General features: G+C 36.4%; 46 protein-coding genes (1 of these 46 running past the window's edge). 14 read left to right on the forward strand and 32 right to left on the reverse strand.

The window, feature by feature from the left end; all coding sequences use genetic code 11:
• The 3 genes from C9J29_RS16760 to C9J29_RS16770 all read right to left on the reverse strand — a co-directional run.
• The coding region (locus C9J29_RS16760) for a helix-turn-helix domain-containing protein (RefSeq protein WP_153062681.1) at window positions 1-241 on the reverse strand (241 nt) is incomplete at its 3' end.
• A 107-nt stretch (window positions 242-348) separates the two neighbouring features.
• On the reverse strand, window positions 349-2,082 hold the full coding sequence (locus tag C9J29_RS16765) for an ABC transporter ATP-binding protein (RefSeq protein WP_090002630.1): 1,734 nt from the start codon (window positions 2,080-2,082) through the stop codon (window positions 349-351).
• Window positions 2,079-3,821, reverse strand: coding sequence for an ABC transporter ATP-binding protein (locus C9J29_RS16770; RefSeq protein ID WP_008178515.1), 1,743 nt, complete (start codon window positions 3,819-3,821; stop codon window positions 2,079-2,081). The genes C9J29_RS16765 and C9J29_RS16770 overlap by 4 nt, the downstream gene beginning before the upstream one ends.
• Window positions 3,822-4,365: 544 nt before the next feature.
• Between C9J29_RS16770 and C9J29_RS24125 the strand changes: the two genes are divergently transcribed.
• The 4 genes from C9J29_RS24125 (at window position 4,366) to C9J29_RS16785 (ending at window position 5,904) form a co-directional block, all read left to right on the forward strand.
• Complete coding sequence (locus tag C9J29_RS24125; RefSeq protein WP_141390428.1) at window positions 4,366-4,554, forward strand: hypothetical protein; 189 nt, start codon at window positions 4,366-4,368, stop codon at window positions 4,552-4,554.
• Between the two features lie 299 nt (window positions 4,555-4,853).
• Complete coding sequence (crcB, locus tag C9J29_RS16775) at window positions 4,854-5,216, forward strand: fluoride efflux transporter CrcB (RefSeq protein ID WP_008178520.1); 363 nt, start codon at window positions 4,854-4,856, stop codon at window positions 5,214-5,216.
• On the forward strand, window positions 5,213-5,542 hold the full coding sequence (locus C9J29_RS16780; RefSeq protein ID WP_008178522.1) for a fluoride efflux transporter FluC: 330 nt from the start codon (window positions 5,213-5,215) through the stop codon (window positions 5,540-5,542). Before crcB ends, C9J29_RS16780 begins: the two co-directional genes overlap by 4 nt.
• A 14-nt stretch (window positions 5,543-5,556) precedes the next feature.
• The gene (locus C9J29_RS16785; RefSeq protein WP_089986375.1) at window positions 5,557-5,904 is read left to right on the forward strand and encodes a hypothetical protein; all 348 of its coding nucleotides are present in this window, start codon (window positions 5,557-5,559) and stop codon (window positions 5,902-5,904) included.
• Between the two features lie 318 nt (window positions 5,905-6,222).
• Here the strand turns inward: C9J29_RS16785 and C9J29_RS16790 are convergent, their stop codons facing one another.
• The 12 genes from C9J29_RS16790 to C9J29_RS16850 form a co-directional block, all read right to left on the reverse strand.
• Entirely contained in the window at window positions 6,223-6,978 is a 756-nt protein-coding gene (locus tag C9J29_RS16790; RefSeq protein ID WP_036222005.1) for a class I SAM-dependent methyltransferase, read from the reverse strand.
• A gap of 14 nt (window positions 6,979-6,992) precedes the next feature.
• Window positions 6,993-8,381 carry a lysine 2,3-aminomutase gene (kamA, locus tag C9J29_RS16795; RefSeq protein WP_089986374.1) on the reverse strand — a complete coding sequence of 463 codons (1,389 nt, stop codon included), beginning with the start codon at window positions 8,379-8,381 and terminating at the stop codon, window positions 6,993-6,995.
• Window positions 8,371-9,159: a thioesterase II family protein gene (locus C9J29_RS16800; RefSeq protein WP_008178530.1), complete on the reverse strand. Its 789-nt coding sequence runs from the start codon at window positions 9,157-9,159 to the stop codon at window positions 8,371-8,373. Before C9J29_RS16800 ends, kamA begins: the two co-directional genes overlap by 11 nt.
• A 2-nt stretch (window positions 9,160-9,161) precedes the next feature.
• The gene (locus tag C9J29_RS16805) at window positions 9,162-12,359 is read right to left on the reverse strand and encodes a condensation domain-containing protein (RefSeq protein WP_107922479.1); all 3,198 of its coding nucleotides are present in this window, start codon (window positions 12,357-12,359) and stop codon (window positions 9,162-9,164) included.
• Between the two features lie 22 nt (window positions 12,360-12,381).
• Window positions 12,382-17,238 (reverse strand): non-ribosomal peptide synthetase, encoded by a 4,857-nt coding sequence (locus C9J29_RS16810; protein ID WP_107922480.1) that lies wholly within the window; start codon window positions 17,236-17,238, stop codon window positions 12,382-12,384.
• 22 nt (window positions 17,239-17,260) lie between these two features.
• On the reverse strand, window positions 17,261-18,514 hold the full coding sequence (fabD, locus tag C9J29_RS16815) for an ACP S-malonyltransferase (protein WP_107922481.1): 1,254 nt from the start codon (window positions 18,512-18,514) through the stop codon (window positions 17,261-17,263).
• Window positions 18,515-18,555: 41 nt separating this feature from the next.
• Window positions 18,556-22,404 (reverse strand): beta-ketoacyl synthase N-terminal-like domain-containing protein, encoded by a 3,849-nt coding sequence (locus tag C9J29_RS16820; protein ID WP_237068865.1) that lies wholly within the window; start codon window positions 22,402-22,404, stop codon window positions 18,556-18,558.
• Window positions 22,382-23,695, reverse strand: coding sequence for an MFS transporter (locus C9J29_RS16825; protein ID WP_107922482.1), 1,314 nt, complete (start codon window positions 23,693-23,695; stop codon window positions 22,382-22,384). The genes C9J29_RS16820 and C9J29_RS16825 overlap by 23 nt, the downstream gene beginning before the upstream one ends.
• Window positions 23,692-31,089 (reverse strand): condensation domain-containing protein, encoded by a 7,398-nt coding sequence (locus tag C9J29_RS16830; RefSeq protein WP_107922483.1) that lies wholly within the window; start codon window positions 31,087-31,089, stop codon window positions 23,692-23,694. The genes C9J29_RS16825 and C9J29_RS16830 overlap by 4 nt, the downstream gene beginning before the upstream one ends.
• Window positions 31,082-31,804: a 4'-phosphopantetheinyl transferase family protein gene (locus tag C9J29_RS16835; RefSeq protein WP_237068866.1), complete on the reverse strand. Its 723-nt coding sequence runs from the start codon at window positions 31,802-31,804 to the stop codon at window positions 31,082-31,084. Before C9J29_RS16835 ends, C9J29_RS16830 begins: the two co-directional genes overlap by 8 nt.
• 504 nt (window positions 31,805-32,308) lie before the next feature.
• A complete protein-coding gene (locus C9J29_RS16840) occupies window positions 32,309-32,902 on the reverse strand; it encodes a trimeric intracellular cation channel family protein (protein WP_008178546.1) in 594 nt (197 codons plus the stop codon).
• Window positions 32,903-33,143: 241 nt separating this feature from the next.
• Complete coding sequence (locus tag C9J29_RS16850) at window positions 33,144-34,064, reverse strand: helix-turn-helix transcriptional regulator (protein WP_107922484.1); 921 nt, start codon at window positions 34,062-34,064, stop codon at window positions 33,144-33,146.
• A gap of 158 nt (window positions 34,065-34,222) precedes the next feature.
• Here C9J29_RS16850 and modA point away from each other — a divergent pair, with 158 nt between their 5' ends.
• Both modA and modB read left to right on the forward strand, forming a co-directional pair.
• Window positions 34,223-35,008, forward strand: coding sequence for a molybdate ABC transporter substrate-binding protein (modA, locus tag C9J29_RS16855; RefSeq protein ID WP_107922485.1), 786 nt, complete (start codon window positions 34,223-34,225; stop codon window positions 35,006-35,008).
• Window positions 35,009-35,011: 3 nt separating this feature from the next.
• Complete coding sequence (gene modB, locus C9J29_RS16860) at window positions 35,012-35,668, forward strand: molybdate ABC transporter permease subunit (protein WP_008178554.1); 657 nt, start codon at window positions 35,012-35,014, stop codon at window positions 35,666-35,668.
• Between the two features lie 36 nt (window positions 35,669-35,704).
• On the opposite strand, the gene moaD is transcribed toward modB, so the two are convergent.
• From moaD to C9J29_RS16885, 5 genes are read right to left on the reverse strand one after another with little or no spacing between them, the layout of a single operon-like run.
• Window positions 35,705-35,938, reverse strand: a complete 234-nt coding sequence (moaD, locus tag C9J29_RS16865; RefSeq protein ID WP_008178556.1) for a molybdopterin converting factor subunit 1 — start codon at window positions 35,936-35,938, stop codon at window positions 35,705-35,707.
• Window positions 35,935-36,411, reverse strand: a complete 477-nt coding sequence (locus C9J29_RS16870) for a molybdenum cofactor biosynthesis protein MoaE (RefSeq protein ID WP_107922486.1) — start codon at window positions 36,409-36,411, stop codon at window positions 35,935-35,937. The genes moaD and C9J29_RS16870 overlap by 4 nt, the downstream gene beginning before the upstream one ends.
• Complete coding sequence (mobB, locus tag C9J29_RS16875; protein ID WP_107922487.1) at window positions 36,408-36,932, reverse strand: molybdopterin-guanine dinucleotide biosynthesis protein B; 525 nt, start codon at window positions 36,930-36,932, stop codon at window positions 36,408-36,410. Before mobB ends, C9J29_RS16870 begins: the two co-directional genes overlap by 4 nt.
• Window positions 36,896-38,185, reverse strand: a complete 1,290-nt coding sequence (locus C9J29_RS16880; RefSeq protein WP_008178562.1) for a molybdopterin molybdotransferase MoeA — start codon at window positions 38,183-38,185, stop codon at window positions 36,896-36,898. Before C9J29_RS16880 ends, mobB begins: the two co-directional genes overlap by 37 nt.
• A gap of 13 nt (window positions 38,186-38,198) precedes the next feature.
• Window positions 38,199-39,215: a thiazole biosynthesis adenylyltransferase ThiF gene (locus C9J29_RS16885; RefSeq protein ID WP_107922542.1), complete on the reverse strand. Its 1,017-nt coding sequence runs from the start codon at window positions 39,213-39,215 to the stop codon at window positions 38,199-38,201.
• Between the two features lie 175 nt (window positions 39,216-39,390).
• Here C9J29_RS16885 and C9J29_RS16890 point away from each other — a divergent pair, with 175 nt between their 5' ends.
• Genes C9J29_RS16890 through moaC form a run of 3 tightly spaced genes read left to right on the forward strand, consistent with a single transcriptional unit; the run spans window position 39,391 to window position 40,947 of the window.
• Window positions 39,391-39,885: a MogA/MoaB family molybdenum cofactor biosynthesis protein gene (locus C9J29_RS16890; protein ID WP_089986366.1), complete on the forward strand. Its 495-nt coding sequence runs from the start codon at window positions 39,391-39,393 to the stop codon at window positions 39,883-39,885.
• Window positions 39,882-40,472 (forward strand): molybdenum cofactor guanylyltransferase, encoded by a 591-nt coding sequence (locus tag C9J29_RS16895; RefSeq protein WP_089986365.1) that lies wholly within the window; start codon window positions 39,882-39,884, stop codon window positions 40,470-40,472. The genes C9J29_RS16890 and C9J29_RS16895 overlap by 4 nt, the downstream gene beginning before the upstream one ends.
• Window positions 40,465-40,947, forward strand: coding sequence for a cyclic pyranopterin monophosphate synthase MoaC (moaC, locus tag C9J29_RS16900; protein ID WP_008178569.1), 483 nt, complete (start codon window positions 40,465-40,467; stop codon window positions 40,945-40,947). The genes C9J29_RS16895 and moaC overlap by 8 nt, the downstream gene beginning before the upstream one ends.
• 46 nt (window positions 40,948-40,993) lie before the next feature.
• Here the strand turns inward: moaC and moaA are convergent, their stop codons facing one another.
• The 3 genes from moaA to C9J29_RS16915 are packed head-to-tail and all read right to left on the reverse strand — an operon-like array spanning window position 40,994 to window position 43,190.
• Window positions 40,994-42,010 (reverse strand): GTP 3',8-cyclase MoaA, encoded by a 1,017-nt coding sequence (gene moaA / locus C9J29_RS16905; RefSeq protein WP_043990494.1) that lies wholly within the window; start codon window positions 42,008-42,010, stop codon window positions 40,994-40,996.
• Window positions 42,011-42,829: a formate dehydrogenase accessory sulfurtransferase FdhD gene (gene fdhD, locus C9J29_RS16910; RefSeq protein WP_107922488.1), complete on the reverse strand. Its 819-nt coding sequence runs from the start codon at window positions 42,827-42,829 to the stop codon at window positions 42,011-42,013. It lies immediately after the preceding gene.
• Between the two features lie 13 nt (window positions 42,830-42,842).
• Window positions 42,843-43,190: a Na-translocating system protein MpsC family protein gene (locus C9J29_RS16915; protein WP_008178574.1), complete on the reverse strand. Its 348-nt coding sequence runs from the start codon at window positions 43,188-43,190 to the stop codon at window positions 42,843-42,845.
• A gap of 580 nt (window positions 43,191-43,770) precedes the next feature.
• Between C9J29_RS16915 and fdhF the strand changes: the two genes are divergently transcribed.
• From fdhF to C9J29_RS16930, 3 genes are read left to right on the forward strand one after another with little or no spacing between them, the layout of a single operon-like run.
• The gene (gene fdhF, locus C9J29_RS16920; RefSeq protein ID WP_107922489.1) at window positions 43,771-46,707 is read left to right on the forward strand and encodes a formate dehydrogenase subunit alpha; all 2,937 of its coding nucleotides are present in this window, start codon (window positions 43,771-43,773) and stop codon (window positions 46,705-46,707) included.
• Between the two features lie 4 nt (window positions 46,708-46,711).
• Entirely contained in the window at window positions 46,712-47,191 is a 480-nt protein-coding gene (locus C9J29_RS16925) for a helical membrane plugin domain-containing protein (protein ID WP_008178578.1), read from the forward strand.
• Window positions 47,192-47,202: 11 nt separating this feature from the next.
• Entirely contained in the window at window positions 47,203-48,249 is a 1,047-nt protein-coding gene (locus tag C9J29_RS16930; protein WP_089986361.1) for an Mrp/NBP35 family ATP-binding protein, read from the forward strand.
• A 94-nt stretch (window positions 48,250-48,343) separates the two neighbouring features.
• Here C9J29_RS16930 and C9J29_RS16935 read toward each other — a convergent pair whose 3' ends face one another.
• The 4 genes from C9J29_RS16935 to C9J29_RS16950 form a co-directional block, all read right to left on the reverse strand.
• Window positions 48,344-48,631 carry a hypothetical protein gene (locus C9J29_RS16935; RefSeq protein WP_008178582.1) on the reverse strand — a complete coding sequence of 96 codons (288 nt, stop codon included), beginning with the start codon at window positions 48,629-48,631 and terminating at the stop codon, window positions 48,344-48,346.
• Between the two features lie 126 nt (window positions 48,632-48,757).
• The gene (locus C9J29_RS16940; RefSeq protein WP_107922490.1) at window positions 48,758-49,870 is read right to left on the reverse strand and encodes a PA2928 family protein; all 1,113 of its coding nucleotides are present in this window, start codon (window positions 49,868-49,870) and stop codon (window positions 48,758-48,760) included.
• A 27-nt stretch (window positions 49,871-49,897) separates the two neighbouring features.
• Window positions 49,898-50,728, reverse strand: coding sequence for a CbrC family protein (locus C9J29_RS16945; protein ID WP_089986359.1), 831 nt, complete (start codon window positions 50,726-50,728; stop codon window positions 49,898-49,900).
• 35 nt (window positions 50,729-50,763) lie between these two features.
• Window positions 50,764-51,066, reverse strand: a complete 303-nt coding sequence (locus tag C9J29_RS16950) for an antibiotic biosynthesis monooxygenase family protein (protein ID WP_089986358.1) — start codon at window positions 51,064-51,066, stop codon at window positions 50,764-50,766.
• Window positions 51,067-51,152: 86 nt separating this feature from the next.
• Here C9J29_RS16950 and C9J29_RS16955 point away from each other — a divergent pair, with 86 nt between their 5' ends.
• The gene (locus C9J29_RS16955) at window positions 51,153-51,839 is read left to right on the forward strand and encodes an ArsR/SmtB family transcription factor (protein WP_008178590.1); all 687 of its coding nucleotides are present in this window, start codon (window positions 51,153-51,155) and stop codon (window positions 51,837-51,839) included.
• Window positions 51,840-51,868: 29 nt separating this feature from the next.
• Here C9J29_RS16955 and C9J29_RS16960 read toward each other — a convergent pair whose 3' ends face one another.
• The 4 genes from C9J29_RS16960 to C9J29_RS16975 form a co-directional block, all read right to left on the reverse strand.
• The gene (locus tag C9J29_RS16960; RefSeq protein ID WP_008178592.1) at window positions 51,869-52,741 is read right to left on the reverse strand and encodes a DMT family transporter; all 873 of its coding nucleotides are present in this window, start codon (window positions 52,739-52,741) and stop codon (window positions 51,869-51,871) included.
• A 144-nt stretch (window positions 52,742-52,885) separates the two neighbouring features.
• The gene (locus C9J29_RS16965; protein WP_107922543.1) at window positions 52,886-53,827 is read right to left on the reverse strand and encodes an alpha/beta fold hydrolase; all 942 of its coding nucleotides are present in this window, start codon (window positions 53,825-53,827) and stop codon (window positions 52,886-52,888) included.
• Between the two features lie 201 nt (window positions 53,828-54,028).
• Entirely contained in the window at window positions 54,029-55,387 is a 1,359-nt protein-coding gene (locus C9J29_RS16970; protein WP_107922491.1) for a HAMP domain-containing sensor histidine kinase, read from the reverse strand.
• Window positions 55,384-56,058, reverse strand: coding sequence for a response regulator transcription factor (locus tag C9J29_RS16975; protein ID WP_089986356.1), 675 nt, complete (start codon window positions 56,056-56,058; stop codon window positions 55,384-55,386). The genes C9J29_RS16970 and C9J29_RS16975 overlap by 4 nt, the downstream gene beginning before the upstream one ends.
• Window positions 56,059-56,268: 210 nt before the next feature.
• Between C9J29_RS16975 and C9J29_RS16980 the strand changes: the two genes are divergently transcribed.
• Complete coding sequence (locus tag C9J29_RS16980; RefSeq protein WP_090002620.1) at window positions 56,269-57,153, forward strand: gluzincin family metallopeptidase; 885 nt, start codon at window positions 56,269-56,271, stop codon at window positions 57,151-57,153.
• A 92-nt stretch (window positions 57,154-57,245) separates the two neighbouring features.
• Here C9J29_RS16980 and C9J29_RS16985 read toward each other — a convergent pair whose 3' ends face one another.
• Window positions 57,246-57,671, reverse strand: partial view of a lipid II flippase Amj family protein gene (locus tag C9J29_RS16985; protein ID WP_090002633.1) — the 3' portion only. It continues 363 nt past the right edge of the window; the window shows 426 of its 789 coding nt (coding positions 364-789); its start codon lies beyond the right edge, outside the window; its stop codon occupies window positions 57,246-57,248.

The raw sequence follows: 57,671 nt of genomic DNA on the forward strand, positions 1-57,671 counted from the left end.
TGTCTCTCGAAGATGTACCTGTCTCGTTCATATAATTAAGTACATTCATTTTATAGTCAGCTGAATAGTTTGTATAGGACTTTAAGAAAGTCTCTACGCCATTTTTTTGATAACGGCGAACCCATTCACTGACAATCTGAGCTGTCACACCGATATCATTCGCAATTTCGATCAAAGTTTCATTTCCATTTAAATATCGTTGAACTGCTTGAATACGTTGTTCAACACTTACTTTTGTCATAAAAAAACCCCCGTAAAAGTTAGATTAATGTCTAACTTTTACGGGGCAGTTCAGTATTCTCAATGGCTCTTATCTACGGTCTGACCCGTGTTATTTTATTATCTAAATTATTGTAAGGAATTGGCTTGCATTTGATACATTTTTTCATAAATTCCACCAAGCTCAAGCAATTCATCATGTGTGCCATTCTCGACAATTTCCCCTCGATCTAACACTAGGATTCGATCTGCGTTTTTAATCGTAGAAAGTCGGTGGGCAATAATAAACGTTGTTCGTCCTTTTTTCAGGACATCCATGGCATGCTGAATAATCTCTTCTGTCTCTGTATCAATATTAGATGTTGCTTCATCCAGTATTAAAATGGCTGGATCGAAGGCAAGAGCTCTTGCAAAGGAAATGAGCTGACGTTGTCCTGAAGATAATGTACTTCCCTTCTCGATTACAGGCTCATCATAGCCATTTGGTAAATTCGCTAAAACACGTTCTCCTCCAACAGCATTTAAGGAAGCCTTAATCTTTTCTGGAGAAATGTTTGGGTTATTTAAGCTCACATTGGAGGCAATGGTTCCCGTGAATAAATACGGGTCTTGAAGCACAATTCCCATATGCTCCCGCATTGTTTGACGAGGGACAGATGTAATATCAACACCATCAATGGTTATTTTCCCTTTTGATGGATCATAAAAGCGGAATAGTAAGTTCATAATCGAACTTTTCCCGGAGCCTGTATGACCAACTAAGGCGATGGTTTCACCTTGATGGGCCTTGAATGAAAGGTTCTTAAGTACGTATTCATTGTCCTTATAGGCAAATGAAACATCCTCGAAAAGCACATTGCCCTTATATCTTGGTAAACTTTTTTCTGATACAGGCTCACCATCTGTATCTAGCACCTCAAACACACGTTTCCCAGCAATAAGAGAACGTTCAAGCTGAGAAAATTGGTTCACGATATTCGTAATAGGATTAAATAGCTTTGTTAAATAATCGACAAACGCATATAATGTACCCGCTGAAATCACTTCAGTGGCTGTATAGGATTGTGTACCAAAATAGACAATAAAGACTGTAAACATAATCATCCTTAAAGTATTCACCAGGTTAAAGGATGTGGCTGAATCAAGAACTAAAAGCTTTCGCTCGTAAGCGTAATGCTCATTATTCATATCATCAAATTCCTTCGTCATTTGTTGCTCACGTCGGAATGCTTGAATAATGGTCATCCCTTGAATAGATTCATTAATCATGGCATTAATATCGGCAATTTTCGTACGGATCACATCATTATATTTGGAAGCAAATTTTCGATACAAAATCATCCATAAATACACAATAGGAATCATCGTTAAAGCAAGCATTGCCATTTTCCAATTTAAAATAAAGAGTGCTATATAAACTCCAAAGATGGATATAAAGCTCGTCACAAAATTGGAGAGCACCTGTACATATAAATTCCGAACCGCCTCTGTATCATTTGTAACACGCGCAACAATTTTGCCCGCTGGTAAATTATCAAAGTACTGGATCGGTAATGTTTGAATATGTTCAAACACATCTTTACGTAATTTTTGAACAACCCGATTCGCACCAATTTGTAAGTAAATATACATAAAATAGCGTAATATCGCTGTAGCAATAGCTAATAGTAAATAAACAATTAATAACCACGTAATCGGTTTGATTTCAATATGACCAATCGTCATGTAATTATCAATAATATGTTTAGCAATAAATGGCCCAACAAGCTCCGTAAAAACGGCGATTGTTAAGAAGAATAAGCCTAGAAAAATAGGCTTTTTAAAATACATTGCATAGCGCATTAAACGTTGACTCGTACTCATGAGGCACCTCCTTCTAGCTGCTGACGGTCAAATTGCTCCTTGTACCATCCTTGTCGTGAAAGAAGTTCCTCATGTGTTCCTTGCTCAACAACTTGCCCATCATCCAACACGATAATAATATCAGCATGTTGAATACCCGATAATCGGTGCGTGGTAATAATCGTTGTTTTCCCATCACGCTCTCGCTGAATATTTTCAATAATTCTAGCTTCTGTCTTTGCGTCAACAGCTGACAGTGAATCATCTAGCATTAAAATTTCAGGATCTTTAATTAATGCGCGAGCAATGGATACACGTTGCTTTTGACCGCCCGAAAGAGATACACCCTTTTCACCTACAAGCGTTTCAAGACCCATTGATAGATTTTCTAAATCCTTTTCAAAATACGCCGCACGTATCGCCTGCTGCAATTCTGCCTGGGTCGCATCTTCTTTCCCGAATAATATATTTTCACGAATAGTCCGTGAGAATAACACATGGTCTTGTGGTACATAGCCAATCCAATCTAGAATCTGCTCCTTCGTTTGAGCCGTAATGTCAATACCGTCAATAGAAAGCTGTCCCTGACCGATTGGATATTCACGTAATAATTGACGGAGGAAGGTTGTTTTCCCCGCGCCTGTCTTTCCAACAATTCCAAGTGTTTGACCTTTTTTCAATGACAATGAAACTTGTTGTAGATTTTTCACTTGGCTCATTGGATATTGGAATGTTAAATCATCAAAACCAATCGCTTTAGGTGTCGCAATCATTTGGGGATTCGGAATATTTTGAACATCCGCCTCATAGTTTAACGTTTCCTGTACACGATCGAGTGATGCATTCCCTTGTTGCATGACATTGATCAGCTCTCCAATGGCAAATATTGGCCAAACCGCTAATCCTAAATAAACATTAAAGGTAACAAGTTGCCCTACCGTCATGGCCTCCGTTGCCACTAAATGAGCACCATATCCGAGCGCAACAACATAGCTGATTCCTGTGCCCACTTTAGTAATCGGGCCAAATAAAGCGTTAATTTTAGCCGTATGAATATTTTTCTCATAAACGATTTCACTCATATCCGCAAAATTAGCCTCATCCTTTTTTTCCTGCACATAGGCACGCACTACTCGCACACCTGCGACTGATTCAAGAACACTGTCGTTTAATTCTCCAAAAGAATCCTGAGCCTTCATATAACGTTCATGAACAATCTTTCCTAAATATTGAATGAGGATGGCCATAATAGGAACGGGTAGCATAGCAAAGAGTGTTAGCTTCCAAGAAATCATATAGCCCATTGCAAAAATGATAAAACCCATATAAATCGTTGAGTCAATCAACGTCATAATCCCAAATCCCGCAGTCGTAGAAACGGCATTTAAGTCATTTGTTGCCCGAGCCATTAAGTCCCCGGTGCGATTTTTTTCATAAAAGGTTGGAGTCATTCGTAAAAAATGCTGCATCAAATTACGACGTAAAATTTTTTCAAGGTTAATAGCCCCTTCAAATAGTCGGAATTGCCACACAAAATTTAGCAGATAACCCCCAATAATAATCCCGACAAAAATAAACACATACTTTGTTAAAATAGCTGGCGTCATTTCCCCTGCAGTCAATATATCAATAATTGAGCCCAGTAAATACGGAGGGACAACCTCTAACCCACTGGCAATCATCAATAGCACAATCGCGACTGTATATTGTTTCCAATATCGTTTGAAGAACCAGCCTAATTTACTTAAAACATCAAACATACATGATAACCTTCTTTCTTCCGTACTGTTGTAGCATGGCTACCCACTTTCTAGAAATTCCTTTTTGAAAATCATTCGTCGTACAGTGTTTCGCATAAACATACACTCCTTTTTTGGTTTTCACTATAACCTTTTTAGGCACCAAAAAAGACACATACCCCTCCAAAGAGCATGTGTCTCTTATAAAAGGCAGGAACAAATCCATACCTTTATGTGCAATCTTAAATAAGCGTTAGGCATGGACAATGTATGTAGCTGTGATTGAATATGATACTGATGAAATTAACATTGTCATGCCCTCCTTTGGTTTATTTGTTATAGTGTTCTTGAAGATTATCACACTATAGAAATAATTGTCAACTATTCCCCAGTTATTTTTTATCATTTTCAGGGAAATAGTTAGCGCTTTAAAGCACTAAAATACAATTTTATACCAAAGACCCAAAAGGAAAGCATGTTCGTCATTTATTGCTTTTAACATTACATTATTTTTTGATAGCTTACATTAACCTAAAGACTGAAATGAACTGGCGTGAGAAAAATTTTGCTACGAGCTCAGCGATCTTTTAAGAAAGTAGCATTCTTCTTTTTCTTTCTAGCTGTCTATATATCATCATTATTATTTTTTAGTTATTTATTATTTAGTTATTTATTATTTAGTTATTTATTAATTAGTTATTTATTAATTAGTAGTGGCGGGTTTTCCGTTACTGGTTTAGCCGTTTACGGATAAACCGTAAGCGGTGATTTTTGCATGTATTGCCTGTACCTCTTTTTTAGCTAGCAACTAGACTCCAAATTTTCTCAAACCTACCGAAAAAACTATGTTTATATACTATATTTATATATTATATCGTTACAGCATAATCATTCACCCCTTCTATAGTACGATCTATCAACTATATAACTAGTTAAACATCTTCTAGGGACATATTCGGTCATTTATTGAATTTCCCACTATCGAATATTCCTAAAATTTTCTTCTCGTGATACACTTTTTAATAATAGTCATTTAAGTAAGGGGTCTTTACGTTGAAATCATTTTTCATTGTAGGGATTGGCGGCATTGTTGGAGCCATTTGCCGATATGGCCTGAGCCTTGCCATTCCAAACTCGGAAGGTTTTCCATCCACAACATTATGTATAAATTTACTTGGCTGCTTTTGCCTAGCATGGCTTTTCACTACTTTTACAAAGCGCACACCCGTTGTACTTGGGATTGGCACTGGTTTTTGCGGAGCCTTTACTACTTATTCAACATTTTCCTTAGAGACATTATTACTCGTTCAACAAAATGAGTGGCTCCTAGCAGTTCTCTATGTTGTCATAAGTGTTGTAGGCGGTTTAATATGCGCCTGGTTGGGTATTCGTCTTGCAAGGGGGCGACTGGCATGATTCTTGTCGGGATTGGTGGATTTTTTGGCGCCATTTTAAGGTTTTATTTAGGCAAACTATTGGCCCATCCGTATCCGTGGGCAACTTTTATTATCAATTGTACAGGTTCCTTTGCACTCGGTCTTGTTTTTGCCCTCCATCTCAGTGATTGGTTATGGCAGCTGATTGGCATTGGTTTTTTAGGAGCTTATACAACATTTTCGACTTTTGGATTTGAATCATTACAGTTAATTGAACAGCGAAAATGGGGGCAAGTAATAAGCTATATCGCCAGTACCCTGCTGTTTGGCATACTATTTGCCACCATTGGTTATTTTGCCGTGTAAAAGAGGTGATAGGAATGACACAGCCATCCAATGAGCTACTACAAGAATTAGAACTTGAGATTGAACATGCACTCTATACCCTGATCGACCTAGAATTAGCAGAAAATTATGCGGCGATGAACACACAATTTGCTCAACTACTTGCAAAGGTTCAGGCAGCACAGCTCATCGACTATAAGCTTGATGTTCTCGTAGAGCCCCAAGCCTTTGCCACGGAAACTTGTATTCTACTACAAAGCTTAATTGAAGCGAAGACAAGGCCCAATAAGCGGCATCGATTATTAACACATCGGATGATATTAAAAATATGGTTACGGAAAAATCAACGCTTCATGAAAGAATTTTTACCGCAAATGTTTTAGGCGTCTCTTAGTTTTATAAAGGCGCCTATTTTAAATGTATAGGTTCTTTTATTTTCCCATCCTCTGTCGAATCAAATGCAGTTGTCTGTTGTGAATCTTAGCCTTTTTCCTTCTGTCATCTTGTGCAGTTAATTGATGTGATTTACCTCAAAACTTGACTCACCGTATTCTTTTGCCCTTGCCCTACTGAAAACGTGTCCCATACTACTTTCAACAAAAAAGGAAAAAGTTCGATTGGTAAACAAATCGTTTACCAATCGAACTTTTAAGGACTTGAATAACAAACACCTTTTATTGCGGGTTTATCATTATTAAGTGCTATTCTTTTATTGCTTCATACGTAAATACCTGTGAACCATTTGTTGGATATTTATTATACTCATAATCTGAAGAAATCGTTACATCCTTAAATCCAATATCTTGTAAAATTCCTCTAAACTCTTCTACTCCATACCACTTTAACGGGAAGATCTCTAACTCAGTATCAATTAGTTTAGTGTTTTCCCATTTCTGATATTTATTGTGAGTAATCGTAAATTGATTAATGTAATCCACATCTACCAATACTTCTTCCAATGTTATAGAGTCACCGTCTTGATTCTTAAATACCCTAGTTGAAACATACCCCTTCTCAAACGAATCAGGAAGGAAAGTGTCTACTATTAAACGGCCTCCATCCTCTAAATGATCATAAAAACACTTTAAGGCTTTTAAAGAATCTTCTCTTTGATGTAATAATAGGAATGAACCAGTCGGAATAATAATCGCCTCATATTTTTGTTCCAAAGAAAAATTGCACATATTTAATGAATATAGATTTGGTGTAAGCTCACTTTCTGCACAATTTTTTTTGCATAATTGTAACATGTCATCAGAAAGATCAAAACCTTCAATATTTAGTCCTTTATGCAATAAAGGTATTAGGATACGACCATTACCAACGGCAGGCTCTAATATCTTTCCCTTTACACCTTCTAACCTTTTTGAATAATACTCTACATCTCCAAATGATTTACCAATATATTTATCTATATCATATAATTCTGTAGATAAACTACCATAAAAGCTTACCATCACTATTCCCCTATCTAACATTTATTTGTTTTCTGTGCTTGTAACATTTTCTTTTGTTTTAAAACATCTCTATTCTCTCTTTTATCCTTTAATGTCTCCACTCCCTCTTCTTTATATCTTTCTCTTAATTTATACCGTCGAAGATTTGTAGGTACTAAGCTTTTCGAAGGTTCAGTCTCTAAAAGCTTTGAAACGCCTGTTGAGTCATATGATTTTAAATCATAAACTTCAGAAAAATAACTATCGGCTGTACCTGATTCATAGTGCTTTATCTCTGGATAAGAAGAAATAACGCCTTCATAATTTCTTAAAACTACTTTCTCAGGACTCTGGGAAAGTATATAATTTGGCTGTAACGCTATCTTCCCACCTCCGTTTGGTGCATCTACCACGAATGTGGGCACAGCATAACCAGAAGTATGTCCTCTTAAAGATTCAATTATTTCCAATCCTTTAGAAATAGGCGCTCTAAAATGGCTAATCCCCTCAGACAGGTCACACTGATAAATATAGTATGGTCTAACTCTGATTTTCACTAAATCATGTACTAATTTTTTCATTATTGGCACACTATCATTTATCCCTGTCAGAATAACAGACTGGTTCCCCACTGGAACCCCCGCATTGACTAACTTCTCGCAGGCTTCTTTCGCCTCATCAGTTAACTCGATCGACGTATTAAAGTGTGTATTTAGCCATACAGGATGATATTTTTTTAGAATCGAACACAACTCAGTCGTTATTCTTTGAGGAAATACGACTGGTGCTCTAGTACCAATCCGAATTATTTCAACATGCGGTATATCTCTTAAACTGCTTAAAATATATTCAAGAATTTTATCGTTAATTAATAAAGCATCTCCGCCAGACAATAAAACGTCTCTAATTTCTTCATTATTCCTAATATAATCAATAGCTCTATCAAGCTGCTTTTTAGGTACTGCCATCCCCACCTGCCCAGAAAATCTTCTTCTTGTACAATATCGACAATACATGGAGCATTGGTTGGTAACTAGGAACAATACTCTATCAGGATACCTATGAGTTATACCTGGTACAGGGGAATCTTCATCTTCATCCAATGGATCCTCTAGATCATAATGACTCTTCATAATTTCAGCAGATAATGGCACTGACTGCATACGTATTGGACATCGTACATCATCAGGATTCATTAAAGATGCATAATAAGGAGTTATATTTAAAGGAATCGTTTGTAGAGAAATTTTGACTCCTTCTTCTTCTTCCTCAGTTAAGTTTACAACTTTCTTTAAATCATCTAAAGTTTTAATAGTGTTCGTTAATTGCCAATGCCAATCATCCCATTGCTCTTTGGTAATATCTTTCCAAAGTTCAATTTCCCTATAATGTCTTCTTTCACCTGGTTTAAGTTTAGTTTGCATGAATCACCCCTCCTTTGATGTTGGTATAAATATTCATGAGTTCCTGTCTCAATTCTTTAGCAGGCTCCTCATTCTCACTCAAGTAAAAATGACCACCATTAAAATACCTACACTTATAGTCATTGAGCGCCATTTTCTCCCACAGTTTAACTTCCCCATCAGGAACTGCTGAATCTTGTGTACCTAACCAAAGTTCCATTGGATAGTTGACCAATGCTTTATCATCGAATTTAAATGTATCAAGCAAATGAAAATCTCTGCCTGTAACATCCACTATTGAATTGAATAGTCTCGAGTCAGACTCAAGCTCATTTGGCACTCCACCTAGCCTTCTAATATCTGCTATAATACTTTCCCTCGTTCGCCTCGTAAACGGAGCTTCAGGATACGTCGCATGATTAGCTACAGTTATGGGGGACCTAGCAGCTGAAATAATTAATTTTTTAATATATTGACTTTTCTCATCCAGTAAACTTGATAAAGCATAGACAAATAGTCCTCCCAAACTATGACCAAATAAAACAGCTGGGCGATCAATATAATGAAATACCGTTTTAAATAGATATTCTTTTGCCTCACAAAATGTTGATAGGAAGGGTAAATCATTTGTCATTCCTCTACCAGGTAATTCAAACAAACATACTTCTACATCTTCAGGTAAATCTCTCACTAAAGGAACCATTGAAAGTGCTGAACCTCCAGCATGATGAAAACATAGCAATTTTAATTTTGCATGTGGACTTGGGTTATATACTAAATATCCTTTTTCTTGTTTCATCTTCACAATCTATGACCACCTATTATTTTCATAGCTTCCTCTACTGTAAGCTCGCCTTGTTTCACTTTTTCAAGTACTTCAATTTTGCTGTAAGATGGAATAGTACTTTCTGCAATAGGCTCTGCCTCTTTTCTAGCTGTAATTTCTTCTACAAACCGATTGATAGTTGGATATCGGAAAAGATCACCAACTACAAACTCATATGAAGGTAACACTTTTCGAAGTAAGTTATATAATTTCAGTACAATTAAAGAGTGGCCACCTTGATCGAATAGACTCCGATTCAACTGTACTTTTTTTCCTAAAACTACTTCCCATGTCTCTCTTACCATATCAACCATATCGCCTGACATTGAGATAGTCGACGTAGCGGTTAATTGATTCAGTAATTCTTCAGCTTGTTTCCTTAGCGACACTCTATCAATCTTGCCATTCGTATTGCGAGGTAGCTTTTCTAATGGAACGATTACATTCGGAATAGCAAAATCCGGAAGTATCTTAGAAATCCTACTATTAATTGTCTCAATACTTTGGTCTGTCCCACTGATAAAGGCAATTAAAGTATTTTCACCGTTATTACTTGGAAGACAGCTAACAAAGCATTCCATACCAGGTTGAAGTGATAATAACGCGTTCTCTACTTCTCCTAATTCTAATCGATAGCCTCGAATTTTTACTTGCTGATCACTGCGTCCATAAAATTCTATCACTCCATTAGCATTTAATCTTACTAGATCACCTGTCCGGAAGTAGCTAACACCATCCAGAGTATAACAAGTGGAGGTAACTAAACCCTCCTCGGTTACATAGCCTTTTGTTATTTGTTTCCCTCCAATGTGTAATTCACCTATCATGCCAGGAGCTACAGAATTACCTGTTTTATCAACAATTCTCAGCATTGTTCCCGGTAATGGTTTACCTATTGGACAAAGTCCTGAGTTAGAACTATCCTGATTGTTATTACACATATAAACTAGAGACTCAATTGTACATTCACTTAGACCATAACCATTATAAAAATTGACGCCTTCCCAAAGCATGTCACATATTTCATTCTTTTCTTCAAGTCTGAACGTATCAGCACCTACTACGATTGTTTTTAAATCTTTTAAGACCCTATTTTCTTCATTTAAAAAGTGGATAAATTCCCTTACTAAAACAGGTGTTGACTCTAAAAATGAAACATTATATTTAGCTGCCATTTCTGCTAAATAGGCCATATCAATTCTTTTTTCTTCCTCGCAAACAAACAAATATCCATTCGTTGACCATGCCTTCAGCAAATCACCTAAAAAAACATCCGATGTCCAACTCCCTAGTTGAAGAACATACTGTTCACTATCAAGGTGATAAAATTGTTTCCAGCTTTGTATGATTTGTGACAACCCTTCTGCTTTTAATGAAACAATTTTAGGTTCTCCTGTACTACCAGAAGTAGAAATATAATAAGCCACATCTCCCGAGTTAAACTTGTAGGCCTCACTTATTATTTCTTTCTCATCCGTACTACGTTCAATAATCGTTGGAATGTTATCTAGGAATAATAATGTTTTAGGCTGCAATATCTCTAATATACGTTTAGTTCTTGCTTCAGGTATACTCGTATCAATAGCACACCATGCAGCGCCTATTGTCCAAGCAGCAAAAATACCGATTGCTGTTTCAATACCTTTTTTTCCTACCAATGCAACAGTATCCCCACTCTGTACCCCTTCTTTGAGTAGTTCATTAGCCACAATATTGATATATCTTTTCACATCTTGATAACTTAAATTTCTTTGTCCATCTGAAATGGCTAAAGAATCTTCCCTGTAGTCTCCTAAAATAGATTGAATCGAAAAATTTTCAGACGTTGCAGAAACAGCTGTTGTTAAAACATTTTTTAAATATAGCTCTTCGATTTGTGTTAAGTTAATATTTTTAACCAACATATTATTATAGTTATCTATATTTTCAAATATATACTCAAGAGAATCTAGAAGTCTCAGAAGCTCTGTTTGCTCATAACGTTGTTGATCCCAACCTAATCGTAAGCATATGGAGCCTTGTGTAATATCAAATGTTACTGATAAAGGATCAGAGCTTGTTCCATACTGGTGAACCAAATCACCATTCTTTTTATTATTTAAGCTTCCCTTGAAATTTTGGAAAATGACAGAGGTTTTAAAGATTTCTGTATTTCCAGATACACCACCAAGCTGTAATAATTTAGAATACGGAATTCCGCTATTTTCAGATACATCTTGCAGATGATCCATTGTCTGGAGGCATACTTCTTTTAATGTTAGTTCATCTTCTATACCTATTTTGACTGGTAATGTGTTTATGAGCATCCCATTCATATCACTCGACTCTATTAATTGATACGGTCTTAATGCAAAAGTCGAACCTACGTATAGCTTATTCGTATGTTGATATCGATTAATTAACACGCCCCATATTGTTAAAGCGATGCTTGAAGTAGTCACTCTGTTCTTAATGCTATAGGCATGAAGATTTTCTGCCGCTCTCTTACTTAACTCTTTATCCAAATACTTAAATAATGGTTTTTGACCCATATGTTGTGATTTTTCTATCGCTAATGTTTCTGCTTCAGCTAAATCACTTAACACATTTCCCCAATATTTTTCCAGCCCTTTTTGATACATTGGATCATTAATATAATGTAAATATGGTTCGATATCTGGACGAATTGCTAATGAAGTGACATCCTTATTTAAAAGCTTAAAGAAATCTTCAAGTGTCTGAGCAATTGACCAACCATCCATAATAATATGATGATGCACCCATACTAATAGATTTTTAGAAGGTTTCCAGTTTTGAATAAGGTAAAATTGTTGTGTCTTATTTAGCAACGTTCGCTGTAGCCTACCAATCTCACTTTTAAACCAATTCTCTATATTCATAAATTCATCTTGAATCCATAAATAATTAACCTCTAATACATTAATTTCTTCTACATTGCTTTGAATAATTTGAATTGGTTCTATCTCTTGCTCCCACTCGAATTTTGTTCTTAATGCTGGATTGGCTCTGGCAGTATTTAACCAAGCTTCTTGAATCTCTTTGAATGTAAATGAGTTAGGAATTTCATAAGACAGAATTTGCCAATACGCTTCTGACGCTGGGTCTTTTAATGTTTCCATTAACATAACCAATTGCAATGGTGTTAACGGGAGTTTTTTTTCATTTTGTACCATTCTATGCTAACCTCCTTCCACATTATTTAAGTATGAGAGACATCTCTGATACCGTAGGGTGCTTCAAAAAGTCTTTCGGAGTAATGTCAATACCATTGGTACGCAATTTAGATACTATTTGAAGTGATTTAATGGAATCTCCACCGATTTCAAAAAAGTTATCATCGATACCTATTTCGTTAACCTTTAGCACTTCAGCCCAAACCTCTACAATTGATTTTTCCAGTTCGGTCGTTGGCTCCCTAAATGTATTTTGAGCACCGTCTGCAAGGTATTGTGAAGCTTCTAAGCTAAGTAGTTTTCTGTCTCTTTTTCCGCTAGATGTTAATGGTAATTTTTCTAACTCAACGAACATCGATGGGATATACGTTACTGGTAAGTCTTTAGAAACAGCTTTTTTCAAATCATTTCTGCTTAGACTATCTTTCACATTTAAAGTGTAGAAGCAGACTAAGCATGGTTTGTTATTTTGATCATGCCCTAATACGACTGCTGCATCGTTAACTTGTGATTGCTGTATAACACAAGCTTCAATTTCTTCTATCTCAATCCTTACACCATTTACCTTAACTTGTGAATCTTTCCTACCTAGAAAATCTAAACTGCCATTCGCTGAAATTTTTACCAAATCACCAGACTTGTAAAAGGTTTTTCCATTTCGCTTTACAAAAACTTTGTCCGTTTCGATTTCATTCTTGAAATAACCTTTTGCTAAAGAAGGTCCTCCAATCATTAATTCACCTGGAAAACCTTTTGGAACTGGTAGCCCGGCTTCATCGACCACTTCCATTTCTACATACGGTAATGGAAAACCAATATTATAATGATCTTTTGTTACCTGTTGAACCGTAACTTCAATCCCTGCCTCAGTTGGACCATATAAATTGAATGCTTCGACTTGTGGTAACAACTCATTTATTTTTTTAGCTAATGGAGCTGGTAGTGCTTCCCCACTTAAATGAAGATACTTTAATGGCAATTTGTAATCTTTTTGAGAGTCCATTTCATTAAGCATTAATTGCAACACAGAAGGGACAAAATGACACAAATCAATTGACTCATCACAAATAAATTTCAGTAAACCTAAAGGATCACGATGCAAGTCTTTAGGAGCAACAATTAACGTAGCACCTGTACAAAGGGTATAAAATATTTCCCAAACAGATACATCAAATGTATATGGCGTTTTAAATAACGTTTTATTACCAGGTTTAAGCTTATTTTGTTTTTTTTGCCATTCGATGCGTAAAGAAGCCCCTAAATGTGGACATACTACACCTTTCGGCTCACCCGTCGAGCCAGAAGTAAACATAAGATATGCTGGATCATCGACAGAGATAGGTCCCATTACTTTTACATTATTTTTAACTATATTTTTTTCTAGAGTATTTACAATTTCCCATTCTCCATATGGTATTTCATCTATTGTATTTACCATTAAAACCTTTGGATTTAATCGCTCTAATAATTTCTGTGTTCTTGCTATAGGATGCTCCGTATCTAAAGGAACATATACTGCGCCTGCTTTCAGAACACCTAGTATTACTGCAATGGCATCTATTCCTCTGTCCATATACATAGGCACGTAATCGCCTTTTTCAATACCCATTGATAGCAGTAATGAAGAATATTTTTCTGCTTCTTGATTGAGTTGTTCATATGTTAATGCTCTATCCAGCTCTTGAATGGCAATATAATCCTTATATTTTTTCGCTGCCTCTTCAAATTGACAGTGGAGTGGCTTAGCCTTTTGTAATAGTTCCCCATTATCATTGGAGGATATAATGGAACCTTTAGTAAATGCAGTACCCCATAATTGATCTGGTTCATTTATTAATGAGGCAAGTAAACTCAAATAATTCTTCGCCAACAATTGAATCTCTACTTCTGTAAAATGGGCAAATGAATATTCTATATGTCCTTTTACTTCTCCATTTTCCACATTGAAGAAACAACTTAAAGGGAATCTTGATCCACCAGTATCTTGCTCGATAAAGCTTGTGTTGATATTCTTTAAATCCATTTCAAGATTCACTTTAAGACTGAATGTATTATTTACTACATCAAGATACTCTCTTTTATCAATGTTAGCCGCAATGTCAACAATTGAGAAATCTCCATGAGCAATATTTTCATGAACAGTGTTACTAATTTCAAGCAGGAGCTCTTTAAAAGAGGCCTTTTTATTTAATGAAAGCGTTAAAGGAACTAAATTAACAAACATTCCAACATCATTTAAACTTTCATTTGTTCTGCCATGATAAGGAATTCCTATCGTTATTGTATCTTGCATGCAATATTTTGCTAAATTTAGTGCCCAAGCAGTTAGTAATATTGTAAACTGACTCAATTTCATTTCCTGTGAAAATTGATCAATTTTTTTACCTAGCCCTTTATGGCTTTCAATCTCTAAAATCTTTCCAATTCTTATATATTCTTCGGATTTCTCTTGAATAGGTAGTTGAGCAAGTTTAAATGCCTTAGATTGCTCAAACCAAAAATCCTTCAAATTTTGATCCTGTGATTTTTTAACCAATTTATTGATATTCTTATATAAATTTTCAGAACTACTTGATTTTATGTCATCTATAGTAATTTCCTCATTATAAACTTTAGCTATATTTTGCAGTATATTTTTTAAAGATAAGCCATCACATACAATATGATGAGATACAAGTACAAAAACAGCTCCTGCATTCTCTGTATGAATGATTGCCCCTCTAAACAATAAATCGCTCTCTAACTGGAAAGGTTGATTATAAATTGTCTTTGCAAGTGTGCGCGCCTCCTCCATATTTTTCACCTGTAAGATTTGTATGTGATGATCCAGATGCTCTACTATTTCATCTATATTTCTAATTTTTTGTTCAATTCCATAGGAGGTATTTTCTCTAAAATTCACAAAAAAGGCGGCATTTTTCTTTATGATATTGACAAAGGCACTATAAAACTTATGTTCATCAAAAAGACCGTTAATCTGAAAAGTAGCGCCTACATTATAAAATGGATTTCCTTCATTTGTTTTCCACAAATACCAAAGACCTTTCTGCATACTCGTTGCAGGAAACCACTCGTTTTGATTAAACATAGTAGGTTCATTATTTGATGATAAGGCTGGTAAAGTAGAAAGAATATCCAATAAATTACATGGTTTTCTCTGCTGCTGTACTTGCCATGGTAAACAATCAACATTAAATGCTTTTGAAACATTCATAGCAATTTGTGCTGCGTCTAAGGAATTTCCTCCAACTTCAAATAAATCTGTTTGTGATGAGCATTTTAAGTTTAAGGTTGAAGAAAAAATATCAATAATCTTTTGCAAAGATTCACTTATATTCGATGAAGATTCAAGTAATTGTTTACTATTGAAATATTCTATATGCTGTTTGTTCAACAATTCACGATCTATTTTCCCGTTTCTAGTCAACGGTAAATGTTTATGAAAAATAAGTTGAACGGGTATCATATTTTTAGGCAGCTTCTCTTTCAAATAGCTAAATAGTTCAAGTTCTGAAATCGATGATTCCTCTTCTAAGACAATGGATGCTGTCAATAGCGTATTTGAAGCTATATGTAATGGTAGTGCTATAGCTTGACTTACTCTATTATGTTTTTGAAGAGTACTTTCAATATCCCCTAATTCAATTCTCACTCCATTAATGCTTAATTGAAAATCTTCTCTACCATGGAAATTAAAATTCCCTTGAACATCTCTACTTACGACATCTCCAGTGTTGTAGACTCTTACATTTTCACCGTCAATTTCTAACTGTTTAAATTTTTCATTTGTCTCATGCGGCAAATTAATATACTCTCGCGCTAATCCATCACCAGATATCCATAGTGTTCCTCTTCTATCTACCTCATGAATGATTTGTAAATTTCGATCTAAAATAAAACACTTTACATAAGGTAAAGCGGAACCAATATGAGGTAGCTTTTTCACCTTGCCATCTGCTCTCTCTACAATCCCAGAAGTACTTACAACAGTCCCTTCACTTGGTCCATAATTGTTAACCACATGAAAAGGTAAATCTTTTGAAGGGTATTTTGTTAGTTTATCTCCCCCTACTAAAAGATATTTTAAAGCTACGTGACTATTATCCCAGTCCAGTTCCATTAGTCGCTCAGCAATAGGGGTAGATACAAATGAATGCGTTACTTGGTGCTTTATCCAAGTATTTTTTAGAAGCTCTGGATTAAGTCTTTCATCTATTGTCGTCATATATATAGACGCTCTGGAAGCTATTGCACCCCAAATCTCCCAAATGGAAGCGTCAAATCCAGGTGAAGAGGTTAAAGATACTATTGAATCTTTTGTCACATCAAACGTTTTTGTATGCCAATCGATTAAGCGATTTAAAGAATTCCATTCAACGACTACACCCTTAGGTTTGCCTGTAGTACCTGATGTAAAAACAATATAAGCAGCTGATTTCAAAGAAAAATGAATATTTATGTTAATATCCTTATGATCCAGATTAAAATGCTGAAGAACATCATCAAGCTTAAAAGTGATCTGATCTTGAAAAGCATTTGCCTTATAAATATCTGGATGGGTAATGATTATGCTAGGTTTGATATCGTCAATGATGTTGTCGATTCTGTCCCTTGGTGTTTCTGGATCAATACAAACAATAACCCCACCAGCAATAAATGTTGATAAATGTGCAACAAGAAGAGCAGGTGACCTCCTAAGAACAATCAAAACCTTTTGTTCACAGCCCGGTTTAATCCCCTTCTCTTGCATAGCGGTTGCTAATTTAAACGATTTATGAGTCAATTGTTTTAAACTGTATTTTTTTTGATTGAACCATAAGCTTTGTCCGTCATAGTAATCAATTTCTTCACTAAAAAAACTTTCATAGAAATTTGACATTCTATTACCCCAATCTAACAAATTATTTACAACTATTAATTTTTAGATATTTAGAATATAAATTCGGATTTGCGATTGATAACTTTAAAATTTCTAATGTTTCATTTTTATGGAATCCTTTATGCGTTAAAATAGAGAAAAATTGTTGAGATAAACTTGCCACTCTATGAGAATCTACTGTAATTTGTTTGCTCTCTTTCATCTCTTTCAATTCCTGTTTAATGAGCTGATAAGGAGAATGGATTTCTCTTTCAAAGTCTATCTTATCGATTTTCGCTTTAAAAGGTGTCCCAATGATAACTCTTAAACAGGCTTGTAAAAAGTGGATAGTCTCTTCTACTTTTAACATATTCTCATTAAGATTATTTAAAATAGAATGGATGCCATTTTTCTCGTTAACCGGTATCGCTCGATAATCAGGATATTCCATCTTCATAATATCCGTTAGAATTGTTTTAGGACCCATCTCAATAAATGTGTCAACATCTTTATTAATGAGAACGTTCATAACTTTTGGCCATCTAACACTTTCGGTAAGTTGTTTACTTAATTGATCTGCTATTTCGTCAGCCCTACTGTATAGTTGACCTGTAGCGCAGGAAAATATAGGATATTGACAATCATTCATCTTTGTTTGCTGTAGAGCTGCTTTAAATCGTATTTCTGCAGGCTTCATGAGTCTACTATGAGCTGGAACACTAACAGGTAGTATCTTTGTAACGGCTCCCTTTTTCTGTAACTCAATGGATGCCTGCTCCAATGCGCTTTTATGACCACTTAGCACAATTTGATTTGTCGAATTAAAGTTTGCAACAGTTACATGATTATTGTCAGTATCTAATCTTTGACATACTTCCTCCACTTCTTCTCCACTAAGTCCAAAGCAAACAACCATACCGCCTTCTTGAGTACATTCACTCATAGCAGTTGCACGAAGCTTTACTAATTCAACGGACTTTGCAAAAGGGATTCCGTCGGCAGCAACTACTGCCGACAGTTCACCTAGACTATGTCCAGTTAAATAGAGTTGTTTTACATCATTATTCTTTTTAAATATCTCCCAGCAGGCAATACTATAAACTAGAATTGCAGGCTGAACTATTACCGTATTACGAAGCTCTCCATTTTTGTTTTCACAAGCTTTCAATAAATCGTAGCCCAAAATATCGCTAGCCTCATTATACAAATCGCGAGCTATTTGGTAATTCTCGCATAATTCTTGTCCCATAGAATCATATTGTGAACCTTGACCCGGAAATACAATTGCAGTGTTCAAACGATATCCCTCCAAATGTTAATAGTCATTTCCCTTTCAACTCAATGCTTATTCAATAATAGAGACAGTGCCTCTTCTGATGAAATATCATCACTTTCAAATGCATCTAGAATATCGCTTAATTCATCTTTAGCGTTATAAAAATGATCACAGTATACAATTTGGTCTTGGAATGTAGGATTGCTATATAAATCAGAGATTTCAAATTTTAAACCAATGAATTTATTTTTAAATAAATGAACAAATCTTAGAGCACTTAAAGAACTTCCTCCTAAACTAAAGAAATTATCAATTTCTTTAATAGTTGAAATGCCTAAAACTGTTTTCCAAATTTCACGTATACTTGCTTCAATTTCAGATAGTGTAAACTCACTTTTCACTACTTCTTCTTCCATTGAAATACTTTCGTTTTGATTATTTTTTGAATGATTAAAGTGCTCTACTTCGCTCCAGAAACTCTCACCAAATGGGATTTTAATGACTGGTTTAAGATAATGGACTTGCTCTAAATCAAAACGTGAAATTAGACTCCATTCATAGCCCTTATTGAAGAATAAGTTCAATGAATTTTGGAAATCTACAAAATCAATCGGAGGTATGGCCGTATCACTTCCAAAATCTTTTTTATTATCTAGTATTAACGTAAAGTTCATCGTTTTACCTTTTATTCCTTTTTGATTCAAATACCCAGCCATTGAGTCTAAATATTGATTCACAGCGCAGCATTCACTTGCAGATTTCGTTCCCATTAAAGAAGAGATTGAAGAAAATAGTATAAAGAAATCTAATGGTTCTGGATTTAATTCCTTTTCTACTAAATAGGTGCCGATTACTCTGTTATGAATGCCTTTTTTGAATTGACTAAGCTTTAACTCTTTTATCCATAGATGGTAAAGTTGTTTGACCAACATAAACGCACCATTGATTTCACCGAAATCTTGTCTAATTTTCGCAAACGTTTCTTTAACAGCGTGTTCCTCAGTCACATCACACTCCATGATTGTAACTGTAGAACCTCGACTTTCAATTTCCATAATTGACGTCAGCTTATAAATCAACATGTCATCTTCTTCTTGATTATTCTCAATAATTTTTTCCCATTCCATTCGGTCTGGTAATAAATTTCTAGCCAATAAAATGATATTGACGTTTTGCTTTTCACTTAAAAACTTTCCTAATTGAACACCTAAATATCCTGTACCACCGGCAATAACATAATTTCCATTCTCTCTTACTATAATTTCATTGCCATTAAAGTCATCGCTTTGTCTTTCAATAACTTTTGTATATCTTTTTGATTGTCTAAATGCCACTAATTCTGGTCTATGATCTTTATCTTGTTGTAACTCTCTTAATAATTGGGAAGCAATGTCTTGAGAGCTTCCGTCCAAATCATGATCGATAGAGTAGGATGAAATAGTCGGTTGTTCCTGCGAGATAACTTTCGCTAAGCCAAAGGTTGTTACCCTAGCAGGAATTATTTTTTCATTGTTCTTAACTTGCTCAGTTAATGATGATATGACATTTAATTGAATTGGATGTGTCACCTCAAACTCTAATAACATTTTTGTTATATTGAATAGTGAGAAAATACCTTCTTCTTGGGATTTTTCCATATTTTCTTTTGATTCCATTGTTTCATCTAAATGCTTAAATGTGTAAGAGTGGATAATCCCTTTTAAATTTCTTAATTCTTCCAGACCTATATTTTCAAACAGCTTATACATATCTTTTTCAGAATTGATGTCAATACCATATTGTTCAGATGTATATTGCACAAATTTATCTGCTTCAAGTACTTCAATTATTTTTATACCTAAAGCAGTCATTCTATTCTTTAATGCAACTATATTTTCATCATCTTTATTCATAAAGTATAGCCAAGTCGTTCCTTCTTTTAATGCTTCATGTGTAGTCTCATTATCATGAGGATAATGTAACCATTTCTTCTCAAAGAACAGGTCTTTCGTCTGATTTCGGAATGTCTCTTTACTAGATGGCCATATTCTTTTTGTATTAAAAATACTGACTGGTAACGGTAGTAACTTCCCATCTTTAAATAATTCGCGACACTCCTCCATAATATTGTTACCTTCTAGATATCGCTTAATAAGTGCTTTATCTGCTGGAGATGTAGCGGTAAATTCATCTAAATTTTTAATACTATCAACTTTCGTTTCATGTTCATCAGCTAAAAATATACCTTGTGTATAAAAATTCCTCGGTACCTTTTCAAATGTTCTTACATTTAATAATCTTTCGACTTTTCGAAGTAGTTCATGACAATTGCTTGCAAAAATACATACTCTAGACTGCTCATGGCTTCTTCTATTATTGAATGTATAGGCTAAATCTTGAATACTGTAATTTTCATTATTTTTAAGATGAATAGCTAAGGTTTTTATTTGATCCCAAAGCGCTCTACGAGTTTTACTTGAAATAAACAATGGTGTCAATTTTTCAGTTAATTGCTCCTGTTTATTGTGTCGATACTCCTCCAGTATGACATGAACATTCGTACCACTTATGCCAATAGAATTCACACCTGCGCTTAAAATTTTATGTTCATCAAACGTTTTATTTTCTGAGCTAACTTTGAACGGCGTTTCTTTGAAGTTTATTTTAGGATTTTCTGCTGCAAAATGATTAAGACCAGGAACTGTTCTTTTTTCTATGGATAGTACAGCTTTTATTAATCCTGCAATACCTGCTGCATCACCCATATGGCCAAAATTCGACTTAATTGAGCCTAATTGACATTCCGTTGTCTTAGTTGATTTTTGTAGATAGGCCTTTTTAAGCCCCTCTACTTCGAGTAAATCACCTACTTGAGTCCCTGCGCCATGCGCCTCAACAAAATCAATATCATTAAATGATAACTTTGCATCGTCCAGAGCATCCATTATTGCTTTAGATTGTGCGTCAGGATTAGGGACTTGCATTCCATTTGATGCACCATCACTACTTATACTCGAACCCTTTAACACAGCATGAATGTGATTGTTGTCCTTTATAGCATCAGATAATCTCTTTACAACAATAGCAGCAACACCTTCACCTCCGATAATCCCATCTGCACTTTCATCGAATGGTGAACATCTATATTTTGTGCTCCTTACAACATAATCAGGTGCTTCCTCTTCCCAATACGGAAATAAATTCAAATTCACTCCCGCAACTACTGCTAAGTTACAATCCCCCTGCTTAAGCGCATTTTTAGCAACATGAACAGCAGCTAAAGAAGACGAACAACTCGTATTAATGGTCATAACTGGACCTTTAAGATCAAATGCATATGATAAATGATAGCCCAGATTAGCAGGTATGTTTGAAATAAAAGCTCGTTCATCTTTTTCTTCAAATAAATTTAAATAATCAAATGCAGGATGAGGTGTGTGTGCTATAAATACGCCAGTATTTGAATCCTTTAGATGATTTTCCTTGTAACCTGCCATGTATAAGGACTCTAATGCCACCTGTAAAAACAGACGCTCTGCTGGCCCCATAAATTGAGCTTCATGTTCATTCAATCCGAATTGTTCAGGATCAAACTGTTCAATGCTAGATAGCCATGAGCCATAAGATCTTGGATCATTTGTTATATTATTTTTCAAATGGCTATACAATTCATGTAATTTAGGATTAGAATTAACAATCAATTCAAAACGCTCTTTTGAAAATTCAGTCACAAAATCCTTTTTATTTATAAGACCTGTCCATAAATCATCCAGATTTGAGACATTAGGAAATCTTAAAGACATACCAACAACTGCGAGTGGTTCACTTGTTTCTTTTTCTATTTCATCTAGTAAATTTAATGCTAAATTTGTATCTAATTTATTTTCTTCTACTAAACTTAATATTTTTTTAGACATTGTGCTGTACATCATTTTCTTCTCTCCTATCCAATTCTTTAATGTATTTTAGTTGAGCGAAAATTGCCACAGTTACTATAATTAAGCCTCCAGCTAGTAAGAGTAGCGTCCCATACACTCCTCGTTCTCCACTACCTAAATAAGGGATAATATTTACGTTTGAGGCAACTAATTTATCAGCAATTATTCCTCCTAGAATATAAGCGAGGGGTAATGAAATCCAAGCGAATGTTCTAGCAATTGAAAAAACTCTTCCTAATAATTTGGGTTCTGTATGGAGTTGAATTAAAGTGAGTGTACCTGTATTAACCACTGGCAGTAATAACCCTAAACCACCCCAAAAAACTGCAATTAGCAGCATATTATTGAATAACCCTGTTAGCGTTATAAATACACCGATACCAAAATTGGAAATCAGTACTAACCATATTATGTGCTTCTTCAGCTTGATGAATGACATTAGTACGCCGCCTAATACCATTCCTCCGCCATATATAGAGCTTAGTAAGCCAAATTGTTCAACAGTTCCAAAGCTCAATATATATGGCTGTCCAACTACTTGATTGAACCCTAGTGCAAAATTTAAAACCGTGAATAATAGCACTAAAGTTAGAAGAGATTTATGCTCGATTAAATAATTGAAACCATATTTTAGATCACCTAAAATGGAGTTATTTTCATGGCTATCTTCATTGTCATTGTTCACTTTTACAGTTAATTTTGTCCAAAGTATTAAGAGAATAGGAATAGCAATACAATAAGTAACTAGCTCTGCACCAATGATATAGACAATACTTCCAAACCCCATTATTACACCACCAATTACAGGACCCAGAACATCACTAGTCGATGATGCCATAGAAAATACACCATTTGCTCTTGATAACATTTCTTTAGGTACTAGATTAGGTGCTAATGTTTGTAATGCTGGCGTTTGCATTGAGCTAACTATCGAAAGCGATATAGCACCTGCAATTACATGAACCATACTTATATTCCCTAATAAAAGGGAGGAGAAAATTATTGAAGAAATAATTAGTCCAATAATATCTCCTAATAATATTAATAATCGCGGACCTTTCCTATCTATCCATATTCCTATAAAAGGCGATAACACAATCGCTGGAAGAAATCCTGCAACTAAAACGACCGCAAAACTAGATACTTGACCTGTACTTTGGTAAGCCCAGACTCCAAGCCCAAACCTTGCAACAGAAGAACCTAATAAAGATATAAAGTGAGTAGCTACAACCATTAAAAAGATTGTAAATCCTCTGTTTGTTTGTTTGCTAAAAGAAGTTATCATGTATTTTGGGGCTCCTTTGCATTTCCACTACATTCAACCAAAGCTTCTTCAAATTTTGATAAGAGAAGTTGAGCTTTTTCATTACTAATAACTTGTGTATCTACCTCTAAGCTTAGATTAAGTTTTCCATCCAAAACAAAGATGTTTATTTCCAAAATATTAGAAAGCTCATTATCAGGATGAATAGCAGGAGCCTGAGGAAGATTTGAGGAGTATTGTAGCACCCCGTCCCCTCCATTTTTACTATTTGTAGAAGTACTAATATCGTTATCAAAATCCCCTAAATAATTGACCAATATGGATGGTTGAATATGCGTAATGTTGTTATTTTCTTTGATCCATCTTGCTATCATAAAGTCCAATCCACTGCCTATTTCGCTCAATGATTGTCCAACTGTGTAAAGCATTTCTTCTAGCGTATTAATTGTCACCTGTAGTGGATACATCGTAGTAAACCAACCTATTGTTCTACTAAGATCTAACGCTGATTGGCGACTATTTCGTCCATGCCCTTCAAAGTTAAATAACACATCTTGTTGACCGAATAGTTGACTAAACGCTTGAGCAAATGTTACTGCAATCAAAACATCAGGTTTATAAATTTCTGAATGTTCTCTAGCATTTAAAAATTGCTTTGTACTTTCCTCACTCATAGTTTTGGTTACATGATATCGATCCTTAAATAGATAATCTTTTCTGACAGGCTGAATGCATAATGGATGTACATTTTCCACATCTATATTTTCCCAATAAGAATGATTCGTGTGTAATTCTTTTTTATATAATTCTCCTATCCAATCAGAAAACTGCGTCATAGGGAAGCTGATTTTATCTTCGCCATTTACTATAGCTAAATAATTATTTTCTAATTCCTCTAATAAAACCCTCCATGAAACTCCATCAACAACTAGATGATGAATAAAGAATGTCAAAATAGGCTTCTTAGCTGTTAGGAACACTACTGCTCCTATTGGTAATACCTTTCCAAAATTAAAGTTATTTTGTAATTGGAATTGAATGTTCTCAATTTCCTCTTTTAGCCTACCCGGAGGTGTTAATTTTAGATCCTTCACAATGAGCTTAAATGTGTTTACTAAGCTTGGTTCAACAAAAGCCTTTGGTTTGCTCTCGTTCACATCGAACCATGTCATCAAGCTCTCATTAACCGAAATAATTGATTGGAAAGACTTTTCTAAAGCAGCTATATCCACTTTCTTAGGCAGTTCTACTGACATTAATAAGTTCCAATAGTGGGCATGTTTAAATGTTTGTTGGAAGAACCATCTTTGCATTGGAGCAAGTGGAATCTCCTTAGAACTTAATTCCTGCCATTCTTTTTGAATGTCCATTTCTTTAGTAGTGTTCATAGCTATTTTTCGAATACTTCTACAATTAAAGATATGGTCAATTTTCAAATTAATATTTTTTTCCTTTGCCTTTGAGATAAACTTTAATGCCTTGATGGAGTCCCCTCCAATTTTAAAGAAATCAGAATCAATGTTAAATTGACGGTCACTTAAAATCCCTTTTAGTATGGACAGCAATTCTCTTTCAATCTCTGTCAAACTACTAATATCATCTATCTGAACTATTCTATCGTCGTATAATTCAGGACTTGGCAGTGAAAGTCTATCTACTTTTCCACTATTAGACATTGGAATTTGTTCTATTTTTTGATAATACGTTGGAATTAATGATTCTGGTAAATATCGTAAAAGATGTTTTTCAAAATCCCTTTGATTAATCTCTTGTTGACTGACTAAGTAAGCACAAAGCTGTTCACCATCTTCATTTTTATATAGTTTAACTACGGCATCTTTAATACTTGGAATTTCTCGCAAATATCTTTCGATTTCTTCGAGTTCCACTCTGTGGCCTCGAATTTTAACCATATTATCTTTCCGTCCATAACAAACAATTTTACCGTTCGGCAATACTTGTCCTAAATCCCCTGTCTTATATAAATATCCTGATTGTAAATGATTAATATGGTTAGCTATAAACTTATTTCTAGTTAAATTAGGCTCTCCCAAATAGCCTAGGGCAACACTCTCACCACTTAATACGATTTCTCCAACCCCGTATGAAGGGACTAGCTGATTCTGATTATTCAAAATGTAAACAGACGTGTTATAAATCGGTAATCCGATTGGCGCATGAATATAATCTGAGTGTAAATCTTCCTCTGTTACTTCATGATAAATCGTTCCAACAGTAGCCTCAGTTGGCCCATATTCATTAATGATACGAGCATGAGGGAATTGATCTCTCAACGTTTTACATAAAGTTATATCTAAAGCTTCTCCCCCTAGAATGAAGCATTCTACATTTGGTGCAAATCTCTCATCCTCAATTAAATATTGGATCTGTTTAGGTGTACCCTTTATCGTTATGGTTTCTTTTATCTTGGCTACACTTTCAAAAGCCTGATCGATTTCCCCTTCACAGCAAATGATTTTTCCGCCCGTTATCAATGGAATAAACATTGAAGTAATTGTTAAATCGACAGATATGGAAGTGAAAAATGGCATATCTAACGATTTTCCAGTAGGTGAATAGTATGCAGTAGCCCAGTTTAAATAATTATTAAGATTTTTACCTGAAACAACTACACCTTTTGGCTTTCCAGTACTTCCAGATGTAAAGAGAATATATGCAGGGGAAGTTTTAGCAAAAGAATTTAACTCAATTTCCACATGCTTATCTAGATGAATACCTTCACTTAGCATATTTTTAGAGCTGCTTCGTTTATATTTTTCGCCCTTATCTTTAACAATGATCACAGCATCAAATCTAAATTGATTGAGCTCATTGCTTACAGTGTATGTCTTCTCCGAACATTCAATTTGTATATCTGCTCCTACATCACTGAGAAGCTCTTTTAAAATTTCTTCATTAATAAATAAATCTGTATCCCAATCTAATTTAGTATTCTTATCCATATTTTCTTCTTTAAATGCTTGTAAAGAAGAGACAAATTCATCTTTTGTATCAATATTTAATAAATCCCCCAAGAAAATTATTCCGCCCTCTTTTAAAGAGTCAATAGCTTTTTGAAGGACTACCTTTAAATAGCCATAGCTTGGGAAACAATGAATAACACTATTAATGACAACTGCATCTAATGCTGTTTCAAACTTCTTAAAGGCATGAGCCTTCGAAATGTCAAATTTAATATTGCTAAAGTTAGATTTCTGAGCAATCTGTTTATTCCTCTCGATAATAGAGGAAGATAAATCCATAGCTGTATACGTTTTTGTATATGGAGCAAGTGCAAATGTTGTCAAACCTGAGCCACAGCCAAGCTCTAATACATTTGAATCTTGAGGTAAATACTTTCTTATTTTGTTTACTGCGTTTTCCGCATACTCCTGCATTTCTAAGGCACTGAAAGCTTCACCTGTATAACTACTATTCCAACCACTAGCCTCTATTTCTGTTTTCTGTCCTTCTGCAAAATAGTTCCACAATGATTCGTTCATTAAATCACTTGAATCAACAACAGCACACTGATCTAAATCTGTTTCTCCTAACACCATAACCGTTTGAATATTCTTATTTTCAAATAACAGCCTATTACACAAGGAATAGAATTTCTTTTCCGAAATAATAAAGTTAGCTTGACTTTGTTTGATAATAGATTCAATTCTAGCTCTTGGGTTTTTAGGTGATACAGGTATAAATGTGACATTACTCATTAAACAAGATAAAATACCTAAAATAGCCGTTCTATTATTGTCAGAAATAATGACAGCATTTTTAACTTCACTGTTGCTGTTCAACAATTTTTCTGCTATTGATTTACTTCTATCTACTAACTCTTGATATGTTAATGAACCTGCGCTATCTTTCAATGCTGTTTTTTGTGGGTTCTTTTCTGCCATCATTAATATAGTAGTTAAAAAGTTTTTGCCATCCTCGACAAATTGACCATTTATAGCACTTTTACTTTTTTCTACATCAATATTAGTTAATTCATGCTCATGTAAAATCATATCTAGTATTTTTAAATACGTTTCAATTAATGAATCAATAAATCTAGATGAATAGACACCGTCGTAATACTCAAGATTACAGAATAGCTCTCCATTTGGTAATTCAACAAATTCGAATTCAAGATCCCATTTACTAGTTTTGTGTTCAGAAAGAATAGGTGTTAATTCTGCTTCATCAAAAGCTGACGTCGTATTTTTAAATTTAAAATTTTGAAGTGCCACGTTTATATTAAATAAAGGTGAACGACTAGTATCCCGAGGTAAATCTAACTTCTCCACTAATAAATCGAAAGGATATTCTTGGTGTTTAAAGCTATCCAATAACATGGTCTTAACATTTCTTAATAAAGTAAGGAAATTATCATGTTCTTCGTAATTAACCCTTAATGGGATAGTATTCGTAAATAAACCAATGATTTTTTCCAGTTCTTCATTTACTCTTCCAGATACAGGTGTACCGATCACCATATCTGTATCACCAGTCATCTGATTAATTAGTTTAAATACACTCGACACTAAAACCATGTATAATGTACTTTCATTTGTATTTGCAAAAGCTCTTAATTTATCTGCTAAGCTAGCACTAATATCAAATCTTGAAAGCCTTCCAGTATATCGGAAAGTGCTTGGTCTTAATTTATCGCCCGTTATTTCTGTAATAGGTAGACTTCCTCTTAATGTATCAAGCCAGTAATCTTCATGTTGTTTAAACCTACCACCTTCTATATTTTCACGTTGCCATGCAGCAAAATCTACATACGTATTTTCTATTTCCGGCAAGGTTTCATTATTACTACTATTGTACAAAGTGAAAAGTTCATCCGATAATAGTGATAATGACCAGCCATCTACAATAATATGGTGCATCATTAAAGCAAACAGACTTTTATTTTTTTCTGTTTTATACACAAATACTCTTAAAAGTGGTCCCGCTTCTAAATCATACGGAGTTTCTTTCCAACGATTTAGTTGATCCATTGCTTTTGCTTCTGCGTTATCTTCTATACTGAAATCTTTGTATTCAAATAAATAGTTTGGTTTTTGCAGTATTTTCTGTTTATTTCCATCCTCATGCTTTACAAATACTGTTCTTAAAGATTCATGCCTTTGTGAAAGTACATCAAATGTTTGGCGTAACCTCTCAATGTCAACTAACCCGTTAACTTTAAAAATAAATGGAGTATTGTAAACCATTTTTTGGTCTGTTAATTGTTCTATAATGCTCAATCTGTTTTGACCATATGATAATGGAAATTCATGGTTTTCTACACTAATTTGAGGTATGACCTCTGTCGATTCTGAATGTTCATTGTTTACTTGTTTACTTAGTTGTTCAAATGTAAGAAATACATCATCTAAGACAAAGTCTCTATTAAATTGTTTTTTCAAACGGGTAATAAATTGTAGTCCTGAAAGAGAGTTTCCACCTACTGAAATAAAACTATCCGTTTGCTTAATATTCTCAGTTTCTAAGATTATTTCCGCTAAACTAATGATTTCTTCAAGAGCTGTTTTTCCTTTTACCTCTATAGCTTTTACGCTAGCATCACTCTGTAACCAATAAGATTTTTCATCAAAGTAGTATGTAGGTAAAGAAATTTTATGATTATTCTCATCCTGAAATTGTTTATGCCAACTACATTTTTCACCTGTAATAAAATTTTCTGCTAATTTTTTGATAGTGTTATCGTCATCGGTTGTCATATCAATAATTTTTTCCCAATTAGTCATATCAAGATTGACTAAATTTTTACAGGCACCTATTAGATCGTCCATTGTCTCAGCTATAATAGCTAATCTTATTTCATGATGCTCCCTACCTGTACACATCGTATATGCTAAATTACTTAGATTAATCGTATCCCCAGATAAATTAGAGAAATGTTCAATCGTACCTCGCAAAGATAATTCAGATTTTGCTGAAAAAGGAATGACATATGCTTTTCTTTTATGATCTTTGTTATGAATTTCAGCCTTCGTTGGAGCTCCCTCTAATAGTAAATGAACATTTGTACCATTAAAGCCAAAGCAACTTACACCAGCTATAATAGGTTCATTTTCTTTTTTATTCTCTTTAATGTTAAATGGTACTGTCGGAATAAAAACTGGCGAATTTACAAAATCAATATGTGTATTTGGTTCAACTAAATTTATTGTAGGTGGAACTACTCCTTTTTTTATTACATGTAGCGCTTTGATTACACCCGATAAACCTGCAGCTCCATCAAGTAAATGGCCAATATTTCCCTTCACAGAACCAATTGGTAAGAATTGTTTATCGTTATTACTTCGTTCAACTGCTTCTTGAATGCCTTTTATTTCAATAGGATCACCTAAATGAGTACCTGTGCCATGCGCTTCAATGTAGTCAATTTGCTCAGGCTTAATGCCCGCTAAATCCCATGTTTCAGCTAATAAATCCGCATGTGCTTTAGGATTTGGCGCCGTAATACCCGCTGAAGTCCCATCATTATTTACCTTAGAGGCAATTATAACAGCGTGGATATTATCATTATCTTCTATTGCTTGATCTAAAGGTTTTAATAACAGGGCTACTGCCCCTTCTCCTCTTCCTATCCCACTAGCTGAGTCGTCAAAAGGTTTACACTTTTGTTGCTCAGACATAATACCCGCAGCATTCATAAACAGTTTTTCACTATTTATTGGATAAGGGAAAATATTAACACCGCCGACTAATGCCGTTTCACAATCATTATTCATTAAACCCACACAGGCCTCATGAATTGCCAACATGGAGGAGGCACAGGTAGCATTCACAACATAAGACGGTCCTTTTAAATTAAAAATATAAGAAATTCTTGAAGCCGTAAAAGCAGGAATATTTCCTGGAACACTTAATGGTGTGAATTCAGCCAATCCTTCAGAGTAATTGGTCATAGCTGCTGAAATGTAAACACCGGTATTTGAATTTTTTATTCGACTCCCTGCGTATCCAGCATCTTCAAAACATTGGTAGGCGATTTGAAGAAATCTACGCTGTTGTGGATCCATTACTTTTGCTTCAGCAGCTGAAATATTAAAAAATCCAGCATCAAATTTATCAACTTCATCTAGCCACGCTGCATCCCAAAACGGCTTCTCTTTTGAAATTTTAAGTTTTTCCATATTATTAACAAGGAACCCCTCACACAACGATCTCCTACTATCACTTAATTCTGTTATTTTGTCCTGTTCATTGCTTAAAACATTCCAAAATTCATCAAAATTTTTAGCACCGGGTAATTCTGCTGAAATGCCGATTATGGCAATTTTTTTATCCACTTTCGGTTTAGACTCACTTTTAATTTCATTCACCGATTCAATGATTTGCTTCGCTGCGTCTTTTGTTAGTTCCTTATTTTTAAGAAGATTTAAAACTTGAGGTATTAATTTACTCATAATATTTATCCTCCTCTAATATTAGATTATTCAAAAAATTTTTTTCTAAGGCCGAAAACTCTTTTATCTTTAGTTGTTGCTCTGATGGAAATACATTTACTTTACTACATACGGAAATTTTATAACCATTAATCAAGTTATATTGCTTGAAATAATAAGGATACGGACTAATATCTTGTACAATTGAAATTTCATTATGACTAGTCTCAATGCTGAAAGAATCTAAAGGAATGCTTAAACCTAGTCCAATATTTTTCACAAAAGCTTCCTTCAAAGTCCATAAGTCATAAAAACGTTCTTTTTTCATTTCAGTTGGTGTTTGATTGTACGAAGCGTATTCTATACTCGAAAAATAATTTTTAATTATTTCATCTTCGTAATTATCTTTCATTTCTTCAATATCAATTCCTACATCACAATTGCCAATGATACCTATAACCCATTCACCTGAATGAGAAACGTTAAATTCATAATCCCCATTGATACAATATGGCTTCCCATATGTATTCGTTTGGATATTTATGTCGGAAGGATGACATTTCAAATACTTCATCAATAAATATTTCATCAACAATTCGGATAGTAAGGACCTATATGCATCTATTTTATTTAAGTAAGCTTCTATTCTTCTTGCTTTTCTTGTACATACAAAATTCATTAGTTCAGAATAATTTGAAATATGTACAGGTACTTTAATTAAACAAATTTCTATCACATATCACGCCCCCAAAATTTTATTCATAACCTCAGAGTGATAATTCCTTAAAATTACAATAAAGGATATTAACTTGTAAAAATAAAGCTATTTTCCATTTATAATATTAAACACCATGGAATAAATAGTCAATAAATTACCCACCAAAATTTATAAAAAATACCAATTCAGTTATATTTAACACTCATTATTCTTAGTCTACGAGTATTTCCATAGCGTCTTGTTAACACTTTAAAAAATCACAAAAAAAAAGGATTCTACCCATATAGAATTCCTTTTAAAACAAAATTATACTATGTTGATAGTTATAAACATGAATGTTTATTGAACAAATATTAGAATGTTCGATTACTAAGATCTATTACCAATCCAACACCAGCAGAGGAATATCCTTTATGATGAAAAACAACATCATAAATTAAACGTTTAAATTTCCCTTCTTAAAACCATTTGTACTAGATACAGCAAATATTCTTTCATTTAAAGTCCACAAGAGAATTTGGGTTAATGCAAAAATTTCAAAGGAAACTTCAATTTATTATTCACAGATAACATTCGAATGACCACAATGAAAATAACGATAACTGATAATTCAAGCGGACTGCTCCACCCTGCCCAAATACAAAGCCCACAGACAAATGTTAAGACGGCATGAATCTCTTCTCTTAATGCAAGAGGCGTTCTACCAGCCAATAAGTCCCGAATCATGCCACCGCCAACACCCGTAAACATGGACGCTATAATAATGATTCCTAGATCGTGATCTAGGCTTTTGGCTAATAATCCACCCTGTATTGCGAAAGAAGCAAGACCAATTGAATCAAAGAAATAGCCCCAGCGGTTCCAGTGATGTATCCAATTTCTTTTCACAAATAAAATAGTTGTCAGCGTCACTAAAACGACTAGTAAGGATTGTCGCTCCCATATATCGGACACAGGTATATCAAGTACAACGTTGCGAATAATGGACCCACCATAAGAGGTTGTTAGGCCAAGTACAAATATACCAATAAAAGAGTATTTGGCCTGTAAGGCGACAAATGCGCCGCTAATTGCATAGGCAATAATGCCAATAATGTGTAACACTGTCCACGTCATCTGATCCAACTCCTTTTGTTTACAGCAAAAAGCCCACCATAAAATAGTTGCGCATCTTTGACGCCAACTATTTTATGGTGGGCTAATATCCTAGCAGTTTTACCTACTAAATTATCCATCTCACCAAATCTTCATTTGAAATTTCATAGACGTTCTGCAATGTACAGAAAACACAACGACCATAAAATTTCCAAGTAAAATTGTAAACCATTTATGCTAGAAATACAAACGATAATTTGAGTTACAGTGTTTCATAGATGACCTGACCCATTTGAGAAACATCATAATCTCCTAATGCAGCCACTTCACATTGGAAATCTGCTGAAGTCAAAATCTCCTTCACCGTATCAATTAATTGTTGATTGTCAGGTGTTTTTAACAGCACAATATCATAGCGCTCTCTAATAACAGGAATAAAATCAACGTTTACTAGTTTAGCAATTTTCTCAACCCCTATGCCAACATCTGCATGCCCATTTGCTACAGCCGATGCGACATCGAGATGGCTCATTTCTTCTTTGTTATACCCATCAATCATAGACGGAGCTATGTGATGAATGCGCAATTGCTCATCCAATAAAGTACGTGCACCCGATCCTTTCTCACGATTGATGAGCGTAAATGACTTGGTCTTAAAGTCTTTAAAGGATTCTAGTTGGAGAGGATTTCCTTGCTGAACATAGAAACCTGCTCTACGGGACACTACATTAATGAGCAAAAAAGGATGGCTCACAAAAATCTTTTTTACATAGGGTGTATTGTAGTCTCCTGTGTCCCCATCAAACATATGTAAACTGGCTATATCGCATTCCCCGTTATACATCGCCATGATACCATTAAAACTACCTTCATGAGATCTCAATACTTTACTAGACTGTCTTTTTTCCATGTATTTTGCTAATACATCTAACACTACATCTTGTCCACTAATAATCATTTTTGGAAGTTTTTTTGTTTGCCTAGCTACTACTGGCGTCGATGCGGCATTACCTGTCTTACGTTTTTGTATATAGCCCTGTAAATCAGCACGGTCCACCCTCATTTGGCGTCCTACTCGGAAAACAGGCAAATCTCCTTTTTTCACTAAATCATAGACCGTTAATTTCGAAACCTTTAATAATTGTGCAACCTCTTCAATTGTATAGGATTGTTCTTGTGACATATCATTCTCCTCCTATAAGCCTCTTCTTACATGGTAACTTATTTATTTACGTGTGAACATCTTGAAATTTTCTACCAATTACAGGTTTCTTTTTCACTTATAACTTATTATAATTAGTTATGTCTTGTTATAACGAGTTATAAAAGGAGAAAAATAAAGTGAAAAAATTTTATAGTTTCTTTGCATCCATACTCATTCTAGTTGGTCTATTAGCTGCTTGTGGAAACGAAGAAAAAGATCCGCAAGTAAAAGTGCCAATTGAATTAACCATTTCTGCGGCTGCTAGTTTACAAGATGCCCTAGAAGAACTAAAAACAGCTTATGAAAAAGAACACGATACAATTAAAATTCTCTATAACTTTGGAGGTTCTGGCGCATTACAGCAACAAATTTTACAGGGTGCTCCTGCAGATCTTTTCTTTTCGGCAGCCGAAGATAAATTCGATGCGCTTGTAGAAAAAGAGATGATTGATCCTAATCAGGGGGTGGATCTTTTAGCAAATGAATTAGTATTAATCGTTCCTAAAAAAAATGACAAACAAATCCAATCCTTTAAAGATTTAAAACAAGCAGGAAAAATTGCATTGGGTACACCTGAAACAGTGCCTGCGGGGCAATACGGTGTGGAAACGTTAAAAAATATGCAATTGTGGGAGTCACTTGAATCCAAGGTAGTGTATACAAAAGACGTACGCCAAGTCCTTACTTATAGTGAAACAGAAAATGTAGATGCAGGAATTGTTTATAAAACAGATGCGCTTGTATCAGATAAGGTCGAAGTCGTTGCAACTGCAGATGATCAAATACACACACCAATTATCTATCCTGTTGGTGTCATTAAAAATAGTAAGCATGTACAAGAGGCTGAAGATTTTTATCATTTCTTACAAAGTGATGAAGCAATGGAAGTCTTTAAAAAGTATGGGTTTAAAGGAGCACAATAAAGGATGGGTACCGATTTTTGGTCTCCTCTTAGGCTTTCGATAGAAATTGCCTTTGTTGCGGGTATCATTGCTATATTGGCAGGTATTTTAATGGGCAAATGGATGGCGACCCATCATTTTAAGGGGAAGCTATTACTGGAAACGGTTTTGCTGATGCCCTTAGTATTACCTCCAACTGTAGTAGGTTTCCTGCTCATCGTTATATTTGGCAAGAATAGTTTATTAGGAAATCTAATTATTTGGCTTTTTGATCAGCCTGTCATGTTTACATGGTGGGCAGCCGTCATTGCCTCTACCATCGTTGCCTTTCCCTTAATGTATCAATCGGCGAAAACGGGCTTTTCTTCGATTGATTGCGATATTGAGCATGCAGCACGTGTGGATGGGGCTAACGAATGGCAAGTCTTTATGTTCGTATCCATTCCACTTGCATTAAAGGCTCTTGTTTCAGGAGGAATTTTGAGCTTCACTCGTGCATTAGGTGAGTTTGGGGCCACATTAATGTTTGCGGGTAATATTCCAGGAAAAACCCAAACAACGCCATTGGCTATTTATATGGCCATTGATTCGGGGAACATGACCCTTGCCTGGACATGGGTTTTGTGCATGATCGCTATTTCTTTCCTAATGCTTCTTAGCATTCATATTCTAAAAGTATAAAAGAGGTAGCTGGTTTAAACAGCCACCTCTTTTTCGTCATCCCCCACTAATAGGTGGAATAAAAGCGATTGTGTCACCTGATCTAACAATGGTTGTATCCATTGCAAATTCCTCATTAATGGCTGTCATCATTTGCTGCAATGTCAATTGAGGATAATGCTGTTCCATCCATTCTTTTACTTGAGCAACCGTCACGTCTGACAGTTCTACTGATAGTGTTGACGCACCAACCGCTTCTTGTAAATGAGCAAATAATAAGATATTAATCACAATTTTCCCTCCTCATCAATCGCGGGTTTTCCTTCAGAATACGGGACATTTTCTAATTGATCCCCGATCCATTGTGTACCATCTTCCCAATGTTCTTTTTTCCAAATGGGCACAATCTGTTTAATGCGGTCAATTGCATATTCATTTGCCAAATAGGCTACTTTTCGATGTGGGGATGATACCGCAATGACTACGGCAATATCCGTAATATCCAATCGCCCTACACGATGTGTAATCGCTATTTCTGCTTCTGGCCATTGCAGCTTTAGTTCCTGTGCAATTTGCTCAAACATTTTAATTGCCATAGCTGGGTATGCTTGATATTCCAAGTACAATGTTTTCTTACCTTGTGTGATTTCACGTACAGTTCCGATGAACAGCGTAATCGCTCCAGCATTTCGACTAAGTACTTTGTGCCGTACCTCCTCCACATCAATCGGCTTATGAATAATTTCAAACATGGCTGTCGTCATAGTTTTTCCCTCATTTCATTCAACAAAAATTCCATATATTCTGTTTCTTCATTAATAGAAAAGCTTGGAATCCTTATGTTTTGATCAATTGGATAGCTCGGCCAATAAATTACACAAAGGATATTAGACATTTGTTGTAGTAACAGATAGTCCTGTGCTGTTCGTAGTAATACGACTTTTGGGTAATCTTCTCTTTTATATCCTTCAATCAAAATAATATCCATTGAAAAGTTAGCATAAATCGCAAGTATATCAGCAAGCTGCCAGCTATGTTGGTGAATACTTAACCGTAAAGTACCTTCCCCTTCTACTGCTGAAACACGAGCACCTGCCTGTTCGTGTCGACTACTATCCTTCGAAGAATTTTCTACCGGTGCTCCACCATGCCCGTGATGTTTAATGGTCCCAACTCGTAGCCCTTCTGACGTGGCTTGCTTGATTAATTGCTCCATCAAAGTCGTTTTTCCGCTATTTTGATAGCCAACTATCTGTATGATTTTTCGATGGTGTTCCAAGGCCACTCACTTCCTCGCAAATCTTCTAGCAATAAAACTGCTACCTGCATGTCTTTTTCATAGCCACGGGAGCCACCAGGTAAGACAATAAATGCATTAGCTGACGCTAAAGACGAAACGGCACTCGATTTATCAAAACCAGATGGCACAGCTACTAGCTGACCATTTTCATAATATGCACGAGCTCTTACAAAGCGAGTAAATGGATTGGGCTTTGTAAAATCTGCCCCTAAAATAGCTTGCTCTCTGCGGACATGTGGCTGTTGATTGCCAAATGCTGTGCGAATAATAGGGCGTACAAATAGCTCAAAGCCCACATAGCATGCTGAAGGATTACCGGAAAGTCCAAATAATAATTGATCATTTCTAGCAGCAACTGTTGTTACACTTCCTGGACGCATCGCCACCTTATTAAATAATACCTTAGCGTCAATAGCTTGATAGATAGCCGGTAAATAATCATAATCTCCAACGGAAACGCCTCCCGTTGTCAGTAAAATATCGACTTCCTGTAATGCTTTTTCAACGATACGAATACATAAATCAAGATCATCGCTAAATTTGCCAAAGTATCGAACTTCTGCACCTGTACGTTCAATTTGTGCCATGATCATATAAGCATTGCTATTTCGAATTTTTCCTGGCTGTAAAGATTCCTCTGGCTCTAGTAACTCACTGCCAGTGGCAATGACACCTACCACTAATTTACGAAAGACAGGCACTTGCGCATAGCCGAAGGTAGCTAGTAAGGCCATGACACCGGGGTTAATATATTGTCCTCTTTCAATTAGAACAGTATGCTGCTGTACATCTTCACCTTTATAAGAAATATTAGTGCCTGCTGTAAACGCCCGTTTAATCGACATAAATGTTTGCTGATGTTCCACGAATGTCTGGGTTAATTCTAGCATTACAACTGCATCGCATCCTTTTGGTATTGGCGCCCCCGTCATAATGCGTACTGCTTGGCCATATCCAACTTCATCCTCGTAAACAAAGCCAGCACCAATTTCTCCAACGACTTGAAATATGGCTGGCTGTGCTGATGATGCTTCTTGACTATCGATAGAACGAATGGCATAGCCATCATAAGGGGATCGATCAAAGGCTGGTACGTCATGATCGGCGACAATATCCTCCGCAATAAAGCGTCCATATGCCTGTGATAATGGCACAAACTCCTTTTTGGCTTGAAAAGCATAATCCATTACACGATGTACAGCTTCTGACACTGGAATTGGTTGTCTCTTTTCTAACATTTGGCACACTCCTTTATCCTAATAAACGATAGTAGATGGTTTTTGCTTGTTGGATCTCCTGAATTCCATGAATCACTACACGCCCATCCTGAAAAATAACAATGCGATAATCTTCTGTTTGGCAAGATAGCAAATAAGGATTAATTTGAATATCACCATAGGTACGAAGTTGGTCTGCCAACTGCTCTAAATTGTAGTGAGTCGGATTTGGCGGTCGGATTTGTACCGCATCACGACCACAAAGCACCTCTAGTTTTGTTTGATTTTCATAAGCTAAAGATGGATACGTAGGATGGTGACCACAGGTTGGACAATCATCCTGACGCATTTTATCTACGTTGATTTCATAATGTTGGTTTTGCCAAACATCAAACGTTAAATAGCTTTTTCGTAAGGCCTTTTCATCGCCAACTAGCAGTTTTAACACCTCTGCTACTTGATATGCCGCTACTATTTGGACTGTAGGGCTAATAATTCCTACTGTATCACAGGTCATCCCTGTTTGAGGCATTACCTTTAACAAACATCGTAAACATGGTGTTTTTCCTGGCACAATCGTATAGGTAGCTCCATAACTACTTACACAGGAACCGTACACCCATGGAATACGATGCTGTTGTGCAAGATCGTTCATCAAAAAGCGAACATCGAAATTATCAGTAGCATCTACCATGACATCTATATCGTCTAGCAACGGTAGCAATGATTCTGTACAGGCATCCATAATAGCAACCTGAATGGCCACCTCTGCATTAATTTGTTGCAGTCGATTTTTCGCTGCGATCACTTTCGGCAATTTCTCTTGTGCGTCTTGCTCCGTATATAATTGTTGTCGTTGCAAATTACTCCATTCCACATAATCTCGATCAATCAGCGTCAATCTCCCAACACCTGCACGCACGAGTGCTTCTGCACTAGCACTCCCTAGGGCGCCAACCCCTATGATGAGGACATGTTTTTGTTTCATTGCCTGCTGCCCTGTTTGTCCAATAGGGCTAAATAATTGTTGTCTCGAATATCTATTATTCATGAGCATTTTGCCTTTCCTTCTATGAATTTTCGTTTGACCTTTTCGTCGATAGCATTATAATAAAGTGAAACTTACTCAGAAAATTTTTCTCTATTTCGTGTTCGTTCCTCACTTCACGAATGGAGCCTTTTTTGTGAAAAACTCCAATAACGCAAGAAAAGGAGGTCATTCTACCTTGCATCCTACACATCATCAACAACCCATCCATGCGGCCATTTTAACTGTGAGTGATACACGGACAAAGGCAGATGATTTAGCGGGTCAGCGCATTCTTTCTTTACTTCAAGAGGCTGCTTTTGAAGTAGTTGACTACCAAATAGCAAAGGATGAACCGCTTGAAATCTCAGAACTTATTCATCAATGGTGCAATCATGCCAACATCAATGTCATTATCGTCACTGGCGGAACTGGTTTTACACCAAGAGACCAAACCTACGACACCATTTCCCCTCTTTTTGAAAAAGAAATGATGGGGTTCGGAGAATTATTTCGAACGTTAAGCTATGAGGAAATTGGTCCAAAAGCTATGTTTAGTCGGGCCACAGCTGGCAGCCGCCATCAAACGGCTATTTATGTTTTACCGGGTTCTACTAATGCTGTGACATTGGCCATGACCAAGCTTATTTTACCGACCGTACAACATTTTGTTGGAGAATTGAATCGTCTATGAACGTTGCAGGTGTTATCTTAGCTGGTGGTCAATCCTCTCGGTATGGTCAACCGAAAATGTTTGAGACGTTTGAGGGGCTGCCTTTATATAAGCATAGCCTCAACGCTCTCCAAGGAAATCAGCTAAATCCTTTGGTGATCGCTACAAACGCTAGCCTGCAACCAAGTTTTGGTCCTGAGAATGTACAATGGATCATAGAACAGCAGCCCCATCAAGGGCCACTTTTTGCCCTGCATCATATACTGACAGCTTTTCCTGAGGTAGAATGGTTTTTTGTCGTCGCTAGTGATATGCCCTATATGAATGCACCTTTTGTTGAAGAGATGCTAGGCAATATCAATGATTCTTATGATGCGATTGTTCCAAAACAAAATTCACGCTACCAGCCATTAGCAGCCTTATATCGACGCACTGCCCTACCCTTAGCAAAACAATTGATGGAACAAAACAAACGGAGTATGAAAGTGCTTTTAGATCAGCTTCGTGTTAGTTATGTTCCTTTTAATGAGAACTGTCCAACATTTATTAATATCAATGCTCATCATGATTGGCTACAAACAGTTACAAAGGAGTCTAACAATGAATAATTTTACCCACTGGAACGAAGCAGGTCGTCCCAAAATGGTCGACATATCTGAAAAAGAAATAACAACGCGTTCAGCCATAGCACGCAGTACCATTACATTATCCAATGAGGTCTATCAGGCCATCCAGCAAGGGGGTATCAAGAAAGGTGACCCTACACAAGTCGCTCAAATTGCAGGTATTATGGGCGCTAAAAAAACGGCAGATATCATCCCAATGTGCCACCCTATTATGCTACAGGGCACGGATCTGCAATTTGATTATCAGAAAACGGATCTTGGTTATGAGCTACACATTCAAGCTACTGTCAAATGCAATGGAAAAACTGGTGTCGAAATGGAGGCCCTTACAGCTGTGTCCATCGCTGCCCTCACTTTTTACGACATGTGTAAGGCGGTTGATAAAACGATGGTCATTAAAGAAACCTATCTTGTAGAAAAAACAGGCGGAAAAAGCGGTGCCTTTACGCATAAATAAACAGAAAAAATTCGGCATCTTGCCGATTTTTTTCTGTTTTTCATGTTTACCCCCCGATATGAGACATTTCAACTTTAGCCTTTTTCCTGCTTGCCATCGTCTGTTCGTTCCGCTCGTCTGAATAGCGATCATTTCTTTTTGTCCAGACATTTTTTATACAATTAATAATTGCTGTATCATCTTGTCCTGATCTTAATAGCTCTCTTAAATCCGTACCTTCTGTAGCAAATAAACAAGTATATAATTTGCCCTCTGCTGAGAGGCGGGCACGTGAGCAAGAAGTGCAAAAGGAATCTGTGACGGATGATATAATACCAATCTCCCCCTTATTATCCTTGTATTGGTAACGCGTCGCCACTTCCCCGTGATAATTAGGAGCAATCGGTTGCAGCGGTGAATGCTGATGGATTTGCTCAATGATGTCTTTTTTAGCCAATACATCATCCATGCGCCACCCATTCGAATTCCCAACATCCATATACTCAATAAAGCGTAAAATATGTTGTTTTTCTTTAAAAAATCGTGCCATTTCTAAAACATCCTGGTCATTTTTCCCTTTTTGAACAACCATATTAATTTTTACTTGTAAACCTGCTTCCGCTGCCTTTTCAATACCCTCTAACACCGTTGACACCTTCCCTCGATGTCCATTCATCTCAAAAAAACGCTCGTCGTTTAGTGAATCTAAACTGATTGAAACTCGGGATAAGCCTGCTTGTGCCAATGGCTGTGCATATTTTTTTAATAAAGTGCCATTTGTTGTTAAGGCGATATCCTCTACACCTTCTAGGCGATGAATTCGGGCAATTAATTCCGTTAAATCACGGCGTAATAAAGGCTCTCCACCTGTAATACGAACTTTTTTAACACCTAATGAGACGAAGATTTTGACTAATCTTTCAATCTCATCGAAGTTTAATATTTTATCAGACGGTAAAAATGCATAATCTGGACCAAATACTTCTGCTGGCATACAATAACGACAGCGAAAATTACAGCGATCTGTCACGGATATTCTTAAATCTCTTAACGGTCTGCGTAGTTGGTCTTGTAGATCCGTCATTTAATCTCCTTCTTTCCGTACATTCTGTGCTGGCATGATGATGCGTTCTGGATGTGTATAAATATTCAATGTTTGTTGTCGAATAAAGCCTACGGTCGTAATGCCAAGCTGCTCAGCCAATTGCAAGGCTAATTCGGTTGGTGCCGATTTAGACAATACTATTTCACAGCCTATTTTAGATACCTTTAGTAATATTTCTGATGATATCCGTCCACTAAAAACAATAATTTTATCGTGCATACTTATATTTTGACGTAAACAATAGCCGTAAATTTTATCTAAAGCATTATGGCGACCAATATCCATGCGACTTAAAACAATGCCATTGACATCGCATAGCGCTGCATTATGCACACCACCTGTTTTTTTAAATATATCAGCCGTCTCCTGCATGGCGTGCATTAAACGAAAGCAATCTTCAGTCGTAATTTGGACATGAATATCTTCCATTTTTTTTGCTACTAAAGCATCGTTTGTGAAAACAAAGCCTTGTCGACTCATTCCACAGCAAGACGTTATATAGCGTTTGTTTTGCGTTTGCTGATAGTAAGGATTGACATGCTTGGTTTTAATGTGCACAAAGCCTTCTTGTTCTTGATGCCAAATATTCTCAATATCCTTGTAATTACGGATCACCCGTTCAGACGCTAAATAACCGATGACCATATCCTCGACATATTCTGGCGTACAAACCATCGTGACAAATTCTTGTTGATTAATTTTCACGGTCACAGCATATTCTGAGACAATTAAATCATCTATTTCCTTCACTTGCTGCCCCTGAACCCGCACAATCTTCCTCGTAACGGCTCTCTCCATAAGGCATCCTCCTTTATTCACTTATATGCTTTTCAAAAACAAAGACGGAAATCGCAAAATCCTCTTCAATTTTAATATCTGAAAATAAATGGAGTAATTTACTGCCCATTAATTCTTCCATGCCCTCAGGTGGCGATTGTGCATATAAATCTTGAATCATGCTCGTCCTTGCGGCATGAACCATTTTCAATCCTTCGGGTGAACCCGCAATGAATTTTTCAGTTGGGGTGATATTCCCGTATAAAGTGGAGACAGCCATATTTTCAACAAAGACCGTATGAATACGTTCTGGTCCTTTACCAAAAACTTCTTTTCGTAATTTACGAATCATATCGTTAAATTCATGAACTTTTTTAGACATCGTAATGATTCTCCCATCATCATTATACTTTTTTAGGCAATCACTATGGGGGTCACCCTTACAGTTTGTTAATCATATAGTAACTTTTAAAAAAATAAAAGGGAAAATGTTTTTGATAATCATTCTCATGTAAAAATATTTATGATTTATATTGTTCCTTTTGCGGCAAAGGGCTATAATAATAGCACAAATGGAATTTATGTATTTTGATCCCTATGTCGCATCTACTTAGAAATCGCATAGTGTTTATGAATATTTGAATTCTATTATGACCCAAAAATAAAAGCTGATTGAGTTTTTAGCAAGTCCTGCTAAGAATTTTATCCACCATGAATGTATTAGCATGTCTTAGACGTGCCATTTCATGGTGGATTTTTTTATTTTTTAATCCGGGACATGGATAACTTGTTATGTTCTAGCAATTACCCTATTTTGAGGTAGCTTCAAGGCCATTTGGGAATTACAATGATAACAAGACAATCTTTTCATCATTAATAAAAACTCGCAATGTAATTCCCTTTTGTCTTAAGCCGTAACAGGTTGTACGAGTAGTCTCATAGTGTAAAAGGAGGAAGTTACCTTGACTCAAATTCATATTAATGGCGTAACGTACGATGTAAAAGAAGGAGCTACAATCCTTGATACCATTAATCAACATGACATCCCACATCCACAAATTTGTCATGTACCTACCGTTGATCCAATCGAGACTTGTGATACATGTATCGTTGAGGTGAACGGCCAATTAGTTCGGTCATGCTCAACGAAGGCAGTTGATGGCATGAATATATTATTAACTTCTGACAAAGCAAAGGCGGCACAAACGGAAGCGATGGATCGACTTCTTGAAAATCATTTATTGTACTGTACAGTTTGTGATAATAACAACGGCAATTGTACTTTACACAACACAGCTGAGTTAATGGAAATCGAGCATCAAAAATATCCATACAAACCAAAAGTGGAGCCACATGAAGTGGACATGTCACACCCATTTTACCGATATGATCCAAACCAATGTATCGCATGTGGACAATGTGTGGAGGTTTGTCAAAGTTTACAGGTGAATGAAACGCTATCTTTGGATTGGGAGGCAGAAAGACCTCGCGTAATTTGGGATACTGGCGTTGCGATTAATGATTCTTCCTGTGTCAGCTGCGGTCAATGTGTAACCGTTTGCCCATGTAATGCGTTAATGGAAAAATCCATGCTGGGAGAGGCTGGATTTATGACTGGTCTTAAACAGGATATGCTAGATCCAATGATCAGTTTGATAAAAGAAGTAGAGCCCGGCTATAGTGGTATCTTTGCTGTTTCTGAGGTGGAAGCAGCGATGCGTAGTAAACGGACGAAAAAGACAAAAACAGTTTGTACCTTCTGCGGTGTAGGCTGCTCGTTCGAAGTGTGGACAAAAGATCGCAAAATTTTAAAAGTACAACCTTCCGATGGTCCTGTAAATGCAATTTCTACTTGTGTCAAAGGGAAATTCGGTTGGGACTTTATCAACTCTGAAGAACGTATAACAAAGCCATTAATCCGTAAAGCTGATGCCTTTGTGGAATCTTCTTGGGAGGAAGCACTTGATTTAATTGCCACTAAACTGGGGGGCATTCAACAACAATATGGCCCTGGCTCTGTTGGCTTTATCTCATCATCTAAAATTACAAACGAAGAAAATTACTTAATTCAAAAAATGGCACGTCAATTGTTTAAGACAAATGATGTTGATAATTGCTCTCGCTATTGCCAATCACCAGCGACGGACGGTTTATTGCGCACTGTAGGTATGGGTGGCGATGCAGGAACAATTAAAGATATTGCCAAGGCAGGTCTTGTCATTATTATTGGGGCTAATCCGGCTGAGGGTCATCCCGTTTTGGCTACTCGTGTCAAACGTGCCCATAAATTACATGGTCAAAAGCTGATTGTTGCTGATATACGTAAACATGAAATGGCTGAGCGTTCAGATATATTTATGCGTCCGAAGCAAGGTACTGACCAAGTATGGTTAATGGCTGTAACCAAATATATGATGGATCAAGGATGGCATGATGAAGCCTTCATTCAGGAAAATGTCCTACACTTGGACGATTTCAAACAAGTTCTTGAAAAATATACACTTGACTATGCACAAGAAATGACTGGAATTTCAAAAGAAACCATCATTCAGGTGGCAGAAATGATTCGTGACGCAGACGGCACTTGCGTTCTTTGGGGTATGGGCGTCACACAAAATACAGGTGGATCTTATACATCGGCTGCCATTTCTAATTTACTTTTAGCAACTGGTAACTACCGTCGTCCAGGTGCAGGTGCTTACCCTCTTCGCGGTCATAATAATGTTCAAGGCGCATGTGATATGGGTACACTACCAAATCTATTGCCGGGCTATCAAAAAGTAACAGATGATGAAGCCCGTGCTAAATTCGAAAAAGCATATGGTGTCAACATTCAACCACAGCCAGGTCGTAATAATATGCAAATGTTAGATGCGATTATGGAAGGTAAAATGAAGGCGATGTATTTAGTAGGTGAAGATATGGCGCTTGTTGACTGCAATGCGAACCATGTGGATGAGGTGCTATCCCAATTAGACTTCTTTGTGGTCCAAGATTGTTTCCTATCACGCACGGCACAATATGCGGATGTAATTTTACCAGCTGCTCCTTCCCTTGAAAAAGATGGTACATTCACTAATACAGAGCGTCGCGTTCAACGTCTATATCAGGTTTTGCCGACACTTGGTGAGTCGAAGGCAGATTGGGAAATTCTACAAGCAGTTGCTCATCGTCTTGGTGCTGACTGGCATTACAATCACCCAAGCGACATCTTCGACGAAATGGCTAGCCTATCTCCCCTTTTCTCGCAAGCCAACTATGATGTTTTAGAGGGCTGGGGTAGCTTCTGCTGGGGTAGTCATGATGGGAAAGATACTCCTTTACTATATGAGGATGGATTTAACTTCCCTGATAAAAAGGCACGCTTTGCATTAAATGACTGGAAGGAACCAGTTGAATTTGAGGCACAGTATGATTGTCATATTAATAACGGTCGTATGCTTGAACACTTCCATGAAGGCAACTTAACGAATAAATCAAAGGGTATTCAATCAAAAGTTCCTGAGATTTTTGTAGAAGTATCACCCGAACTAGCGAAAGAACGAGGCATCGAGGATGGTGCCCTACTCCGTTTAGTATCGCCATATGGTGCATTAAAGCTAAATGCTCTTGTTACAGATCGCGTACAAGGTAACGAGCTATTCTTACCAATGAACTCTGTTAGCAAGGATTCCGCAATTAATTTCCTAACGGGTCCAGCCGCAGATGTGAATACGTCAACACCTGCCTATAAACAAACGAAAGTTCGAGTAGAAGTGCTAAAAGCAAAAGGAAAATCACCACTTCCTCGAACAAACCCACGCTATAAAAAGCGTCATCCTCAAAATGGCGTCGAGGTACAACGGAAATGGAATCGTCCTGGCTACGTTCACTTAACAACTACTAACGAAAGAGAGTGAGAGCATGGCTGTACCGATTACAAGCATAAAAAAGCAACAATTTACGGAAGAACAACTAAAAGAACAAAAATTAGATAATCTAAAACAACTACTTTCTGATCATGAAGAAGCAGTTCAGCAAGTATTTACAATTATGGCAGAATTAAATGATATTGGTGCATTAGAAGCCGCTACTAAGTTACTTGAAGCGAAAGAAGATGTTGCTCATATAGCACTTGGACAATTAACACGAAAGCCTGTGACGAATATCATTAATAATTTGATGGGTGTTGCAGGAGCCTTGACAGAGCTAAATCCTGAAACAACAACAAAACTTATTGAAGGCTTAAATGCTGGAGTAGACGAAGCGAACAAAGCTCTAGAAACTGATGAAAAAGTGAGTGCTTTTAAGCTAGTTAAAATGTTAAATGATCCAGATGTTAATCGTGCAGTCAATTTCGGTGTCCATTTCTTAAAAGGACTTGGTAAAGGCTTAAAAGATTAGGTGGTGCCTACATGTTAACGAAAGAAAATATACTAAACGCCTTGAAACAGGTAGAAGATCCAGAGCTTCACCAAAGTATTATAGACTTAAATATGGTGCGTAATATTCAAATCAATGGTACACAAGTATCGCTTGATATCATTTTGACTATTCCTGGCTGCCCTTTAAAAGCAAAAATTCAGCAGGAGGTGGAGGGGGCATTAAAAGCGATTGGTGTCTCCCCTGTTATCATTAGCTTTGGGGCAATGACTGAAGAGGAACGTCGCACCTTAATCGCCTCTCTACAAGCGAAAAATGTGACAGATAAAGGGATGCCAAAAATGCTATTGCCCCATTCAGGTGTTCGATTTATTGCAGTAACTAGTGGTAAAGGTGGTGTTGGTAAGTCTACCGTAACGATCAACCTAGCTGTTGCTCTTGCCCGTCTTGGGAAACGTGTCGGTATTTTAGATGCAGATATTTACGGCTTCAGTATACCAACGATGATGAATGTTGACCAAAAACCGACCATGCTGGACCAAACTGCTATTCCCGTGATGGTTCATGGCGTCAAAATCATGTCGATGGGCTTTTTTACAAATGACAACCAGCCTGTCATGTGGCGTGGACCTATGCTCAACAAATGGATTCGAAATTTCCTGGTCAACACCCATTGGGGAGAATTAGATTATCTTCTCATCGATTTGCCACCAGGTACAGGTGATGTGGCAATTGATATGGCGGCGATGATTCCTCAAGCACAGGAAGTGATTGTCACAACACCGCATCTTGTTGCATCTCACGTTGCTTCCCGAGCAGGTTTAATGGCTCAACATACCAAGCACACCATACTTGGTGTCGTTGAAAATATGGCCTATTTTGAAGGGACAGATGGTCAAAAAAACTATCTTTTTGGACAAGGTGGCGCTGAGCAACTAGCCGAATTATTGCAAACTAATGTTTTAGCACATATTCCTTTTGCTCAACCTGAAGAAAATACGGGCTCCTCCGTATACGATGCAGATACAATTATTGGTGAAGTGTTTACTCACCTAGCAGAAGATATACTTTATCAATAAAAAATCATCCCTTGATTTGTTTATACATACACAAATCAAGGGATTTTATTTTTCCTGTTATTTTTTTCAAGCATTCACCGAATTTAACGGATCACTAATAGCCAGCCTTTTTTAATACTTGCATGAAATAAAAACGATACGTATTTTGGACAAAAGTATCTAATGGGAGCCCTACATTCACCTGATATTTTGTAAAAATAAAATAAAATCGTTTATCCCATTTTAAACGTAATAACTGTCCCGCCTCTTCACCATGCTTCTCTGTAAATTCCTCAATCAAAGGTTCAATCATCGCAAAGCAATAGTCTTTTAAATGCGCGAGAGCTTCGATATCTTTATCCCTTTGAAAGCGAATAATCCAATCTATTATTTGCTCATTCATTAGCTTACTCCATCCTTATTTTACAGAGTTTCTTCCTATTAAATTATACTCTTTTTTATTAGAAGCAAATAATGCTTTCCTGAGCTAAATCATTTTTTGCCACAAGTTATTTCATCACACTGTCATTTACATTTCATCAATTGGTCGATTCCAACGTAGGTGATATTGAACAACCCTATCCCTAGAATGTTTATCTAGGACTATAAGCTGATCCCCTGTTTGGATGATATAGCCCTTCTCCACTGTTCGTACTTTAGGCTGCTGTTGATAGGAATTAATGGCACCAATCTTCTCTTCCCATAGTAATTGATGCTTTTTCATATCGTACAGCACGAGCAGATGATCTGCACTCTCTCGCTGAGTCCTTCGATATGAAAGGAGGGCAGTGCCGTTGGCTAAATCTACATCCATCACTTTTGGCTCTAAATTTTGATAGGTTCGTATAGCAGTCTCTGACAACACCTGGTGACTAAAATCTTGAATCTCCTCATAATTATCTAAGGGATGCTGATGCGTAGCAAAATAACCTGGCAAATCCGACTCAATAAAGAAACGAGCAGCTATATAATTTTGGGCTTTATCATCTTTGTTTAAAGTCTTACCATCATAATGATAAAAATGACCATCGACACCTTCTAAATAAAGTTCGTGTTGTAAAGCTACCATCTGTTGCGCACCATTGCTTAAAATATCTATTAATGGCTGGTGCTGCTGGCGAAATTCCTTTTCAGAAAGAATTTCTTTTCCCGTTTCTATATCTAAAAGTGACAATTGCCCATACTCACCATCTCGATGGTGAATAAGTAAGCCACCCATAAAGTTTCCAATAAGCGTTTCTTTATAAGAAGCCGATTTTGTCCATTGCTTTTCACCTGTCTCCAAATTCACAGCTACAATAAGATAATGTGAAATCAAGTGTGTAATGCCATTGGATGTTCCATTATTTTCAGAGCCCTGCACCATTTGGACAGCAATTTTTTGTGATTCATCTGTATAAATAGAGGAGTCCGATTTGATCGGAAAGCCTCGTCCTGCTAAACCGAAAACTATCATTAGTGCATTACTTACTACTATATAAATGACGAGCAAGCTGATAGAAATAATAAGACGCTTCCGTTTAATAGCTATAAATAATAGCAGGAACAATCCCAGTCCAAAGATAACCTCTAAAAAAATATCGTGAACAAGCCAGCCGTTTAAGCGCCAAGAATACATGTACCGTTGAAGAAATTGTTCCACTTTACTACCTCCTTTACCAAACAACCATTAGCTAAAATCTGAATAAAGCACATAGCTGTCACATTCCAGGCATTGAAATAAATACCCCTGATGATGCCCATTATTCATTAAGGAGGCAGAAAGCTCTTCTAGCGAAAAGCCCGTATAATTGTCAAACTTATCGTCTATGCCTAGCTCCACCATATCACTCCAACCAACATAGCCAATAAATGCACAGTAATCTGAACAATGGGCTACCCAATTATTCCCTTGCCAGCTCACATAACCTGGCGTTCGATATAGCACTTCCTCTGCTAATGTAGGATTTGTAATCTGTTCATCATGAATTAAATCTTGCTGGTAGGAACCATCATATTTTCGGGCAGCTTCTCCACTATGAATACAAGAAGGACAAAGATAATCAACATCCTCTATCGCGTAAATACCACCTGTATAATAGACATCCACTTCCTGTTGACAACAATCGCATTCAACGATGTCATCTGTTTCAAAAATTTTCGCCTCTATTGGATTTGGTAAATATTTAAACGTAGGGATGAACGTTTGGATAGTCCGTTGATCTCTTATCTTTTGTGGCATCAACGGAACCACTGAATTTGGTTGATTTATGTAGGTTTGTAGCGTTCCTAATTTTTTTCGATCTTTTTTATCTTTATTATTCATAATAGCTGTAAATAGTCGATACGCCTCTGGGTACATCCTTAGTAAACAATAGACCTCGACTAGTATTCTCAATGTTTCTTGCGTTTGTGGCTCATTCTTTAATTGCTCTTTAAAAATATGCATCCGGTTAACCGTTATTGGTTGAGAAGGATTAAAATTATTTCTAAGCTCCTGCCATTCTTCAGCAATTGTCATCAAAATCTGCCTCCTTCGTTTACCTAATTTTAATATTAAAAAGAATACTCTTTCATGACTTGGCAAATTTCAACTTGATAATGTGTGTACCATTTCTCTTTTCCTAATTGCTGGGCCGTTAAATGCTTGGCATTAGCTTTCCAAGCTTGAATAGCCTCTAGTGATTCCCAATAGGATACGGTAATGCCCTTTCCGTCCTCATCCCTTACACTTTCAACACGTAGGAAGCCAGGCTGTTGCTTGGCTAAAGCATCTATTATTTCGGCCATCTTACCATAGCCCTCCCCATCATGTTCGGTTCTTTGTGATGTAAAGATCACTGCATAATATGTTTCCATTTATTTCTCCCCCTCTATAACTTTTATTGTAAACGATAATGACTTTGACTAAAATCAAAATATAGCAAACGAAAGGATTGTGACAAATGGGAATTAATCCAAATATGGCTGAAGTCGCAGCGCTCCTCGGCGAAACTTCAAGAGCTACAATACTCGCTAGTATGATGGACGGTCGTTTCCATACGGCTAGTGAATTAGCCTATATGGCTGCTATTAAACCTCAAACAGCTAGCTTCCATCTAGCTAAATTAGTAGAAGGAAAACTAATAAAGGTGGAAAAACAGGGTAGACACCGCTATTTTCAATTAGCAGACGAGGAAATTGCTCAATTTCTTGAATCCTTCCTAGCCATTTCACCTCCTCCTGAAATACGATCTTTAAAACAATCTAGCCAAATAAAATTGTTGCAGGAGGCTCGAACTTGCTATGACCATCTGGCTGGTAAATTAGGTGTTCATTTGACAGAATCGATGATGCGAGCGGGCTATTTAAAATTAGAAGAAAAGCAGTTTGTTTTAACAGATGAAGGCACATTATTTTTCACATCATTTGGTATCGATTTACCTGCATTAAAAAAGAAAAGAAGATCCTTCTCACATGCCTGTTTAGATTGGAGCGAACGGCGTTATCATTTGGCTGGTGCTCTTGGTAGTGAGCTATTCAATCATTTATTCCAGCTTGGCTGGCTTACTCGTGTCCCTTCTATTCGCGCCATTCAGGTGACGGAGAAAGGTAAAATTGGATTGAAAGAGGTATTTCAAATAGAGCTATAAAGAGTAACTAGACTTGAGGTAGGTCGCTATTACCTCAAGTCTTTTCCTCTACTAAAAGTGCGATTTACTAAATAAATTCCGACCAGTATGAATAGCCCTCCTATCATTAAAGATGGTTGTAATGGCTCATCTAATAACAGCCAGCCCGTTAAAACTCCGAAAAAGGGCGCTAAAAACAGATAGGCACTTGTTTTTCCAGGATCGCTATTTTGAAGTAGATAGTACCAGCCAGCAAATTGAATGATGGAAGAAAAGATACTAAGCCATATTAAAATCAATAATGATTGTTGATTGACAATGAAAAATGGTTGCTCTAACAAGGTACTCGCAAGGAAAAGAAGGAAGCCCCCAAACAGCATTTGGTAGGCTGATAAAACCCAAGTATCAAATAATAGACCCCATTTTTTGGCTAATAATGTTGCAATGGCCCAAAAAACAGCAGATAAAAATCCAAATAGAATACCTATCTTCCATTCAACTTGGGTACCCATTGTGATGATCACGCCGATTAAACCGAGCAAAACACCTATCCATTGATGGAACCTGTAACGTACTTTGGTAAAAATAGTGGCAAATATGACAACTAGTAATGGGTTTGTGAATGTTAATATAGAAGACTCACTTGCTGAAATGGTACGTAGACTTAGAAAAATACACCCCATCACTCCAGCCGTTTGAAAGACTCCAATCATCAATAACTTGAACCACCCTTCCTTTGTGGTTGGATGTGGTCTTTTAAAGAACCTAACAACGATAGCCATAATGATCCCTGCCAATATAAAACGCAATGCAGCCAATAATAAAGGGGATGAATAGGGTAGTCCTAGTTTTACGATGGCAAAAGATGAACCCATTAAAAAGGTCGTAACTACTAATAGTGCAATAAATTGATAGTTTTTCATACAAATTTCTCCTTACCTGATTTAATCACTTTATATCGATTATAAACAGGAAGTAATTCAACATTTATCGAAGTATGGATTACAAAAAAAGCATGTAATAAAAAATCTTACCTCTAATAACTAAGAGGTAAGATGCTATAAATATCAATTTTCCATAAATATCTTCAAGTTTTCAGCAATTTCTCGTGATTTTGTATGGTGTAAGTAATGATCTCCATCCATTATAATGACTTTGCCATGCACTGAATTTTTGACTTGCTCTTCATGGAGTGGTATCCAGTTTTTCTCAATTCCATCATTGTTGTTCGCCTGAACAAATAACAATAGAGGTAAATCTTTAGGGAATGTAAGGTTTTCTGCTTCTTTAAATTTTTGATATATCCCCTTTAGTTCATTGGAAGTACTCGTATTATAAAAGTTTTTAAGGGTAATCATCCTAATTTGCTCTTTTGTTTCATCGTCATAAGGTAATCCAGCATATGGATCAGTTCCCGATAATTTTAGAGCTACTCGAGCAATGCCTGATTTTTTTAGAAACTGTAACGACTTAATTGGGAACTCCGTATCCATACCACCCTGAGTAGGGACACTGCTATCAATTCCGATAAATGCAGTTACCTCATCCTGATATTTATTGACATAATCGAGTCCATAGATCCCTGCTATCGAATGTCCCATTAACATATACTTGTCAATTTTTAATGTCTGTAGCGCTTCATGAATCTCACTAACTATATTCTCTGTGTTGCGCTCTTTCTTAGTATCATCGCTTAGCCCATAGCCAAAAGGCTCTACAGAAACTACCTTATAGTGTGGAGCTAGTTCCTCAATCAGTGGCTGAAAATCAAGCGTTGGAGCTGCTGTTCCGAAGCCTGGTAGTAAGACAATGGTTTCTGTCCCCTTCCCTTGAATAGTAATATTCATATTTTCTCCATTAACAGCAACGAGCTGACCATAGGGTTCTATTTTACCTTGTTCTATTTTGTTGCAAATAATGTTAACTGTAAAAACAATAGCGAGTAGTAGCAATCCTATTGCACCTATAATCGCTATCGATTTCAATAAGATTCTAGTAAATTTTTTCATATTTGACACACGAGGGGGTTCACCTTTACTCGTGCCTGCCTCCTTTACACTGTTGTTAACAGCTACCTTATGAGCCGTTAACAACAGTGTAAAGGACGAAGATGTCTTCCCAATGACGGTAATATGAACGCAATATGAACAATAAAAAAATGTTACGATATCCTATGTGAATAGCTACATAGGAATCCTAACATTTATCTTTTAATGGGCTGTGATTGGCAATGTAACAATAAATGTCGTTCCTTGTCCAAGCTCACTCTCCACCCGAACGTCCCCTTTATGCAAGGAAACGATTTGTTTCACAATAGCAAGTCCCATCCCACTTCCCTCATATTTTGGACTGTGGGAACGATCCGCCTTAAAAAATCGCTCGAATACCCGCTTCTGATCCTCTTGAGAAATGCCAATGCCCGTATCTGTTATGCGAACTAACACATGATGAGCCTCTTGTGACATGCTGATCTTTATCGTGTCGCCATCCTTTGAAAATTTAATACTATTCGTAAGAAGATTTGTCCATACCTGATTTAATTGGTCGTAATCTGCCATGACATACATCGACTGCAACTGGAGGTTAAAATGGATGTTTTTAGCCATCCATTGTGGCTGGATTGCGACGATTACACGTCTAATTTGTTCATCTAGGCTCAACGACACAGGCTGCATCGGCGGTGCCTTAGATTCAAGTAAACTTAGTTTTAATAGACTATCACTCATTTTAGACATTCGTTGAGCTTCAGCCATAATAATATCAAGATAACGGTTTTTTTCCTCATCCGTTAAGTCTACCTGCTTTAGTGCCAGAGCATAGCCAGATATTGAGGTAAGGGGTGACTGAACCTCATGGGATACGTTCGAGACAAACTCTTTCCTCATTTGCTCTAATTGCTGCAAATCGTAAGCCATTTCTTCAAAGCTTCTGGCCAAAACACCTAATTCTCCTGATTGTTTAATGTTGAGCTCGACATTAAAATCTCCACCTGCTATATGTCTCGTGGCTTTTGTTAATTTTTTAATCGGTCTCACTAAAAACATAGCCGCTATTAGAAATACTACACTGCCTATAACTAGCGCATATGTGGAAAAATTTAAAATTACCGTGAGCGCAAAAGAGGCAGAGGAGACAGCTTTTGGTTCGATAAACATCGCTTTGGTTCCTTTGTCAGTTGTTAAAGGCATACCGACAAGTCCTGAAGAAACGTTCGGATTCACTTGCACAACTTTACCATCCAACACGTCTCGAACTTGCGTCTTAGTCACGTCAACTAATTTATCGCTTGGAGCATCTCCATAAGCCTTCAACTTCCCTGCTTCATCATAAACATAGACATCATACGATTTCAGTTGATTCATTTGGCTAAGTAAATTGTCTGCCTCCTGAAAAGGCATTGTGTCAAAAATTAAGACAATGTCCTGTCCAAAATTCAGCAAGGGGATTTGTAAGTACTCATTCAATTTATCTTTAAATAGCCATGTGGCTACGAAGAAGGAAACGACTGTCCCCCCAATGACCGCAACAAGAAATGTCAACACTACACGTGTATATAAAGATTTAATCATTCATCAACCTCTAACCTATACCCAAGACCTCGTATCGTCTCAATATGAAAATCAGCTATCATCGCGAAGCGTTCACGCAAGCGCTTTATATGTACATCAATTGTTCGATTATCGCCAGCATAATCTATTCCCCAGATTTGATCGATCAGCTGTTCACGTGTATAAACCTGTCCAGGCGTTTCGGCTAGCTTATATAATAATTCGAACTCTTTCAGTGGCAACGTAATCGAATCCGTTCTTGTCATAACTTTATAGGTCTGACGGTCAAGGGTAATAGCACCGAGCTTAATGGTCTGCGAGTAGCCAATCCTGTAGCGCTTTAATAAAGCCTTTACACGTACCGTCAATTCTAAAGGATCGAATGGTTTGGTCAAATAATCATCTGTACCGAGCTCAAAGCCCTTGACTTTTTCCCATGTTTCACCTCTTGCCGTCAGCATAAGTAATGGGATTTCAGCATTTGCTCTCCGTAGCTCCTTACATAAAGTCCAACCATCCATCGTTGGCATCATAATATCAAGCACTACAAGATCAACAGGTGTTGAGTGATAGATGGATAATGCTGCCTTACCATCTTCGGCTTCCACTGTTGCGAATCCTTCCTTGCGCAGAAACAGGCATACAAGCTCGCGAATATTCGCATCATCGTCAGCAACAAGTATAGTCGTCATACATCCGTTCCCTCTTTTCCAATATAAAAGTCAACCCTATTATACTATAAATGAACTTCACTTCTCGCCTACATGACTCTCCTTTCTAAGAGAAAAACTTCCATTAAGAAAAAGAACACCCTTCTCTAATTCCTTTTATTTTTACATAAAATGAAACTTTTGGTTTTTCGGCTCGTATTATTAGAAAATACTGATTTTTCTGGAGGTCATATGTTTAAAATTAGAGGCTTTTCCCTTATCTTTATTATATGCTTATTAGCAGCCTGCTCTCAGGAGAATGTAGTTCCTAAAGAGCAACTACAAGAAGAAAAAATGGATGAAAATATCGTGGTAACAGCAGATGGTAAACTTACCTTTAAAATTATGAATAACATCGAGGCTCCGAAAGAAACTGTGGATACGATAAAAGATGAAATCCTAAAGGCTTATGATGATATTATGCAATCCATCCATACATCATATGTTCCATCTGAGCAAATAACAATATTTCTAAATGGGGAAGACACTGAATCATGGGGTTTTGCATCGAGAATAGAATTAGCTATCAGTCAAGAAGGTTTTTATCCACTTGTTCATGAAATGACACATTCCTTACTTGGTTATGGGGGCAATTTTGATACTGATCATGGTTATTTTACACAAGAGGGTTATGCGGTCTATATGGACGAACAATTTAGTAAAAGTGAATATGATATCGAAAAGTATATGAAGTATTTTATGGATTCAGATAAATTAATTCCCATTAGCAAATTAATAGATCCATATCAAGACGATGCCTATTTCCGCCCAAATCTTACAAATCTAAATGAGTTGAATACACTTAGATGGATGAGCTATACTCACGCAGCTTCATTTGTTAAATATTTAATTGATACCTATGGACTCGAAAAATTTGAAAACATATACGATAAGAAGGACTTGGCAAATAAAATAGAAGAAGTATACGGAAAAGGAGTACATGAAATTGAAATGGATTGGTTAGCCTTTATTAACAATCAACCCGGATTTACCTATGAAGAAAAGTTTAAATCGCCTGATTTCTATGATAAAAATACAATTATTCTCCAGCTTGATCCTACATATTTTAAAAAGTAGTAAAGAGCCCTACGTTCAGCACAAAAGATCTAAGTTCGCAACATACCGGACTTAGATCTTTCCTTTTTGCCTATACATGCTCTCAACTTCAATTAGGCAATTAGCTTGGCAAACCATGCCACATAATGCGCTCCAGGAATGAATAATAACTGTGCCACAATCGTCCCTAAAAATCTTGAAAACATCATCATGACCGAGGCTTTTTTTAAATCTAAATAGCTTCCCCTTTTATTAATTACATCATCGGCTAGAATGGAGATTTTTGGATCAATGAATAAAATTAACAGAATGGTCGCTATGCCATTAATTAAACCAGATGCCATAACGGCAGTTGTTTTTAATTCCGGTACTAATAAAGTTGCATACAAAGCAGATAAAACGCCGATAGTATAGATTGCCGTAATGACTATATTCGTAATAAATAATTGTAGAGGGATATCTCGTAATCCAATATCTTTTAAATAGGTAAATCGGGGCGTATGAATATGCTTCAAGCCACGTCTTACATATTCATACGT

Source organism: Lysinibacillus fusiformis (genome assembly GCF_003049525.1).
In the GTDB taxonomy this organism is placed as follows: domain Bacteria; phylum Bacillota; class Bacilli; order Bacillales_A; family Planococcaceae; genus Lysinibacillus; species Lysinibacillus fusiformis.

What these genes read in the sequence shown, in the direction of transcription:
- C9J29_RS16765 (WP_090002630.1), bottom strand. Translation starts at nt 2,082, where the DNA reads ATGAGTACGAGTCAACGTTTAATGCGCTATGCAATGTATTTTAAAAAG.
- C9J29_RS16770 (WP_008178515.1), bottom strand. Translation starts at nt 3,821, where the DNA reads ATGTTTGATGTTTTAAGTAAATTAGGCTGGTTCTTCAAACGATATTGG.
- C9J29_RS16780 (WP_008178522.1), top strand. Translation starts at nt 5,213, where the DNA reads ATGATTCTTGTCGGGATTGGTGGATTTTTTGGCGCCATTTTAAGGTTT.
- C9J29_RS16785 (WP_089986375.1), top strand. Translation starts at nt 5,557, where the DNA reads ATGACACAGCCATCCAATGAGCTACTACAAGAATTAGAACTTGAGATT.
- C9J29_RS16790 (WP_036222005.1), bottom strand. Translation starts at nt 6,978, where the DNA reads ATGGTAAGCTTTTATGGTAGTTTATCTACAGAATTATATGATATAGAT.
- kamA (WP_089986374.1), bottom strand. Translation starts at nt 8,381, where the DNA reads ATGCAAACTAAACTTAAACCAGGTGAAAGAAGACATTATAGGGAAATT.
- C9J29_RS16800 (WP_008178530.1), bottom strand. Translation starts at nt 9,159, where the DNA reads ATGAAACAAGAAAAAGGATATTTAGTATATAACCCAAGTCCACATGCA.
- C9J29_RS16805 (WP_107922479.1), bottom strand. Translation starts at nt 12,359, where the DNA reads ATGGTACAAAATGAAAAAAAACTCCCGTTAACACCATTGCAATTGGTT.
- C9J29_RS16810 (WP_107922480.1), bottom strand. Translation starts at nt 17,238, where the DNA reads ATGTCAAATTTCTATGAAAGTTTTTTTAGTGAAGAAATTGATTACTAT.
- C9J29_RS16820 (WP_237068865.1), bottom strand. Translation starts at nt 22,404, where the DNA reads ATGATGTACAGCACAATGTCTAAAAAAATATTAAGTTTAGTAGAAGAA.
- C9J29_RS16825 (WP_107922482.1), bottom strand. Translation starts at nt 23,695, where the DNA reads ATGATAACTTCTTTTAGCAAACAAACAAACAGAGGATTTACAATCTTT.
- C9J29_RS16830 (WP_107922483.1), bottom strand. Translation starts at nt 31,089, where the DNA reads ATGAGTAAATTAATACCTCAAGTTTTAAATCTTCTTAAAAATAAGGAA.
- C9J29_RS16840 (WP_008178546.1), bottom strand. Translation starts at nt 32,902, where the DNA reads ATGACGTGGACAGTGTTACACATTATTGGCATTATTGCCTATGCAATT.
- C9J29_RS16850 (WP_107922484.1), bottom strand. Translation starts at nt 34,064, where the DNA reads ATGTCACAAGAACAATCCTATACAATTGAAGAGGTTGCACAATTATTA.
- modB (WP_008178554.1), top strand. Translation starts at nt 35,012, where the DNA reads ATGGGTACCGATTTTTGGTCTCCTCTTAGGCTTTCGATAGAAATTGCC.
- C9J29_RS16870 (WP_107922486.1), bottom strand. Translation starts at nt 36,411, where the DNA reads ATGACGACAGCCATGTTTGAAATTATTCATAAGCCGATTGATGTGGAG.
- C9J29_RS16880 (WP_008178562.1), bottom strand. Translation starts at nt 38,185, where the DNA reads ATGTTAGAAAAGAGACAACCAATTCCAGTGTCAGAAGCTGTACATCGT.
- C9J29_RS16885 (WP_107922542.1), bottom strand. Translation starts at nt 39,215, where the DNA reads ATGAATAATAGATATTCGAGACAACAATTATTTAGCCCTATTGGACAA.
- C9J29_RS16895 (WP_089986365.1), top strand. Translation starts at nt 39,882, where the DNA reads ATGAACGTTGCAGGTGTTATCTTAGCTGGTGGTCAATCCTCTCGGTAT.
- moaC (WP_008178569.1), top strand. Translation starts at nt 40,465, where the DNA reads ATGAATAATTTTACCCACTGGAACGAAGCAGGTCGTCCCAAAATGGTC.
- moaA (WP_043990494.1), bottom strand. Translation starts at nt 42,010, where the DNA reads ATGACGGATCTACAAGACCAACTACGCAGACCGTTAAGAGATTTAAGA.
- fdhD (WP_107922488.1), bottom strand. Translation starts at nt 42,829, where the DNA reads ATGGAGAGAGCCGTTACGAGGAAGATTGTGCGGGTTCAGGGGCAGCAA.
- C9J29_RS16915 (WP_008178574.1), bottom strand. Translation starts at nt 43,190, where the DNA reads ATGTCTAAAAAAGTTCATGAATTTAACGATATGATTCGTAAATTACGA.
- C9J29_RS16925 (WP_008178578.1), top strand. Translation starts at nt 46,712, where the DNA reads ATGGCTGTACCGATTACAAGCATAAAAAAGCAACAATTTACGGAAGAA.
- C9J29_RS16930 (WP_089986361.1), top strand. Translation starts at nt 47,203, where the DNA reads ATGTTAACGAAAGAAAATATACTAAACGCCTTGAAACAGGTAGAAGAT.
- C9J29_RS16935 (WP_008178582.1), bottom strand. Translation starts at nt 48,631, where the DNA reads ATGAATGAGCAAATAATAGATTGGATTATTCGCTTTCAAAGGGATAAA.
- C9J29_RS16945 (WP_089986359.1), bottom strand. Translation starts at nt 50,728, where the DNA reads ATGACAATTGCTGAAGAATGGCAGGAGCTTAGAAATAATTTTAATCCT.
- C9J29_RS16950 (WP_089986358.1), bottom strand. Translation starts at nt 51,066, where the DNA reads ATGGAAACATATTATGCAGTGATCTTTACATCACAAAGAACCGAACAT.
- C9J29_RS16955 (WP_008178590.1), top strand. Translation starts at nt 51,153, where the DNA reads ATGGGAATTAATCCAAATATGGCTGAAGTCGCAGCGCTCCTCGGCGAA.
- C9J29_RS16960 (WP_008178592.1), bottom strand. Translation starts at nt 52,741, where the DNA reads ATGAAAAACTATCAATTTATTGCACTATTAGTAGTTACGACCTTTTTA.
- C9J29_RS16965 (WP_107922543.1), bottom strand. Translation starts at nt 53,827, where the DNA reads ATGAAAAAATTTACTAGAATCTTATTGAAATCGATAGCGATTATAGGT.
- C9J29_RS16970 (WP_107922491.1), bottom strand. Translation starts at nt 55,387, where the DNA reads ATGATTAAATCTTTATATACACGTGTAGTGTTGACATTTCTTGTTGCG.
- C9J29_RS16975 (WP_089986356.1), bottom strand. Translation starts at nt 56,058, where the DNA reads ATGACGACTATACTTGTTGCTGACGATGATGCGAATATTCGCGAGCTT.
- C9J29_RS16980 (WP_090002620.1), top strand. Translation starts at nt 56,269, where the DNA reads ATGTTTAAAATTAGAGGCTTTTCCCTTATCTTTATTATATGCTTATTA.